Below are 55315 nucleotides of genomic sequence, written 5' to 3' on the forward strand. Positions count from 1 at the left end.
CCCCCCCGGGGCCGGGCCCAGCCGCCAGCGGCTGGGCCGGACCCCGGAGGGGGGTTACGGCGTGTCCTGCCAGCCCACACCGCCCCACCAAACCAGCAGAAAACCAGAGCCGCTTTGGCCTTGGCTTTGGCTTTTGCTGTTGCCGGCCAGCGGCCGGCACTACCCGCAGGTGCAGGGCGCAGCCCTGCCGGCCCCTTTCCCCTGCGCACGAAAACGATTTCACTGTTTTCAGCAAACCGTCATCCCTTCGCCACGCCAGTACCATATTGCGGAGCAGCATGCGCCCAAGGGCGACCCATGCTAAAAATCGCCCGCCCATCGCTTAGATCGATCCAAGAACGACACTGCGATGGCCGGGAGTTGGGGGAGCAGCAACAGGACGTACCAGGCCACACGCGCGGTGCTCTGCCACCCACATGGCGACACCCGTAATGTCACTTCAAATTAGATCGATTCAAGTTGTCCGTGCCACGTCACCGGATCAATCCAGGAGAGAGGGAGAGATGGGAATGAAGCATTCAACACGTACGCACGGCCACGACGCATTGTCGCTGGCCATCGCGCTGGCCTTGGCCGCCGCCGTCATTCCGGCTGGCGCCGCCGCGCAACAGGCCACGTCCACCGGCGCGCAGGACGCCACCACCCTGGACAGCGTCCAGGTCACCGGCTACCGCTACGCCATTGAAAAGAGCCTCGAGCAGAAGCGCGACGCCAACGCGGTGGTCGAGGTGATCACCGCCGAGGACGTCGGCAAGTTCCCCGACAAGAACGTGGCCGACGCACTGCAGCGCGTGCCCGGCGTGGTCATCACCCGCAGCGGTGGCGAAGGCAAGAGTGTCAGTGTGCGCGGCCTTGCGCCGGACCTGACCCTGACCCAGTTGAACGGCAACTTCGTCGCCTCGTCGGAGACCAACAACGAAGCGACGCGCTCCTTCAACTACACCCTGCTGCCATCGAACATGTTGTCCAGCGCGGAGCTGTTCAAGTCGCCGGAAGCACGCATCGACGAAGGCGGCATCGGCGGCACGGTCATCCTGCATACCCGCCGCCCGCTGGACATGGAATCCAACTCCGGCTACGTGAACCTGGAGGGCACCACCTCCGATACCAGCCACGATGTCGATCCGCAGGCGTCCGCGCTGTACTCGTGGCACAGCAAGGATGAGCGCTTCGGCGTCCTCGTCGGCGTGACCCAGCAGAAGCGCACCACCCGCACCATGGAAGCCAGCACCGAGGACTACCAGTGGTACGGCAATGGCACCACGGCCCGCGATGCCAACGGCAACCTGCTGGAGCAGGATGGCATCCACTACTGGTGGGGCCAGTCCGGCTTCAACAACCAGGCTGGCAAGAACTACAGCGAATTCTTCATGCCGACCTCGGTGAACTTCGCGGTGAAGGAAGAGAAGCGCGAGCGCAAGGGCGGCCAGCTGACCTTCCAGTTCAAGCCGGTCGACAACGTCACGATGACCGCGAACTACTTCCGCTTCGAGCTGCAGGGTGACTACACCCAGAACATGCTGAAGGTGCCGGAGTGGAACCTGGCCCGCTACAACCAGGACGGCAACTGGGCCGGCGGCCGCCTGCTCAACGGCCTGGATTTCGACCCGAGTGGCAGCATCGTCACGGGTGCGCAGTACCAGAAGCTGGCCGGAAAGACCTATTACTGCAGTGAGGAAGAAGCAGCGGCAGCCGGCCTGGAACCCGGTGGCTGGGGCCCGGACGACTGCACCATCCCCACTCCGCAGCTCACCGGTGGATACAGCAAGGAAAAGGCACTGTCGCAGACCGCCGACCTGACCATCGACTGGGATATCAGCCCGCTGTGGAAGGCCTCGTTCACTGGCGGCCGCACCTGGTCCGAAGGTGGTCCGTCGATGAATTTCCGCATGTCGGCCAAGCCGCGCCGCAAGGTGGGCAACCAGTGGCAGTCCGGCAACCAGTACACCGCCTGGGACCTGACCGGCACGCCGTCGGTGCAGTTCTCGCCGGACCTGCAGCAGCAGTTGATGGCGGGCGTGGCCGAAGTCGATACCGGCTCGACCGATTCGTCGTGGATGCAGACCGAGGTCAAGCAGAACTACTTCCAGGCCGACGTCACCAAGCTGTTCGAGGCCGGCTGGCTGGATTCGATCCAGTTCGGCGCCAAGTACCGCGATGGCAAGGTCCACCGCAACACCGGCAACACCTATTGGGTGTGCCCGGGCCTGGATCCGTCCGACTATGACAACAATCGCTACCAGGCCGGCTGCGATCCGACCGCAGGCGATGCGCAACCGGGCTTCTTCCTGTCCAACCCGATCAGCAACATCACCGGCGCGTTCAACGCCAACGTGTTCCCGGGCATCAACTACCCGGCCTACATCGACTACCTGAACAAGACCTACGGTGGCTCGCACAACCGCACCGAAGAAGACTTCGTCTACGACGTCAACGAGAAGATCCATTCCGGCTACTTCCAGGCCAACTTCCGCACTGAGCGGGTACGCGGCAACATCGGCGTGCGCGTGGTGCGGACCAAGCAGTTCGCCCAGTCCAGCGATTCGGTCGAGCGCTTCAACGACTATTTCGTCGACAACGCCAGCGGCGCGCCGATGAGCTGCGATGATCCGGCCGCCGACCCGAACCTGCGCTGCCAGGGTGGCTTCGTCCGCCTGCCCGATCCGCAGGTGCGCGACAAGGTGTATGCCCTGTCGTCGCTGGAAAAGACCTATACCGACGTGCTGCCCAGCTTCAACATTGCCTGGGACATCACCGACAACCTGGTGCTGCGTGGCGCGGCATCGAAGGTGGTCGCGCGCCCGAGCTACACCAGCATCGCCTATCCCGGTGGCCTGCGTTACATCAGCGAAGAGTACGCCAACGACCGCCGCGTCACCGGCGGCACCGACACGCCCGGCTGGTACGGCTCGGGCAGCAACAAGGCGCTGGAACCGTTCAAGGCGGTCCAGTTCGACCTGGGCCTGGAGTGGTACTTCAAGCCGGGCGCGGTCGCAGGTGTTTCGCTGTTCCGCAAGAACGTGGACAACTTCACTGTGCCGGTGGTGCGCGACCAGCAGATGAACGTCGGCGGGCAGTCGGTCACCGTGCAGAAGTACGAGACTCAGGCCAACGGCCGCGATGGCGTGTCGCAGGGCGTGGAACTGTATGGCCAGTACACGTTCGACTTCGGACTGGGTGTGCAGACCAACTACACCTACAACGACACCAACCTGGCCTCGATCGTGCTGGATGGCGAGGAAATCGGCTCCTCGCCGCTGGTCGGCAGTGCCAAGAACCAGGCCAACGTTACGGTGTTCTACGAGAACGACAAGTTCCTGGCGCGCGCCTCGTACAACCGTCGTGGTGAAGTGGTCGGCGGCCTGAACAATGGCATGACCACCTACACCAAGCCTTACAGCCAGCTTGACCTGAACGTGGCCTACAACCTCACCCCGGACTGGACGGTGACCGCCGCCGTGCTGAATGCCACCAAGTCCGAGCTGCGCAGCTACATCGGCAACGACAGCCAGGCCCGCCTGCTGTCCAACCTGTACGCCGGCCGCCAGCTGTACTTCGGCGTGAACTGGAAGTTCTGAGGCGGCGCCGGGCCTGCCCGGCGCGCTCTCGCCCCGTTCCGGCGGGGAGGGTCCTCCACGGCAGCCACGCTGGTAAAGGTGGCTGCCGTTTTTCATGGATGCATGTTCATGGGCCCCTGGCCGCCGTTCAGTCCGGCGCTTGACCCTGCCATCGTTGGAAGGTGCACACTGGCCCTATCCCAAGAGCATCGAAGGAGCCACAGATGGAATTCCATGTCGACGGCATGACCTGCGGCGGCTGCGCACGCAGCGTGACCCGCGCGATCCAGCAGATCGATCCGAACGCCCGCGTAGTCGCTGACCCGCCGAGCGGCCTGGTCAAGGTGCAGACCACCGCATCACAGGAGCAGGTGTTCGCCGCGCTGAACGATGCGGGTTTCCCGCCACGCACTGCCTGATCCCCTGTCCTCTGCCACAGCGAAGCCCGCCCCGTGCACTGTCACCGGGCGGGCTTTTTTGTACGCGACATGGAAACTCAGCGCTTGCGCGCGCGCCGCCGCACCGCGCCGGTCTTCGCTGCATCGACCGACAGCGGAGCCTCATCGTCTTCACCCAGCCGCTCCAGGATCGGGCACTCAGGGCGCTCGTCGCCTGCACAGCAACGGATCAGCGATTTCAACGTGTCGGCCATCTGCCGCATGCTCTGGATGCGTTGTTCCAGGTCGGCAATGTGCTGCTCGGCCAGGTGCTTGACGTCGGCACTGTGCCGCGCGGTGTCGTTCCACAGGCCCAGCAGGTCACTGATTTCGGCCACCTGGAAGCCGAGATCGCGCGCGCGGCGGATGAAGCGCAGGCGATGGATGTCCGCCCGCGAATACGCCCGGTAGCCCGATTCGGTGCGATCGGCCGCGGGGATCAGGCCGATCTGTTCGTAGTAGCGGATCATCTTCGCCGACACGCTGGAGGCCTTGGCGGCGTCACCGATGTTCATGCGGTTCTCCTTCAATGGGTCGTGGCGTGGGCATCCGCCATCGGCGGCTGGAAGCGGCGCAGGCGCAGCGCGTTGCCCAGCACGAACACACTGGACAGCGCCATCGCACCGGCCGCGAACACCGGCGACAGCAGCACGCCCCAGGCCGGGTACAGCACGCCGGCAGCGACGGGAATCAATGCGGTGTTGTAGGCGAACGCCCAGAACAGGTTCTGCCGGATGTTGCCCAGCGTCGCCTTGGACAGCGCAATGGCATTGGGCACGCCCTGCAGGTTACCCGACATCAGCACCACGTCGGCCGACTCCACCGCGATATCGGTGCCGGTACCAATGGCCAGGCCGACATCGGCTTCAGCCAACGCAGGGGCATCGTTGATGCCGTCGCCGACGAAGGCGACGTGCCCATGCGTGGCCTTCAGCCGACGCACTGCCTCGACCTTGCCTTCCGGCAGCACCTCGGCCACCACCTCATCGATGCCGAGCTGGCGCGCGATCGCCTGCGCGGTCCCGGCGTTGTCACCGGTGATCATCGCCACCTTCAGGCCGAGCTGGTGCAGTGCCGCGATCGCGGCCGGCGTGCTCGGCTTGATCGGATCGGATACCGCAATGATCGCGGCCAGGCGACCGTCGATGGCGGCATACAGCGGCGACTTGCCTTGGGTACCCAGCTCTGCTGCCAGCGTCGCAAACAGGGCCGTGTCCACGCCCAGGTCGCGCATGAAGCGATCGGCACCGACCTCCACGCGTGCACCCTCGACACTGGCCCGAACGCCCATGCCGGTGACCGATTCGAAGTCGACCATGCCCGGCAACGCGATGCCCTGCCCGGTCGCGGCATCAACAATCGCGCGGGCGATGGGATGCTCCGAGCGCGACTCCACTGCGGCCACTGCCGCCAGAACCCTGTTGTGATCGAAGCCAGCGGCAATCTCCAGATCGGTCAGGCGCGGGCGGCCTTCGGTCAGCGTGCCGGTCTTGTCCACCGCCACCACCTGCGCGTCCTTCAGCAGCTGCAGGGCTTCGCCCTTGCGGAACAGCACGCCCATTTCGGCGCCACGACCGGTTCCGACCATGATCGAGGTCGGCGTGGCCAGGCCCATCGCGCACGGGCAGGCAATGATCAGCACCGCCACCGCATTGACCAGTGCGAAGCTCAGTGCCGGCGATGGACCGAAGATCAACCAGACCGCGAAGGTCGCCAGCGCGGCCAGCATCACCGCCGGCACAAACCACAACGTGACCTTGTCGACCACCGCCTGGATCGGCAGCTTCGAGCCCTGCGCCTGTTCGACCATGCGGATGATCTGCGCCAGCATCGTCTGCGCACCCACCGCCGTGGCGCGCACCGTCAGTGCGCCCTTCTGGTTGACCGTGCCACCGACCACGCTGCTTCCCGGCTGCTTCTCGACCGGAATCGGCTCGCCGCTGATCATCGACTCGTCGATGTAGCTGCGACCCTCGACCACCTCGCCGTCCACCGGCACGCGCTCGCCCGGACGCACTTCCACCACGTCGCCGCTCTGTACTTCATTGACCGGGATGTCGACGGTGCGGCCGTCACGGATCACATGGGCGACCTTGGCCTGCAGGTTGACCAGACGCTTGATCGCCTCGGAGGTACGGCCCTTGGCCCGAGCTTCAAGGAAGCGGCCGAGCAGGATCAGCGCGACGATCACCGCCGCCGCTTCGTAGTAGACGTTCACCGTGCCCGGCGGCAACAGCCGCGGTGCAAAGGTTGCCACCACCGAATAACCGAACGCCGCGGCGGTGCCCACCGCCACCAGCGAGTTCATGTCCGGCGCCAGCCGCAGCAGTGCAGGGAAGCCCTTCTGGTAGAAACGGCGGCCGGGGATGGCCAGCACCAGGAGGGTCAGTACGAACTGCAGGTACCAGCCGGTCTGCATGCCGATGGTGGCCATCATCCATTCGTGCATGCCGGGAATCAGGTGCGAACCCATCTCCAGCACGAACACCGGCAGTGCCAGCGCGGTGGCCACGATCAGGTCGCGCTTCAATTCGGCGCGCTCGGCATCCTTCTTTTCCGCAGTCTGATCATCGGACTGCACACCCGCCTCGATCACACGTGCGTCATAGCCGGCCTTGTCGATCGCGGCGACCAGCGCAGCCACGTCCGCCATGCCACGCACCGTGGCGCGCTCGGTGGCCAGGTTGACGCTGGCCTGGCTGACGCCCGGCACGGCCAACAGCGCGCGTTCGACACGGCCCACGCAGGAAGCGCAGGTCATGCCTTCGACCGCCAGTTCGGTGGTCGCCGCGGGCACGTCATAGCCCACCCGCTCCACTGCCTGGACAAGCGCCGCGCGGTCCACCGGGCCCGACGGACGAATGTCCGCCCGCTCGGTGGCCAGGTTCACCGAGACACTGCCCACGCCCTCGACCTTGGACAGTGCTGCCTCGACCCGGCCCACGCAGCTGGCGCAGGTCATGCCCTCGATGGGCAGGCTGATGGTGGAGGGGCTGGCGGGGGCGGCAGCGGCGCGCGGCGTGCTCATGATCGGATTCCCGGGTTTCCTTCTGGATGCGGACAGGCTAAACCTTGCCATCGTGGGAAGGTCAAATCCAGCCTGTCCGCATGCCTGAAGGGAGCGCCGCCCCCGGCGTCCCGTTTCCGCATCCACGCATGGCGTGGATCTAGCGGCGGAGGTCGGTCTCCTCAGAAGGTGAACACATACTCCAATGCGAACTCGCGGCCGACCGCGCTCAGCAACCGGGTCGGCGCGAAGTCATAGTCCAGCTTGTACGGGTCCTTGTGGTTCCAGCTGGCCGAATTGAACACGTTGTTGACGTAGACATTGACCTTGGCGTGCTCGGTCACCTGGTAACCGACGTTGACGTTCCAGGTGATGAACGGCCCGACCCGGCCGAAGTAGCGCGAGGTCTGCTGGCCCGCGTTAGGGTTCGGGTTCACCGAGCCATCCGGCAGCTGTGCCGGTTCCAGGCAGTTCAGCGACGGGCTGTCACTGGGCACGTAGCCGTCGGCGAACGGCAGGCAGCCACCGGGGTTGTCCAGGCGATCGGTGCCCCAGTGGTAGCGCACGCCCGGCACCGAGCCCACGCGGTCGGCATAGACGTTGGCGTTCCAGTTGCCGCGCTGCCAGGCCAGGCTCGCGCGCAGCTTGCTGCGCAGGTCCCGGTCGCGGCGTTCCGGGTTCGGGTCGTTGGCGTAGCGCTGTTCCTTGGTCGAGATCTGGTTGGTGTAGTTCAGGCCCAGCTGGAAGCTGCCCCACTGCGCGGTTTCCAGGCGATAGCGTGCAGTCAGGTCGATGCCGCGCACTTCCCGGCTGGCCAGGTTGAACGGGCCGCGCTCGATCGATACCAGGCGGCCGCTGCTGTCACGGTTCACGCGGGCCAGGATGCCGGCGCAATAATCGCCACCGGCCGGATTGGCCCACGGCGTGCCATCGATGTTCTTGCCGGTCAGGCAGCCGGCCTCGCTGGCCAGCACCTCGTCGGCGCCGACGTCGACGATCATGTCTTCCAGCTTGATCGCCCAGTAGTCGGCACTGACCGACAGGCTCGGCATCACGTCCCAGACGAAGCCGACCGTCCACGAATCGCCGGTCTCCGAACGCAGCAGCGGCGTGCCACGCCGGTTCACGTCGAAGGTGTACCAGACATCGGTGTTGCCCACGCCACAGTTGTTGACCAGGTAGGCACCGCTCTGGATGCAGCGCAGGCGGTCATAGGTCTGCACTTCGGAACTGCTCGGCTGGCCCAGCAGGTAGTGCATGTCCGGCGCGTGGAAACTGGTGGCGTACGAGCCACGCACCAGCAGTGATTCGACCGGGCGCCATTCCAGGCCGACGTTCCAGGTGGTCTCCTTCTGGCTGCCGATATCCAGCGCTTCACTGCTGTCATCGGCCTTGTAGTTGCCATAGCGGTCGTAGCGGGCGGCGGCGGTGGCCGTCACGCTCTCCAGCAGCGGGATCTTGAACTCGACGCCGGCCGAGTAACGGGTGCGCTCGCCGCCACCGCGATCGACGTTCTGCAGATCGAAGTCGATGCCGGCGCGCGGGTCCGGGCTGAGGTGATAGCCCTGCTGCGCGACTTCGGCCACGGCGGCGAACGAGATCGGGCCGGCCCAGCCCTGGAACAGCTCACCGGTGATGTCCGCCGAGGCCTGGTTGACCCACGATGACGCGCGGTTCCTGGCGACCGTGCCCATCTGCCAGTACTGGTCCGGCGTGAGCGGATTCCACCAGCGCGATTCGTTCAACGCGTAGATCGCCTCGCCATCGGCGGTGGTACCCAGGCGCGGGCCGAGGAAGTAGTCGTACGATTTCTGCTCGTCGACAACGTTCTGCCGCTCTTCCACGCGGTAATAGGAACGCCCCACCGTGGCGCTCCAGTCAAAGCGTTCGGCAAGACGTCCACGCAGGCCTGCGCTCCAGTCCCAGGACAGCTCGCGGTTGGTGTTGCGCAGGGTATCCAGGCCACCGACTTCGTTCGGAGTGAACTGGCGCACGCCCAGGATCGGACGGTTGCGATTGGCATCCCAGTAATAGCCGTTGTCGTCGTCGATCAGCGAGACGCTGGGCGGGTTGGTGCCCCAGATCGCTTCGGAGTGGTACACCGCCAGGTTGGTCCAGGCCTGCAGGTCGCTGCTGAAATCGAAGGTGGCATACAGGTTGCCGGACACGTTCTCGGCACCACCGGTCAGCAGCCAGTTGGCGTAGTCGGCGCTCATGCCGCACAGGCGGCCGGTGTTGGTGATGCGGTTGGCGGCGTAGTTGTAGACCAGTCGATCGGCCGTGTAGTACTCACCGTCGAACTTCTCGCAGGTGCCGGCGGGTGGCGCCAGGCGCTGGCCCGTCGTCGGATCGATCAACGCCAGGCCCGAGGTGGGGCGGAAGCCGACCTTGCGCTGCTCCATGTTCCAGGACGCATACGGCGCATCATCGGCATCGTCCATCTGCGGGCGGTCGCGGCCGAACAGGGGATCGCGCTTGGTGTACTGCAGCGCGTAGGTCACGCTCCAGTTGTCACCGGTCCTGCCGCCGGCCCAGGACAGGTCCCAGGTGTCGCGCCCGCCTTCGGTGGAGGTACCGCCACGCACGCGCACTTCGTCGCCGTCGTAGTTGGTCTTGAGGATGACGTTGACCACGCCGGCGATCGCATCCGAACCGTAGATGGCCGAGGCGCCGCCGGTCAGTACTTCGATGCGCTCGACCGCGGCAGAGGGAATGTTGCCGTAGTTGGAGAAGTTGGTTTCACCGCCATATGGCAGCGGGTAATCGGCCACGCGACGGCCGTTGACCAACAGCAGAGAACGGTTCGGGCCCATCCCGCGCAGGTTCAGGCCACTGGCGTTGGGCGTGTGCGAGCCCCATTGCGAGGCGGCTTCAACGGTGCCGGTCGCTTCGGTGAGCGTCTTCAGCGCGTCATACACGCTGACGAAGCCCTCTTTCTGGATCTGCTGCGCGGTAATCACGTTGACCGGGGCCGGGCCTTCGACCGCGGCGCGCTTGATGCGCGAACCGGTAACGGTGACCGCATCCAAGTCCTTGGTGGACGAACTGGCCGCTTCCTGTGCACCCGCGGCCAGGGGCAACAGGGCCAGGACCAGTGCCTGGGACAGCAGGTGACGACGCTTGCGAACGGACTGAGCCATGGGTGGTTGCTCTTGGAAAGTGTGGACGCACGGACAGGTGGTGGCGTAGCACGACGGCTGATCCGGGTGCCGGGATCGGTTCACGACCGTCCCAGCTCCCTCCCCTGTGGATCGATCCAAACTAAAGCACAGCTGAACCACGCCGGGCATGCGGCGATGCAGCAACACCCTACGCAATGCCGCTATCAGCCGCAGGTATCAAGAATAATCAAAGGGTTGCGAAACATCGCTGAGAGAACAGCGCACACGTCAATGACACGATCGCGACAATCGCGCGCGGAACGGTTTTGTCCGCGTCGTCGCGTGCGACTGTAGAGCCGAGCCCGTGCTCGGCTGATGTCGTTTGCCGCAAAGCGCAGCCGAGCGTTGGCTCGGCTCTACAGCAGAAGCGGGCTACCTTGCGCCGTCCAGCGCCTGCCGCAGCGCGGCCACGGTCGCGGTGGCGGTCTGGCTCCAGTCCGGGTCCAGGCCGCGCAAAGCCGGGTTCTGGAACTGCATCGCCGAGCGGCGCAGGCCCTTGGCCGAGGCGTGCAGTTCGGTGCAGCCGGTCCGTCGCGCAACGGCGGCGATGTTGGCCGGGCCCAGCCCGGCGCCGGCCATCACCGTGATACGTCCCGCCGCCTGGGTGACCAGACCCGCCAGCACATCGGCGCCGGCCTCGGCGCTGACCTGGCCGCCCGAGGTCAGCACGCGCTGGCAACCCAGTCCGATCACCTGCTCCAGCGTCGCCGACCGGTCGCGGGCCGCGTCGAAGGCACGATGGAAAGTCACCTGCAGCGGCCCGGCGGCCTGCACCAGTTCACGGCACAACGCCAGGTCGATACCGCCGTGCACATCCAGCGCACCGATCACAACGCCATCGCAGCCCAGCGCGCGGCACTGCGCGATGTCACGCAGCATCAGTTCGGTTTCCAATGCGTCGTAGTGGAAATCACCCGGGCGCGGGCGCACCAGCACGAACAGCGGAATCGACAGGCGTTCGCGGGCAATCGCGATGGTGGCAAACGACGGCGTGGTGCCACCCTCGGCCAGGTTGTCGAACAGTTCGATGCGGTCGGCGCCGCCGGCCTGGGCGGCCAGCGCCGAGGCCAGCGAGTTGCTGGCGATCTCCAGGGTCAGCCGTGTGCTCACGCCTGGGTGCTCGTGTAGATCGACGGCGAATCACGCAGGTCATCCTGGCGCTGCGCATCGCACACCGCGTAGACGAAGCCGCGATGCAGCGCGTAAGCGCCCACCTCGCCCTGCTTGTTCATGGCCAGGAAGCACACCTGCAGCGTCTTGCTCGCTTCGGGGCGCTTGCGCACCACGCGATCGATCGCTTCGCGGCAGGCCCGCGCCGGCGAGCGTCCCTGGCGCATCAGCTCCACCACCAGGAACGAGGCCGCATTGCGGATCATCTCCTCGCCCACGCCCGAGGCAGTGGCCGCGCCCACTTCGTTGTCGACATACAGGCCGGCACCGATGATCGGGCTGTCGCCGACCCGGCCGTGCAGCTTCCAGGCCATGCCGCTGGTGGTGCAGGCACCTGCAAGATGGCCCTTGGCATCCAGCGCCAGCATGCCGATGGTGTCGTGGTTGTCGCTGTTGCCGGGAATACCACGGCGCTCGGCATTGATCTGCGGCTGGTACTTCTCGGTCTTCAGCCACTCGCGCCAGGCCGCTTCGGCCTGCGGCGTGAGCAGGTGCCTGCGCTCGAAACCCTGCTGCACCGCGAACTGCTGCGCACCCTCGCCCACCAGCAGCACGTGCGGGCTGTTTTCCATCACTTTGCGGGCCACCGACACCGGATGCAGGATGTCGACCAGCGCGGCCACTGCGCCACAACGGCCATCGCCATCCATGATGCTCGCATCCAGGCTCAGCACGCCGTCGCGATCCGGGTTGCCGCAATGGCCGACGGTGGGGTTGCACAGCTCGCTCTCAGCCCAGCGTGCGCCCGCTTCCACCGCATCCAGTGCGCTGCCACCCTGCGCCAGCACCTTCCACGCGGCCTGGTTGGCCGGCACGCCGAAGTCCCAGGTCGAAACCACCCTGGCCCCACCCTGCGTGCGCGCCTGCACGCCCGGCAAGGCCACCATGCCTGCGGCCAGTGCGCCGGCCTGCAGGAACTGCCTGCGATCCACCATCTTCCCCTCCCAGTCTGCAATGCGCGGCCGGCCCGATGCCGGCCACGCCGATCAGTCGTGCGTGGGCTGCCGTGCGGCGTACCAGACCGCTGCGCCGAGAACGCCCAGCTGGCCATGCTCCACGCGCCATACCGGCACCTGGCGCAGCACCTCGGTCAGCACGCCCTTGTTGAGGAAGCGCTCACGGAAGCGACCATCGGCCAGGAAATCCTGCACATGCGCGGAAATGCCCCCGGCCAGGTACACCGAACGCGCACCCACCGCGATCGCTGCGTCGCCGGCCAGGCTGCCCAGCCAGGCACAGAACACCTGCAGCGTTTCCACCGCCAGCGCATCCTCACCGCTGCGCGCGGCGCCGATCAGTGCCTCGGTGCTGCCCCACACCGGGGTGACACCGCGCAGTTCGCACAGGCACGGATACAGGTTCATCAGGCCACTGCCGGACAGCACGCGCTCATTGTCCACGTGCGTCCAGCGCTGCAGCAGCTTGCCCAGCACCTGCAGTTCCAGCGCGTTGCCGGCGCCGAGCGCGGCATGGCCGATCTCGCTGGCCAGCACCGGACGCTCGCCCTCGGCAAAGCGCAATGCTGCACCCAGGCCAGTACCGGCGCCCAGCACCAGCGCCGGGAACGCCTGCGCCGGGTCAGCATCGCCATTGAGCGGCACCAAGGTGTCAGGCTGCAGGTAAGGAATGGCCAACGCCACCGCTTCAAAATCATTGATCAGCTGCAGCTCATGCAGCCCGGACTGCACCCGCGTGGCCGACAGCGAGACCGTCCATGGCAGGTTGGAATTGATCAGCACATCGCCATCGAGCAGGCCGGCGATGGCGACCACGGCGGCCTCTACCGGCTGGCCGAGGCCTGCGGTGAAATCAGCAAGGATCGCTGACAGGCTCGGATGCTCGGCGCAGGCATAGGTGCGATGGCTGCCCAGCAGTGGTGCCTGGCCGGGTTGCGTTTCAGCCAGCGCCAAACGGGCGAAGGTGCCGCCGACATCGGCGACAACGAGACTGCGCGGAAGACCGCCGCGGGCGGAGTCGGTGGAAACCGGGGACGCTGCTGCGATGGTCACGCTGGCCTGCTTGGATCGATTGAATCGCACCGATTCTCAGGCATCGGAGCGGCTTTGCCTAGCGCGCCGGCGGTTCAGGTTGGCCTACATGCCTTCCTGTTCGGCTACCTGCACGCCATCCACCAGCACGCGCAGGCGCTGCGGGCGGAAGCCGGCGAACAACAGCGGCCGGGTGCGCTCGACCAGCACCTCATGGCCGGCGATGTGGCGCAGCCACGACTGTACCAGCAAGAACGAGAAGTGGGTGCCCGGATGCAGCGGATGCTGCACCCAGACCGTCTCGGTGGCGCTCTGCAGCAGCATCGCGCCGGTGAACCAGTGGCGGCTGAGGGTCACCGGCGTGGTGCCGGCCATGAAGCGGATATCCATGCGGGGTCCTTTCGCTGGAGAGGCCTTGCGGCGTGTCAGGGCTGGGCAGTCTGCAGGCTGTAGCGGGTGGTGGCGGTGAATACTGCACCATCAGGCTGGGTAGAGCGTACTTCGACCTTGTGACTGCCCACTGCCAGGTCGGTCGGCAGCGCGCCACGCCACAGGTGCGGCGACGCGGTGGCCTCCGGCGAGCGGTCGTAGCCACGCAGGCTGTCAGCCAGATCGTCGGCCACGTTCTCTACCATCAGGCGCGGGTCGGGCTGGCTGACCTGCTTCATCGGCTGCCATGCGCCGCCATCAACGCGGTACTCGACCACGCTGGCGTCCTCGCCCATGTAGACGTTGGCGTACACACCCCACGCCGGATAGGCCCCCTGGCGCAGCACCTTCGGCGCATGCAGGCCGATCTGCTCGCTGGCCGGCTTGCCGGCCACCCGGTACTGCAGTCTGTAGCTGCCATTGGCGGCGATGTCCAGCAACGCGTAGCCCTTTGGCGTGCCATCACTCATGGTGCTGTCCGGCACGCCGGCGGCATCCTTCACCCCCGACCAGAACGCGCCGCAGTTGGCACCGACGTTGTATTCGTGCAGCGGCTTGTCACCGTTCCAGCCGTCGGCCTTGCCGTGGTAGACGTGCTGCTGGGTGTGGCTGTGGCCACTGAGCACCAGCACGTTGCGGAAGTCCTTCAGCAGGTCGAACAGGCGCTGGCGGTCAGCATGACGGAAGGTCTCGCGCCCCGGCGCGGCGTCGAACAGCGGGATGTGCATGCCCAGCACCAGCAGGCGGTCCTTGTGCAGGCCCTTCAGGTAGCTGGCAAGGAAAGCGAACTGGTCTTCGCGCAGGCCACCGACATACGTCGGCCTTGCGTTGGGGTCATACACCACGTCGTCGAGGAACACGAAACTGGCACCGCCCTCTTCCACCGCGTAGGTGTCCGGGCCGTAGATGTTGCGCCAGCTGTCCAGCGAATGCTCGTCGCTGGCTGCATCGAAATCGAGGTCGTGATTGCCCGGCACATGGAACCACGGCACGCCCATCGACGTAGTGACCTTGTTGATTGCCGGATACAGGGTCAGATCGTCGTTGACGATGTCACCCAGGGTGGTGCCCATGCGCGCCTTGGTCTGGCCGACCAGCGGCGACACGATCGACTGCTGGTAGTAGCCGATGTCCTTCAGGCTGGCGGTCTGGGAGTCGGTGAAGACCAGCATCTGGAAGCCGCGACGGCTGTCATGGCGATCCGGCTGCAGCGCGAAATCCCAGTTGCGGGTGACATCGCTGGTGGCGGCGATGCCGCCGTACTTCAGCGCCGGCGAGCCGTTCGGGCGGAAGTGGCGCCAGAACGAAGGCAGGCCGTCTGCCGCCTTCGGGAACGAATACGCATCGGGCTTGATCACGAACACGGTCTGGCCGTCACGCACCGGCAGGCTGTAGCTGCCGTCGGCGGCGGTCTTGACGATGGCCTCGCCGTTGGAAACCTGCACCCCGGCCAGGCCCGGATCGGTCGCACCGCGGCCCGGCTTGCCGTCACGCTCCAGATAGACCTTGCCGGTGACCACGGTGTCCGCAGCCCAGGCCGGCGAGGTCAGCAACAGGCAGCACAGCCAGGCGGCAGGCAGTTTCATGGGAGGCATCCGGAGAAAGGGATCCGGTATTGTAGAGCCGAGCCACGCCCGGCTGCATTTCCAGCGGGTAGTGCCGGCCGCTGGCCGGCAGCCCCTCGATGCCCGAAGATGATGAGGTTGCCGGCCAGCGGCCGGCACTACCACGCTTCAACGATGGCGTTTTTCCAGCACCGCCCGCGCATCGTCCAGCGACAGACCGCGCGCGCGCAGCAGTACCAGCAGGTGGTACAGCAGGTCCGAAGCCTCACCGAGCAGTGCCTCGTCATCCTGCGCCACCGCCGCCAGTGCGGTCTCCACCCCCTCCTCACCCACCTTCTGTGCGATGCGGCGGATGCCGCCCTCGAACAGGCGGGTCGTATAGCTGCCCGGCGGGCGCTGCGCCTCACGCATCGCGACCAACTGGCCCAGCCCGCCCAGGAAGTCCTTCGGCGCCTGGTCGAAACAGCTCTCCGCACCCGTGTGGCACGTCGGCCCCGCCGGGCGTGCCATCACCAGCAGCGTGTCGGCGTCGCAGTCGACGCTGATCGATTGCACCACCAGCACGTTGCCGGACCGCTCGCCCTTGGTCCACAACCGCTGCTTGCTGCGGCTGAAGAAAGTCATGTGGCCGATGGCCAGCGTGGCCGCCAGCGATTCTGCGCTGACATAACCCAGCATCAGCACCTGCAGGGTATCGGCATCCTGCACCACGGCCGGCAGCAGGCCATCACCCTTGCCCCAGTCCAGTGCCTGCAATGCGTCCAACGAAGGCCTGACTTCAATAGACATCCCGCACCTCGATCTGCTGTCCGCGCAGGTAGCGCTTCAATTCTGGAATGGCGATGGCGCCGCTGTGGAACACGCTCGCCGCCAGCGCACCATCGACGTCGGCCTGGTCAAAGGCTTCGGCGAAGTGCTCCATCGCACCGGCGCCACCGGAGGCGATCAGTGGCACCTGGCACAGTGCCCGCGCCTGCTGCAACTGTGCGACATCGTAGCCGCGGCGCACGCCATCGCAGTCCATGCAGTTCAGCACGATCTCACCGGCGCCCCGACGTTGCGCCTCGACAATCCAGTCCAGGGTGCGCAGTGGCACCGCCTGGGTCTTGTCCGGGTCTCCGCTGAAGCGGCGCACCCGCCATTGGCCATCCGCTTCGCGCACCGAATCGACACCGACCACCACGCATTGCACGCCGAACTCGTCGGCCAGTTCAGTGATCAGTTCCGGGCGGCCCAGCGCGGGGGAGTTGATCGACACCTTGTCGGCACCGGCGAACAACACGCGACGCGCGGTTTCCACGCTGTCGATGCCACCGGCCACGCAGAACGGAATGTCGATCAGCCGCGCGATGCGCTCGATCCAGGCAACGTCCACCGAACGCGCCTCGGGGCTGGCGCCGATGTCATAGAACACCAGCTCGTCCGCCCCTTGGTCGCGATAGCGCTGCGCCAACTCAGCGATGTCGCCCATGTCGACGTGGTCGCGGAAGCGCACGCCCTTGACCACGCGGCCATCGCGCACGTCGAGGCAGGGAATGATGCGGCGGCTCAACATGCCAACGCCTCCGCCAGGTCCATGCGCTGCTCCAGCAGGGCCTTGCCGAGAATCGCACCACCGCAGCCAGCGGCACGCGCCTCGGCCACATCGGCCACGTCACGGATGCCGCCGGACGCCTGCACCGCCACCCCTGGCAGCAATGCCGACAAGTGCTGGTAGAGGCCGATATTGGGCCCGGCCAGCATGCCGTCGCGGGCGATGTCGGTGCACAAGAGATGGCGCATGCCGGCGCGCGCGTAGCGCTGGGCCAGGTCATCCAGAGTCACCCCGGCGTTCTCGGTCCAGCCGTGCACAGGTAGCTGCCACTGCCCCTGTGCGTCCTGGCGCGCGTCCAGCGCAATCGTGATGCGCTCGGCGCCAAATTCCTCCAGCCAGCCGACCACTTCATCGGGACGACGCACCGCCAGCGAACCGACCACCACGCGGCCGGCACCAGCATCAAGGATGCGCGCCACATCGTCGCGGCCACGCACGCCACCACCGGTCTGCACCTGCAGCGGCGCCTGCGCGCGGATCGCCGCCAGCAGCGGCGCCAGCGTATAGCCCCCGGCGCGTGCAGCATCCAGGTCGACCAGATGCATCCACTGCGCCCCCTGCGCGGCGAACGCCTGCGCGCGCGGCAGCGGATCGTCGCCGTAGGAGGTTTCCTGCGCGTAGTCGCCCTGGCGCAGCCGCACCACGCGGCCATCGCGGATATCCAGCGCGGGGTAGACGATGAAACTCATGCAGCAGTGCCCTCGAGAAAATTGCGCAGCATCAGCGAGCCGGTTTCGCCGGAACGTTCGGGATGGAACTGCGCGCCGTAGTAACGCCCCTGCTCCACCACGGCGGTGAACAGCCCGCCGTGGTCGCAGGCAGCGACGGTGTGGGTATTCAAGGGTGCCGCATAGCTGTGTACGAAGTAGGCGCTGGCGCGTTCCGGCACACCCTGCAACAGCAGCGACTCACGTAGCGGCAGCAGGCGGTTCCAGCCCATGTGCGGCACGCGGATGCCACAGGCCGGCACCAGCTTGCGCACCACGCCCGGAATCAGTCCCAGTGTTTCTACGCCCGCTTCCTCGGAGCGTTCGAACAGCAACTGCATGCCAAGACAGATGCCCATCAGCGGCACCTCCAGCCGCTGCAACGGCTCCACCAGGCCCTGCGCGTGCAATCGCTGCATGCCGGGACTGGCGGCGCCGACGCCGGGCAGGATCACCCGCCGAGCCCCCACCAGGCCGTCCGCATCGCGCACCAGCCGCACTGTCGCGCCCAGGCGCTCCAGTGCGTAGCGCACCGAGCCCAGGTTGGCACCACCGGCATCGATCAGCGCGACGTCGCTCACAATGCCCCCTTGGTGCTCGGCAGTGCCGTGCCCTGCCGGGCCAGCGCCGGGCGCAGTGCGCGCGCCAGCGCCTTGAAGCAGGCCTCCACCTTGTGGTGATCGTTGTCGCCGCGTACCTGCAGGTTGAGGTTCAGGCCACTGGCATCGCACAGCGAACGGAAGAAGTGCGGCACCAGCTCAGTCGGCATGTCGCCCACCCGCTCGCGCTTGAACTCGCCCTCGAACACGAAGTACGGGCGGCCGCTGAAGTCCAGCGCGGCGCTGGCCAGGGTCTCGTCCATCGGCAGGGTGAAACCGTAGCGGCCGATGCCGCGCTTGTCGCCCAGCGCCTCGCGCAGGGCCTGGCCCAGGGCCAGCCCGGTGTCCTCGATGGTGTGGTGCTCATCGATGTGCAGGTCACCCTCGGCTTGGATGTCGAGGGCGAAGCCGCCGTGCTTGCCGATCTGTTCGAGCATGTGGTCGAAGAACGGCAGGCCGGTGGAGATGCGCGCATCACCGGCGCGATCCAGGTCCAGCTCAACGCGGATTTTCGTTTCTTTGGTGTTGCGCTGGACCACGGCGGTGCGCGGCACGTCGGCCAGCGCGTGCGCGATGCCCGGCCAGTCCCACTCGCCACCGAACTGTTCGGTACGCAACTGGAAGCCCCGGATGTTGAGGTTGTCGGCGAACTGCAGGTCGGTGATGCGGTCGCCAACCATGGCCGAGCGTGCCCAGTCGATGCTGCGGTCCTGCAGGTAGCCAGTCATCAGGCCGATGCCCGGCTTGCGGGTCGGCGCATTGTCCTGCGGCCAGCTGCAGTCGATCAGCACGTCACGGAAGGTGATGCCCTGGCTCTCGAAGATCTGCAGCATCAGGTCGTTGGGGCCATCGAAGCTGGCGCGCGGGTAGCTTTCGCTGCCCAGGCCATCCTGGTTGGTGACGATCACGAACTGGTAGCCGGCATCGCGCAGCTTCAGCAGGGCCGGGATCACCTGCGGCACGAAGCGCAGCTTTTCGTAGGCGTCGATCTGGAAATCGGCCGGCTCCTCGATGAGGGTGCCGTCGCGATCGATGAACAGGATCGGGGTCATGCTGCGGCCCTCCGCGCCGACAGGGCCGCAAGCACGCGGTCGTTTTCTTCGGGGCTGCCGATGCTGATGCGCAGGGCATCGCCCAGCTGCGGCGCGGCGCGCTGGTCACGCACCACCACGCCAGCCGCCAGCAGCGCATCGAATGCGGCCTGGGCATCGGCGAAGCGGACCAGCAGGTAGTTGCCGGATGAGCGGTAGACGCGACGCACGCCGGGCAGGCCCAGCAGCGCCGCGCGCAGGCGTTCGCGCTCGGCAATCACCGTGGCTACGCGTTCGGCGGTCCTGGCCAGCGTGGCGGGTTGCAGCGCCTGTACCGCCAGTTCCGCGCACGGCGTCGGCACCGGGTACGGCGCCTGGCAGCGGCGCAGCACAGCAATCAGCTCCGGGGCGGCCATCAGGGTGCCGATACGGGCAGCAGCCAGCGCGTGCGCCTTGGACAAGGTGCGCAGTACCGCCAGGTTGGCGTGTGCGGCCAGAAGCGTGGTGGTCGATGCGCGCCCTGCGTACTCCACATAGGCCTCGTCCACCACCACCAGCGCCTGCCCGCGCAGCGCAACCGCCACACGCTCGACCTCTTCCAAGGCGATGTCACTGCCGGCCGGGTTCGACGGTGCGCACAGGAACACCAGCTTGGCACCCTGCGCCTTGGCCGCATCGATCACCGCATCCAGATCGGCGCGCAGGCCATCCTCGCTGTCCACCAGCGGCACTTCAATCAATGCGGCACCCTGCAGGCGCGCGCAGACGGCGTACATGCCGAACACCGGCGGCGTGACCAGCACGCCATCGCGACCCGGCACGCACAGCGCGCGTACCAGCAGATCAATGGCCTCGTCGCTGCCGCGGCCGACCAGCAGCTGCTGCGGCGTCACGCCGTACAGCGCCGCCAAGCCTTCGCGCAACGCCAACGGTTGCGGCTCCGGATAGCGCCGGCTGCTGCCAGCCGCATCGGCCGGATTGGCCCAGGCCGACTCGTTGGCGTTCAACCAGACCTCGCCCTGCACCGCCGCACTGCGTGCCGAGCTGTAGCCGGCGAACGCCTGCAGATCCGGGCGTACCAGCGCCAGCACATCCTCGATAGCCGCGCTCATGCCGCCACCTCCATGCGCAATGCCACCGCACGCTCGTGGGCATCCAGGCCTTCGGCGCTGGCGATGATGCGCGCGCAGCCGCCGATCGCGGCCAGGCCGGCGGCACTGGCGCTCTGCACGCTGATCAGGTTCTGGAAGCTGGCAACACTCACGCCGCTGTAGGCACGTGCGGCACCGGCGGTGGGCAGTACGTGGTTGGTGCCGCTGCAGTAGTCACCCAGTGCTTCGGGGGTGTAATCACCCAGGAACACCGAGCCGGCCGCCTGCACCTTGTCCAGCCACGCACGCGGATCACGCAGCGCCAGGATCAGGTGCTCCGGCGCATAGCGGTTGCTGATCGCGAAGGCCTCGTCCAACGAATCAACCTGGATCAGGCGCGACGCTGACAGCGCCTGGTGCGCAATCTGCTGGCGCGGCAGCAGGGCCACCTGGCGCTCGACCTCAGCCTCGACCGCCGCCAGCATCCCGGCATCGTCGGTCAGCAGCAGCACCTGCGAATCCGGGCCGTGTTCGGCCTGCGACAGCAGGTCGGCGGCCACGAACGCCGGATTGGCACCGGCATCGGCAATCACCAGCACCTCCGAAGGACCGGCCGGCATGTCGATGGCGGCGGCGCCCTCCTGTGCGACCTGCTGCTTCGCTTCGGTCACGAAGCTGTTGCCCGGCCCGAACAGCTTGTCGCAGGCGGGAATGCTTGCGGTGCCATAGGCCATGGCAGCGATCGCCTGCGCGCCGCCCAGCTTGAACACGCGCTGCACGCCGGTCAGCCGCGCCGCCACCAGTACGGCCGGGTCTGCGCTGCCATCGGCTCGCGGCGGCGTGCACAGCACCACCTGCGGGCAGCCGGCCAGCTGTGCCGGAACGCCCAGCATCAGCGCGGTAGACGGCAGCGGCGCGCTGCCGGCCGGCACGTACAGGCCCACCCGACCGATCGGGCGCAGCATGCGTTCGCAGACTACGCCCGGCGCGGTTTCAACCGCGTACCCCTTGCCCATGCCGGCGGCGTGGAAGCGGGCGATGCGCTCGGCGGCGTCCACCATGGCCTGGCGCAGTTGGGCGGGGACAGCGGCTTCGGCCGCCGCGAACTCGGCTTCGCTCACTTCAAAGGACGACAGTTCGACACCATCGAAGCGTGCGGTGATCGCACGCAGCGCATCGTCGCCCTGCGCGCGCACCTGTGCGATCAGCGTCGCCACCGCGTCGCGGGTCTGCTGGGCCACGGTCTGAACCGGGCGGGTCAATGCCGCGCTGCGCGCGGCCTCATCAAGTCGGGACCAGATCAGACGGTTCATGCCAGCGACCGCTCCACGCTCAGTACCATCAGGCCCTGCGCACCCGCGCGCTCGAGTTCCTCCATGCGCTGCCAGCTCAGCGGGCCAGGGCACATGGTCTGCAGGCGCAGCGCACCGCCATCGGCGGGCAACCGCACCAGCGGCTCGGCATCGGCCAGCAACTGCGCCAGCGCGTCGACGCGATCCTCGCTGGCGCGGAACATCAGCAGCTTGCGGTCCTGGCGCTGCACCACGCCATCGAGGCGGCGCAGCAGCATCGCGCGCAGCGAAGCGCGTGCATCATCCGGCACCCGTACTGCACCGGCCAGCACCGCCTCGCTGTCGAGCAGGTTGTGTACCGGGGTCAACTGGTTGGCGCGCAGCGTGGCACCGCTGGAGACCAGATCACAGATCAGGTCGGCGGTACCCAGGCGCGGGGCGATTTCCACCGAACCGGACAATTCGACCACCTGCGCGTCCACGCCCTGCTCCGCCAGCCACTGCGTGAGGATGGCCGGGTAGCTGGTGGCGATGCGGGTACCGGCCAGCTGCGCCGGACCCTGCCACTGCCATTCCTCCGGCACCGCCAGCATCAGCCGGCACTGGCCGAAGCCCAGCCCGCGCAGCGCCTGATAGGCGTCAGGCAGGCCGATCTGGCGGCGTGCCGCGGCCTGCTCGTCCAGTTCATTGCGGCCGACGATGCCGAGGTCGCAGACGCCGTCAGCGATCAGGCCGGGGATGTCGTCGTCGCGCACCAGCAGCAGGTCTACCGGCAGCGATTCACCGTAGCAGAACAACTTGTCACGGCTTTCGCGCCAGCTCAGGCCACAGGCGCTGAGCAGGTTGCGGGCGGGCTCGGCCAGCCGGCCACTCTTCTGGATGGCGATACGCAGCCGGTCTCGTGCCGGCGCTGCCTGGGTTGCACTCATGGGAGAGGTCTCGAAGTTCGGAACGGGGCGCGGATCAGCGCGTAGCAAGGCGGTCGATGGCAGCGGCATAGCCTCGATGGCCATGCTCGAGCGTGCGCGCCACCCGTCCGGTGGTGGTCACGCTCACGCCGGTGCGCTCGTGGATCTCGCGATACGGCACGCCCTGCTGCAGCAACGGCACCACTTTCCAGCGGTCGGCCATGGCTTCCAGTTCGGCCGGCGTGCACAGATCGCGCAGGAAGGCTTCCACCTGCTCCGGCTCGCGCAGGGCGGCAAAGGCCAGGGCCAGGGCTTCCAGGTCGGCCTTCGGGTCTTTGGCGGCAATCTCGGGGCGGGCTTTCACGGGGCTGTTTCCATGCATCAATGTAATAGCGCGTTAGTACATTAGCGTATTCTTGCGCAGTGCGTCAAATCTGGGGGGATTTGTGGGCAGGGCTGCGCCCTGCACCCGCTAGATGCCGAAGCGACGTCAAATGCTGGATGGCTGAGGGTTGGCGGGGTGGGTCCGGTGGCAGGGGACGCCGTAAACCCGTCCATGGGGGCTTGGCCGCGGCATCCATGCCGCGGACACCCCTGCCTCCGGACCCACCCCGCCGTCGACAGTTTCCTGCGAGCTGTTGGAACAGCAAGGGGTCGGATCCGTTTTCTGAAGGAAAACGGCTCTGACCCCGGAACGCGGCCCGGAAACGAAAACGCCCACCGGGTGGTGGGCGTTTCGTGGCGTGTCGGCGTGCGGCCAACCGGCCGTTACATCACTTTGGACTGCTCCAGCTCGACCTGCAGGGTGCTGGCCAGCTCGTCGCGGGAGACTTCGAACTGCTGCTCGCGCACCAGGTCCTTCACCGCCACCACGCCGCGCGCCAGCTCGTCCTCACCGGCCAGCACCACGAAGCGGATGCCCGCCTTTGCGGCGTACTGGAACTGCTTGCCGATCTTCTTCGGCTCCATCTGCACTTCGGTGTTGATGCCACCGGCGCGCAGGCGGCGGGCGATGTCCAGCGACTGCGCCATGCCCTGCTCGTCCATCAGTGCCACCAGTGCCTGCACGCTGCTGGCCTCGATGCCATCGATCAGGCCGGCTTCGCGCAGCTGCCAGAACAGGCGCGACAGGCCGATGGAAATGCCCACGCCCGGCAACTTGGACTTGCTGTAGTGGCTGGCCAGGTCTTCGTAGCGGCCGCCCGAACAGATCGAGCCGATCTGCGGATGGTCGGTCAACGTGGTCTCGTAGACGGTGCCGGTGTAATAGTCCAGGCCGCGCGCGATGGAGAAATTCAGGCAGTACGCGCTCTCCGGCACACCCAGCGCCTGCACCAGCTGCAGCACTTCGCGCAGCTCGGCCACGCCGGTGCGCAGGATTTCCGAAGAGCCGCCGTCGGCTTCAAGCGTGGCCAGCTGCGCCAGCGCATCGGCATGGCCCTGCGAACGCACGGCCACAAAGGCCAGGATCTTCTCGACCTGCTCGCCCGGGATGTTGAAGCCCTCGCCCACCAGCGTCTCGCGCACGTAATCGGCGCCGCGCTTGTCCAGCTTGTCCACTTCACGCAGCACCGCCAGCTGGCGCTCGCCTTCGGCCACGCCCAGGCTCTCGAAGAAGCCGCGCATGAGCTTGCGGTTGTTCAGCTGGATGCTGAAGTCACCGATGCGCAGTTCCGAGAACACGGCGTGGATGACCGCCAGCACTTCGGCATCATAGCGAACGCTCAGGCTGTCCTTGCCGATCACGTCGATGTCGCACTGGTAGAACTCGCGGAAACGGCCGCGCTGGGCACGCTCGCCGCGGTAAACGCGCTGCATCTGGTAGCGACGGAACGGGAAGGTGAGTTCGTGTTCGTGCTCGGCCACGTAGCGTGCCAGCGGCACGGTCAGGTCGAAGCGCAGCGCCATCTCCGGCAGCGAACGGTCGCCCGATTCGGCCGCATTGGCCAGCGCACCGGTGGACTGCACGAAGTACACCTGGCGCTCGGTCTCGCCGCCGGACTTGGTCAGCAGCACGTCGGACAGCTCGAACACCGGCGTCTCCACCGGCAGGAACCCGAAGCGCTCGTAGTTGCGGCGGATCACGTCCAGCATGCGCTGGAACGCAATCTGCTCGCGCGGCAGCAGTTCAAGGGTGCCGGGCGGGGTACGGGGCTTGATCACGGGCGGAACTCCTGCTGGAACGGGACGTGGGAGGGGGCGACATTCTAGCGCCCCCGCCTCGGGCAGGGTCGAACGGCCGCTTGAAGTATCATAAGGCCCTCCCCCGCCCGCGATACGCCCCCGCAACATGTCACGGCCTTCCGGCGCTCCGCCCGCCACCAACGATCCCGCCTCGCCGTCCTGCACCACGCTGGACTGCCTGCACTGCTCGGTTCGCCACCTTGCGGTGTGCTCGGCGCTGTCGCCCGATGAAGTGCAGGCGCTGGAACAGGTCACCGTTTCGCAGCAGGTCAGCATGGGCAGCACGCTGGCCCGCACGGGTGAAGAACGCGACCATGTCTATACATTGACTGCCGGCGCACTGCGCCTGGTACGCACCCTGGCCGACGGCCGCCGCCAGATCAATGGCTTCGTGCTGCCCGGCGACTACCTGGGCCTGAGCGGCAGCGACCATCACCGCTACGACATCGAAGCCATCGCCGACAGCCGTGTCTGCCGCGTCGCGCTGCCACAGATGAAGGCGCTCCGCAGCCGCTTCCCGCACCTGGAGCGCAAGCTGCTGCAGCGTGCCTGCCAGGAACTGGATGCCGCGCAGGACGCTGCACTGGCGCTGGCACGCCTGCAGCCGGCCGAGAAGCTGGCTGATTTCCTGCTGCGCCTGGCCGCGCGTGAAGCCAGGCTGGGCGGCGACGGCCTGCGCGTGTCGCTGCCGATGGGCCGAGGCGACATCGCCGACCATCTGGGCCTGACCATGGAAACGGTCAGCCGCACCTTCACCAAGCTGCGCCAGCAAGGGCTGATTGCCCTGCCCCACCTGAACGTAGTGGAGATCCTCGACGAGGACGGGCTGCGCACGCTGGCCGGTGAAGGGTTGATCTGACCGCACTGCGGTTGCTGGGATTGCCGGCCAGCGGCCGGCAATCCCATCCATCTCCGATCAACGCAACAACACCTCGCGCAACGCCGCGTAATCGGCGGCCAACGGTTCGGCGTGCGCCGGCCGTTGCAACAACGCATCCAATGCCGGCGGCACGGCCACAGGTTCGCCGATCAACGGCTCGACCACGGCCTCGAACTTGGCCGGATGCGCGGTGGCCACCACCGCCCAGTCGCCCTTGGCACCACGGGCGCGCAGGTCCTGCAGCACCTTCACCGCCGTAGCCGTATGCGGGCAGAACAGCTCGCCCCTGCTGGCATGCGCGGCGGCAATGGTGGCCCGGATGGTCACGTCATCCACCGCAAACGCCCGGAAGGCAGCACGCAGTTCGGCATCGTCGCCCTGGTAGAGCCAGCGCAGGCGCTCGAAGTTGCTGGGCGCCCCCACATCCATGGCATTGGCCACGGTCGCCACGCTGGCCTGCGGGTGGTACTCGCCACCGTTGAAGTACGCCGGCAATACGGCGTTGGCATTGGTGGCCAGCACGATCTGTCCGATCGGCACGCCCAGCGCGCGCGCCAGCACTGCGGCCATTGCGTTGCCCAGGTTGCCGGTCGGCACCACCAGGTTGAGCCGGCGACGATGCAACGCGTAGTGGCTCAGTGCCGTATGTGCGTAGTAACTCATCTGCGGCAGAAGGCGACCGAGGCTGATGCTGTTGGCCGAGCTCAGCGGCACCTGTGCCTGCAGTTCGCGGTCGGCCAGCGCCTGCTTGACCATGGCCTGGCAGTCGTCGAAGGCACCGGCCACGCGCAGCGCCTGGATGTTGTCACCGAAGCAGCCGAGCTGGTGCGCCTGGCGCGGTGACACGCGGCCATCCGGATACAGCACCACCACGCGTACGCCTGGCTGGCGATGGAAGGCCGCGGCAACGGCGGCGCCGGTATCGCCGGAAGTGGCGACGACGATGGTCAGATCGCGGTCCCTGCCGGCCTGCAGCCGCGACAGCGTACCGGCCAGGAAACGCGCACCAATGTCCTTGAACGCCGCCGTCTGCCCATGGAACAGTTCCAGCACGTGGTCACCGTCGCCGAGCGCACGCAGCGGCACCGGAAAGTCGAACGCCTCGCGGCAGATCGACGGTAATCCGGCCTCCAGCGCATCCCCCGCGAAGAACGGTGCCAGCAGGTCTGCAGCGGTATCGGCCAGGGTCGCACCGGCTTCCAGCTCATGTGGCGCCGGCAGTGCCTGGGGCACGTACAGGCCACCATCGGGCGCCAAGCCTGCAGCAATGGCCGCGCTGAGGCCAACGGCCGGGGACCGGCCGCGGGTCGAAACGAATTGCATGGGTTCAGTATCCAAAGAGGGAGAAGGATTCAGCACAGCCGGGCTCCCGGCGTATCCAGAGGCGACACCCAGGCATCGCTGTCAAAGCCGGCAGCAGCGAATGCGGCCTGCACCGGCGCCGCGGCAGCGTGGGCCTGGTCGGCATCTTCGAACCAGGCGAACACGCTGGGGCCGGCACCGGAGATGCCTGCGCCCATTGCACGGGCTGACAACGCCGCATCGCGAGCCGCCTCGAAGCCGCCGATCAGTCCCGCCCGTCGCGGCTCCACCAGCACATCGCGCAGGCCAGCGCACACCAGCGCCGCGTCGCTGCGATGGCAGCCGCTGAGCACCAGCGCAAGATTCGCACTCTGCGCCACGAATTCACCCAGCGCATAGCTGCCTTGCAGCGCCTGGCGTGCCAGACGGGTTTCCAGCACCGCGTGCGGGTGCACCAGCAGGCTGTGCCAACTGGCTGGCACAGGGATCGGCAGCAGGCGGTCAGCCGTGCACAGCGCCAGCCCGCCGAGCAGCAGCGGCCCCACGTTGTCACCATGGCGGCCCCCACTGGCCACGGCCTCGCCATCTAGGGCAAACGGGTACAGCGCCTCGCGCGAGAGCGGCGCATCCAGCAATGCATTGGCAGCAACCAGCGCAGCGACGCACGAGGCTGCCGAGCCCCCCATGCCGGAGCCGAATGGAATGCCCTTGTCGATCTCCACCGCGAAGCCGAAGTGCAGGCCCAGCCCTGCGCGCAGCGACATCAACGCCGCACCTGCCGTGTTTCCGGCCGCCTCCAGCGGCAGTTCGACCGCACTGCCACGGATCGCCTCGATGCGCACCACCGGCTCATCGATACGCCGCACGCTCACCGTATCGCCAACGCCTGCAATGGCATGCCCCAGAATGTCGAAGCCCACCGCCACATTGGCCACCGAGGCGGGCGCAAATGCACGTGCGATCACAGGCGTGCTCCCTCGCCAGCGGCTACCCGCAGCAGGTCGGCGAACACGCCCGCCGCCGTCACTTCCGGTCCAGCGCCCGGTCCCTGCACCACCAGCGGGTTGTCGCAGTAGCGGCGGGTACGGAACTGCACCACGTTGTCGGTCAGCCGCAGGTTGGCGAAGGCATGGTCGGCCGGCAGTTCCTGCAGGCCCACCGAGGCGCCGTCGGTGCCCAGCCGTGCCACGTAGCGCAGCACCGCGCCACGCGCCCGTGCATCCTGCAGGCGCTGCAGCAGGCTGGCGTCGGACTCGCCCAGCCGTGCCATGAAGTCATCCACGCTGCCGTCGCGCAGCAGTGCCGGCACCAGGCTTTCCACCTGTACCTGTTCCAGGCTGAGCGCGTGGCCGGCCTCGCGTGCAAGGATTACCAGCTTGCGTGCCACGTCCACACCGGACAGATCATCGCGCGGATCCGGCTCGGTATAGCCCATCGACCGCGCCTGCGCGACCAGCTGCGAGAACGGCTGGCTGCCATCGAAGCGGTTGAACAGCCAGGCCAGCGTGCCGGAGAAGATGCCCTCGATGGCCAGCACCTCGTCACCGGTATCGACCAGATCGCGCAGCGTGGTGATCACCGGCAGGCCCGCGCCCACCGTGGCCTCGTAGCGGAAGCGCGCACCACTGGCCGCTGCGGCGGCGCGGATGCGCTGGTAGCGCGGCAGCGGCCCGGCACCCGCCTGTTTGTTCGGGGTGACCACATGGATGCCCGCCGCCAGCCAGCCCTCGTAGCGCTCGGCCACCTCGGCACTGCCACTGCAGTCAATCACCACCGCATGCGGCAGGTGCGCAGCCAGCAGGTGCTCGGTGAAACGATCAAGGTCGCTGGATTCACCCGCGTCCCGCAGGGCCTCACGCCAGTCCGCATGCAGGCCGTCCACTTCGAGGCGCATGCGCGAACGCGAGGCCAGCGCACGCAGGCGAAGATCCACATTGGCCTTGGCCAGCAGCTGCGGGCGCGCGGCCAGCAACTGGTCCAGCAGTGCGGCGCCAACGTTGCCGGGCCCGATCACACCGACCGCGAAGGTCTGCGGCGACAGCCAGAAGCCTGCATGCGCCGCGCGCAACGCACGGGTGGCATCGGCACTATCCACTGCGACCGAGATGTTGCGCTCGGACGAGCCCTGCGCAATCGCCAGGATGTTCACCTGCGCACGCCCCAGTGCCTCGAACAGGCGCGCCGCCACACCTGGCTGCCCGGCCATGCCGTCACCGACCGCAGCCAGTACGCTGACACCCTCACTGACCTGCACGCGCTGCACCTGTCCCGCTGACAACTCGTGCGCAAATGCGTGCAGCAGTGCATCGCGGCCACGGCCGGCTTCGGCAGCACGCACCACGCAGCAGATTGAATGTTCCGAGGAACCCTGCGAGATCATCACCACAGAGACCTGCGCCTGGCGCAGGGCGGCAAACACACGCTCGGCGGTACCCGGCACGCCGATCAGGCCGGTGCCTTCCAGGTTCAGCAGGGCCAACCCGGGACTCAGGGTCAGGCCCTTCACCGGCCCGCGCGGCGAGCGCTCGGCGCTGATCCGCGTACCCGGATGCGCCGGCTGGAACGTATTGCGGATGAAGATCGGCAGGCCGAGGCGGATCGCCGGCGACATGGTCTGCGGGTGCACCACCTTGGCGCCGAAGTACGCCAGTTCGCAGGCCTCGTCGTAGCTCAGCGCTTCCAGCTGCACCGCCTCGGGCACCAGCCGTGGGTCCGCCGACAGCACGCCATCGACATCGGTCCAGATGTGCAGCTCGTCAGCGTTGAACAGCGCGGCAAAGATCGCACCGGAATAGTCGCTGCCGTTGCGGCCGAGGGTGGTGATGCGGTCATCGCGATCGCGTGCGACGAATCCGGTGGCAACCAGGCGCGACTGCGGATGCTGCAGGCGCCACTTGGCCAGGCGGTCGGCACTGGCTTCCCAGTCGACATCCACGCCGAGTTCGCCATGCCCGACCACCAGCACATCGCGCGCGTCGAGTACCGCGCAGTCTTCGCCCAGCGCACGCAGATGCGCGCCGAGCAGCTGTGCGGAGAACACTTCGCCCAAGCCCTGCACACGGTCCAGCACCTCGCGCGGCAGCTCGCCGATCACCGCCAGCGCGGCCAGCACTTCGGCCAGCTGATCGAAGCGGGCGTCGATCCATTCGACCGTCTCGCCCACCTGCTCGCCCAGCAGCGCCACGGCAGCGCCGCGATGGCGTGCGCGCAGGGCATGCCAGGCCTCACGCCAGCCTCCATCGCCCTTGGCCGCCAGCTGGGCCAGTTCGATCAGCGCGTCGGTGACGCCCTTCATCGCCGAGACGACAGTGACCTGCAGCGATTCGGGACGGGCCAGCAACAGGCCGCCCACATGGCGATAGCGTTCGGCATCGGCCACCGAGGTGCCGCCGAACTTGTGCACGACGGTGAACGCGGCAGCCAGGTCGGCCGGGGCAACGGAATGAGCGGGGGCGTGGGGAGACATGCAGACCTCGGTAGGAGGCCCCGTCGCATGCAGATGTCGAGTTTCCCCGCCACCTGTAGGGTGCGGGGCCGTGGTTTTCGGGAGTTACACGAAGACGACGGGCCGCACCAGGGCAGTGGTGACGGTGGTGGTGGTAATGGTGGTGATGGTCGCGACCGGCGCAGTCGAACGGCCCGCAATGGCGGGGGCGATCAGGCTGGCGTGGGCGGCATCAAGGACCATGGCGTACAGAAAACACTGCGCGCCGGGTGGCTGTCAAGTGCTGCGATGCAGAAATCCGCTGCGGCGATCATCGGCCAACGTGCCGGCATTTGGTTGCATCTGAGACCAAGCCGGCATCAGCACGCTTGACGAGCGTATTCAACCGGCATGTCCGGCGATCGCCCGCGGCGTGCGGTGGGCATGCGCGCACAGCATCACGCCAGCCACCAGGAACACGATTGCCAGCACTTCCAGCAGCGAGGGCCAGCGCTGCTGCCATGCAAAGGCGTACAGCAGCGCGAACAGGGTCTCGAACACGATCATCTGGCCGGTCAGGGTCAGTGGCAGCAGGCGGCTGGCGCGGTTCCAGAATGCGCTGCCGAGGATCGAGGCCACCACTGCCACGCCGGCGCTGATCGCCCAGAACCCGCTCCATTGCGCCGCGGTATGGCTGCCGGTGTGCCCGATGAAGGCCATCGGCACCAGCAGCAGGGCCAGGCCGCCGGTGGTGACGCCGGTCAGCAGCGACCAGTCATGGCTGGACAGGTCCGGCCTGCGCGCCAGCCAGCGGCTGTTGCCGATCGAATACAGCGCCCACGAGAACAGCGCACCGAACGCGCACAGCAGCCCGATCAGGCGCTGCCGCCACGGGGTGGCCAGGTGCTCGGACATCAGCGCTTCCCAACCCACCAGGGCGACCCCCAGCACGCACAGCCCCAGTGCCGGCAGCAGCTGTTTCAGTGGTACAGCGCCCGGCTCGCGCACGCCAACGAGGGTGACCACCACCGGAATCAGGCCAACGATCAGCGATGCCGCAGCGCCACCGGCCCACTGCACGGCGGTGGCCAGCAGCAGGAAATACACCAGGTTGCCTGCCAGGCTCAGCCACAGCAGGCCGATCCATTCGGCACGGCCCAGCCGCGGTGCCAGCCGCTTCCATCGCGGCAGCAGCAGGGCGACTGCCATCAGGCCATAGACCAGGTAGCGGCCGGCGGACAGTTGCAACGCATTGAACGACTGAAGCACGGCAGGCGCAAGAAAGACCACGCCCCACAGTGCGCCAGCGGCCACGCCATTGGCGATGCCCACGGCCATCGGGTTGTTGCGCATTCGGGTTGTCCGGGGGGATGGAACGGGCCGCGCAGTGTAAGCGCTGGCCGGTGGGCACTCTTGACCGAGGCTACTGCCTTGTCACCTCTGTAGAGTCGAGCCCATGCTCGGCTGCGATTCACCGTCGTGCAGATAAGGGCAGCCGAGCATCGGCTCGGCTCTACAACTCAGCCGGCACGCCTGCGCCACGCAGCGGGGGTCTGGCCACATTCGCGGCGCAGCGCACGGGTCAGTGCGCTCTGCTCGGAATAACCTGCAGCCAGTGCGATATCGCTGATCGGCGCGGCAGTGGTGCGCAGCTGATGCTTGGCCCAGCGTAAGCGGCACGCGCTGAGCCAGGCCTGCGGGCTCAGCCCGAACTCGCGCTGGAACAATGCGTGCAACCGGCTCTCGCTGACACCGACAAATCCGGCCATCCGGGCAACCGGCCAGGCCCGGCCGGGATCGGCCTGCACCGCCGCGCACAGGCCCTGCATGCGCGCCCCACTGCCCGCCGGTGCAAATACCTGCAGCAACTGCGGCAGCAACGCCGGCATCGGCTGCCCTGCCTGCACCTCGGCCAGGCGCCGACGCAATGCCAGCGGCAGATGCAGCCAGCGCTGGCGGCACAGATGCTCCTGCGTGCCGTCATCCAGCACGCCTGGAGGACAATCAACGATCACGAAACCATTGGGGCCGTCCGCCATCTGGTCATGTGCTTCGCCGGCGGCGACAAATGCCCCCTGCAGCAGGTCCAGCCGGCCGCCGCGCCCTTCCATCTCGAACTGCAGTTCGCCCTGCAGCGGCAGCACCCACTGCGCGTAGTCATGGCGGTCCAGGCCGGTGGCCTGCCCGTAGTGCCGCAGATGGAAGATGGCGCCCATCCGGGCAGTGTGCGCGTGTAACAACGGCCGTGCAAACCGCTGCTATAGTCGATCCGTCATCCAACGCAGGGAGTGCAGGTCATGACCCATCAGCGGCTGTCCCTGGTGCTTGCCACCAGCCTCGGCCTGGCGCTCACCGCCTCGGCCTCCGCGCAGGAACGTACGCCACCGGCCCCGCACTGCATGGACGCGGTCGGCGTCCAGGAAGTGGAGCAGGCGTCATCGCGTTCAATCGCCCTGCGAGCCGCCTCGGGCCAGGCCTATCGGATCGACTTCAGCGAAGAGTGCCCCGGCGTCCGCGGTGCCACCACGCTGAAACTTGAAGCACCCGCCGGCTGGGCCTGCGGTCGCCCCAGCGAGCGTGTGGTGGTCGATGGCCGCAGCTGCGCGATCAGCGCGGTGACCCCCGTGCAGGATCGCGACTACGCCAGCGTGGCCCGCGACAGCGACCGCCTGCGCATGGCCACCCTGCCCGCCCTGACCATCCGCGAGCGCAGGGACATCCGACGCAGTTTCGGTGGTTCGCCGTCGTACTGCTTTGCCACGCGCAACGTGCGCGCGTGGTCGTCCGACCCGCAGGGCATGCTGGTGGAGACCAATCCGCATCGGAATGGGGGTCACCGCTACTATCGCGTGGAGCTTGGCAGCCACTGCCGCCAGCTCGACCGTGCGCCACAGCTGAGCTTCCACTCCGGCATGCAGAACGGCCTGATCTGTGGCAATCCGGGCGATCGCATCCTCACCGCCGGATTCGAGAATGGTGACCTGCGCAACGACGCGCTGGCGCCGCTGCCGCAGTACACCCGCGGCGGCTGCACGATCCAGGCGGTCTATCCGGCTTCCAGCCAGGCGTCGAACTAACCGTCGACGCCGAGGAACGCAAACGGTGCGCTGGGCACGAAGTGGCCCAGCGCGTCGCCGGAAAAGGTATTGCGCTGGTCCGGACCGAGATCGAGCTTGAGCACCTTGCCGCCGAAATCGACCTTGTTCAGGTCGACCCAGAAGGTGTTCGGTGTCAGTGCCGATTCGAAGAAGTACAACCGCCGCTTGTGGTCGGCCACGGTGCGCCAGCGCGTGGATGAAATATTCGGTTCGCCCGGGGTGGTGATGCCATACGGTACCGAGGCGTTGCGGATCACGCTGAACACACTGGCCAGCGCCACCACCGGGTCTTCCGCCTTGGGAATGGCGTTGATGTAGAACGAGGCGCGCGCGAAACGGTCGGCTGAGCGGTTGGTGCCCGGCAGCATCACCGTGCCGCCGATCTGCTGCCAGTAACTGTTGAGTGCCAGCTGCTGCTCGAAGATCGGTGAATTGGTCATCACCTGGTAGCGCCGGTCATGGTGGATCACCTGGCGACCGCCGATGTATTCGACGATGGCGCTGTCGCCACTGGCATCTGACAGCGACAGGTGCAGCGTGGCCTGGCGGTCTTCGCCCGGTACCTTGTCGGTGACGATCGAGTACGGCTCGCGCTGCAGCGCCGCGACCGCCTCGTCTACGGTGGCGAAGTTGTCCAGCACGTACTGCGCCCATAGTGAGATGGCCAGGCCCGGCTTGTTGCCGCGCTGCTTCGGATACTCCGATTCGACCAGCCACAGCAGGTTGGCCACCAAGCCTTTCTCGTTCATGCCATCGGTGGTCGATACGTCATAACCGGTGGCCACCACCGAGCCGTAGCGCGCCGTCCAGGCCAGCGACTTCGGCCCGGCCTGGCCGGTGCGCGCGATGCCGCGCGGCAGCACGTAGAGGTTGGTCGCCACATCAACCTTCCAGTCCATGGAGCGCGCGGTGATCACATCACCGTTGTCGCCCAGGTAGACCGCGCGCGTGCAGGCCAGCGCCGGTGCCACTGCGGCAGCCAGCGCGACCGCCAGCAGTGCCCTTTCCTTCCACTTCATCCGTGCCATGTCGTTGCGCTCCTTTCCCCGTGATCCGTGGATATGACCCGATTCAGGGTGACACAGCGGTGAAGCCCCGGCGAACCAGGCGATCGTGCAGCCAGAAACCTGCAAGCATCGCCGGCACGAACCAAAGCGCTTCGCGCGATCCCACCGCCAGCCCGGCGATGGCAGGGCCCGGGCAATAGCCTGCCCATCCCCAACCCATTCCGAACAATGCCGCGCCCAGCACGAGGCGTACATCGACACCGCGCGCAGCGGGCAGTTGGAAGCCCGTTGCGCATGACGGCCGCGGGCGCCGCAGCACCCAGCGCTGGCCGACCGCGCTGACCAGCAGTGCCGAGGCCAGCACCCAGGCCAAGGTGGAATCGAAATCGCCGGCGATGTCGAGGAAACCGAGGACGCGGCGCGGATCGGTCATGCCGGCCAGCGCCAGGCCCGCGCCGAACAGCGCCCCTGCCGCGCCGGCGGCCACCATCACGCGGCTCATGCGAAGCCCCCGCCATGACGGATGAGGAATGTGGTCAACATTGCGCAGGCCATGAACACCACCACCGCCAGCAGTGACCGCATTGAGCCGCGGGCCAAGCCGCACACCCCATGACCACTGGTGCAGCCGTTGCCCAACCGCGTACCGAATCCGACCAGCAGGCCGGCGCCAACCAGCTGCCACGCCGGCAAGGCGTCACGCAACAGGTCGCGGGGCGCTTGGCCTGGCACGGCCTGCCAGTACAGCACACCCCCGCCAGCGGCAAGCAGGCCGAGCAGGAATGCCCAGCGCCAGCCGCGATCGCCCGGCGTTGCGCGCACGCTGCCAGCGGCGATGCCGCTGATGCCGGCTACCCGGCCCGTGGTTGCCAGCAACACCACCGCCGCCGCACCGATCAATGCGCCCCCCGCGACGGCGGCCCATGGCACGGTCATGACCTGCCTCCGCTTGTTCCGTTCATTTCATTCGCTTGCCTTTTGAATTAGCTTTTTCTAAATTAGCTTTATCTAAACCAAAAGGTCAACCATGGCCCGCATCGAGTTCGACAGTGCCGCGATGGCCGGGCATGCCGCCCAGGCCGCTGCGCTGCTCAAAAGCCTGGCCCATCCTGCACGGCTGCGCGTGCTGTGCCGGCTGGTCGAAGGCGAGGCGCCAGTACCGGAACTGCAGGCACTGACCGGGCTCAGCGCATCAGCGCTGTCCCAACATCTGGCGGTGCTGCGCGGACTTGGCATCGTCGCGACCCGGCGCGAAGCGCAGGCGATCCACTACCGGGTGGTGGAAGGGCCGGCGCTGGGCGTATTGCAGGCGTTGCACGCCGCCTACTGCGGAAATGCAGCGCGCTGAACCTTCCACGCGGGTTCAACCTGCGTGCAGCACCGGTTGCACGACCTGATCGAGCAGATCCACCGGGGTCGGCGCCGACAGGTCACCATGCAACGCGCGGGTGAAACCTGACCAGTCACTGGAAGACAGTTGCCGCAGCAGCGCCTCCTCCACCGGCAACGCGCGCATCGACCAGTACGGAAACTGGCGCTGGCCGAGGCGGCCACGCGCCAGTTCGATGATGTCGATATGGCTACCGGCCTGCAGGATGCGTTCGTACACCGAATCGATACCATCCGGCGGCCCTTCGATGTACTGCAGGAATCGCCCGCCGTCATGCAGCAGCACACCGGTCACGCCCGCCATCTTGTTGAAACGGGCTGCATCATCGACCAGCGCCCGCAGCCGTTCAGCGGAAAGATCCGGTAGCGCCTGGCTGACGTAGGCGATGGCACGCAGTGGCATGGCGCTTCCTTGACAAGATGTACACCCACGGTAGCAGCTGCGGACGAGTCCGTCTCAGTGCCCGCAGGTTTTTCCTGAAGAATTCAGGTAGCGGCCGCCGGCAGCCCCTCTACGCGCCTCGGCAACCGGGCTTCGAACACCACCTGACCGGCTTCATTTCGCGCTGCGATGTGCCCGCCGTGCGCGCGCACGAACTGATCGACGATATACAGGCCCAACCCCAGGCCATTGCTGGGATGGAAGCTGGCCTTGAACGGCTCGAACAGGCGCGGCAGCAGCGCGTCGTCGATCCGTCCCGCGTTGCTCACCCGCAGCAGCACCCTGCGCGGATCACGGCCGTCCACCTCCACCCTCGCCTCACCGCCATGGGTGAGCGCATTGCCGATCAGGTTGGCGGCAACCTGACCCAGCCGATCCAGATCACCCTGCAGGCGGGTATCGCCCAGCATATCCAGATGCACCCGTGCGTGGCTGTGGGCGCTGCCCGCTTCGGCCACCACCGCACGCGTGACCTCGGCAAGATCACAGGCGCTGGCCTGCAGACGCAGCCCGCCGCTGCGGATCCGCGAAAAGTCCAGCAGCTGCTCGACCATGCGCGCCATGCGCAGCGTGCTGGCCTCCAGGTGCTTCAGGGTCTGCTGCGCGCCGTCATTGCCCGCAGGAAGCTCCAGCGCCAGCTTGTCGGCACACAGCAGGATCGCCGACAGCGGCGTGCGCAGATCATGGGTGAGCACCGCCGCCATCGTCTCGTTGAGCTTGAGCGAGCGCTCCAGCGCCTCGTTGCGCGCCTTCAGCAGCTGCCGCTGCTGGTACAGCTCGATGAAGACATTGACCTTGCTCAGGATCACCTGCGGCGCCACCGGCTTGTGCAGGAAGTCGACCGCGCCGGTTTCGTAGCCCTTGAACGCGCGCAGCGGGTCGTCCGGCGAGGCGGTCAGGAAGATGATCGGCACATCCCGGCTGCGGTGTGAACCGCGCATCAGCTCGGCCAGGGTGAAGCCATCGATCTCCGGCATGTGCACGTCCAGCAGGGCCAGCGCCACCTCATGCTCGAGCAGCAGTTCCAGCGCCTGTGCGCCCGAGCCGGCCAGCAGCAGGTTCACGCCTTCGCGCTGCAGCAGCGCCTGCATGGCCACCAGGTTCTGCGGCACGTCATCGACGATCAGCAGGTTGACCGGGGTCTGCGACTGCGCAGGGTCCGGCGGCAACAGGTTCATGCAAACAGCTCCTTCAGGCGACGGCACATCAGTTCGAGGGGCAGCACGGCATCGGCGCCGGCGTGCTGCAGGGCGGAGGCCGGCATCATCGACGCCTCGGCCTCCTCGGGACATTGCAGCCAGGCGCGGCCGCCGGCGGCGCGCACCGCGGCCACCCCTTCACTACCATCGCTGCTGGCACCGGTCAGCAGCAGGGCCAGCACCTGCGCGCCGAACACGGCCGCAGCCGACTCGAACAATGGATCGATGGCCGGGCGGGAAAACAGCACCGGTGCGTCCACCGACAACGCCAGCGAACCGGCGTCTTCCACCAGCAGGTGATAGTCCGGTGGCGCAAAGGTCACCGTGCCAGGCTGCAGCGGCTGCTTGTCTTCGGCCTCGCGCACTGGCAGCGCGCAGTACGGCGCCAGCACGTCGGCGATGCGGCTGCTGCGGTCGCGCGGAAGGTGCAGCACCGCCAGCACCGGCGCCGGCAGAGCCGCGGGCAGCGCGCCGAGCACCGCCTGCAGCGCCGCGACCCCACCCGCCGAGGCCCCGATCACCAGCACCGCCGGTCGTGTCGGCAGTGCCATCAGGCAACCTTCCGGTACAGGCGATGCTCCCGCGAGCAGGTCTCGAACGCGCCGTGGTGGCGCCCGAACTGCAGCGACTCCTTGCTGCCCAGGCCAAGGAAGCCGCGATGCACCAGCGCTTCACGGAACAGGCCTACCGCGCGGTCCTGCAGATCGCGGTTGAAATAGATCAGCACATTGCGGCACGACACCAGGTGCACCTCGGAGAACACGGTGTCGGTGGCCAGGCTGTGGTCGGCGAACACCACGTTGCGGCGCAGCTGGCGATCGAACACCGCGCCATCGTAGGCCGTGGCGTAGTAGTCGGACAGCGAGGCGCTGCCACCGGCCGCCAGGTAGTTCCGGCTGAACTGGGCCATCCGGTCGATGCCATAGGCGCCGGCCTCGGCGGTGGCCAGGGCTGCCGGATTGATGTCGGTGGCGTAGACGATGCTGCGCTCCAGCAGGCCTTCCTCGTGCAACAGGATCGCCAGCGACCACACTTCCTCGCCGGTACTGCAACCGGCCACCCACAGCTTCACCGACGGGTAGGTGCGCAGCACCGGCACCACCTGCTCGCGCAGCTCGCGGAAATAGGCCGGGTCACGGAACATCTCCGAGACCTGCACGGTGAAGAACTGCATCGCCTGCGCGAACAGGTCCGGCTCGTGCAGCAGGCGGTGCTGCAGGTCGGCCAGCCGCTCGCACTCATAGCGCTGCATGGCCTGGCGGATCCGCCGGCGCAGCGACGACACCGCATAACTGCGGAAATCGTAGTGGTAGCGCTGGTAAAGCGCTTCCAGCAGCACCTTCAGCTCGAGGTCGAACAGGGCCTGCTCGTTCATTGCCGCGAGCACCAGACCCGGCACAGCGAGACCAGCTTGTCGACGTCGATGGGTTTGGCGATGTAGTCGTTGGCGCCGGCCTGCAGGCAGCGCTCACGGTCGTCCGGCATGGCCTTGGCGGTCAGCGCGATGATCGGCAGGTCCCGCAGGTGGCGCTGCGCGCGGATTTCGCGCATCGCAGCAAGGCCATCCTTCTCCGGCATCATGATGTCCATCAGCACCAGGTCGACCTCGCGCTCGGCCAGGCGATCCACCGCTTCCTGGCCATTGCGCGCGATCTCCAGCGTGACGCCGAGGGGTTCGAGCACGCTGGACAGTGCGAAGATGTTGCGCACGTCGTCCTCGGCCAGCAGCACCGTCCGACCGTCGAGCACGGTGTCGCGACGGCGGGCCTCGCGCAGCAGGCGCTGCTGGTCGCTGGGCAGGTTGGCCTCCACGCTGTGCAGGAACAGGGTCACCTCGTCCAGCAGGCGCTCGGGCGAACGCGCGCCCTTGATGATGATGCTCTTGGAATAGCGGCGCAGTCGCTGCTCTTCCTCGCGGCTGAGTGCGCGGCCGGTATAGACGATCACCGGCGGGAAACCGACATCGTCGTTGCCGGCCATGTGCTCGAGCAGGTCGTAGCCACTGCCGTCGGGCAGCGACAGGTCCATCACCATGCAGTCGAACGTGACCGTACTGAGCTGTTCCAGTGCGCCGGCCAGAGTGCCTACGGCGACGATCTGCAGCTGGTCGCGGCCCAGCAACAGTTCCAGGTTGTGGCGCAGCTCGTTGTCGTCCTCCACGATCAGCAGCCGCCGCATGTCGCGCTGGCTGGTCTGTTCCAGCTGTTCGATGGCCGTCACCAGCCGCTCGCGCGTGGTCGGCTTGATCGCAAAACCGATCGCGCCCAGCTCACGCGCCACCTGGCTGCGGTCCGTGGCCGAGACCACATGCACCGGGATGTGGCGGGTGTCCGGGTTGCGCTTCAGGCGTTCCAGCACGCTCAGGCCCGACACGTCCGGCAGGCCGATATCGAGCAGGATGCCGTTCGGGCGCAGTTCGCTGGCCAGGGCCAGCGCCTCTTCCGCCGTGCCCGCCACCACGCAGTCGAACTCCAGTTCATGGGCCAGCGCCACCAGCGCTTCGGCGAACGTGGCATCGTCCTCGACCGCCAGGATCAGGCGCCCGGCGCGCTGGCGGCGACCGCGGTCGTCGGCTACGCCGGCCATCGCAGTAACCGGCGCTGCCGCGCTCGCAGCGCGTACGGGCGCGGCCGGCAGCACGGCCGGCGCCGTCGGCGGCGCTGCCACGAGGACCTCGGCAGCGTCGGCTGCGCTCGCCGCGGGCGCACCCTGCAACGGCAGCTCCAGGATGAAGCAGCTGCCGCGCCCGGGCTCACTGTCGACCTGGATGCCGCCGCCCATGCGCTCGGCCAGATCGCGCGAGATCGACAGGCCCAGGCCGGTACCGCCGTAGCGACGGCGGGTGCTGCCATCGGCCTGGCGGAACGCTTCGAAGATGACATCCAGCTGCTCGCGGGCAATGCCGATGCCGGTGTCACAGACCTCGAACCGGATGCGGCCGTTGCCGCCGGCACGCACGTGCAGGCTGACCTTGCCATGCTCGGTGAACTTCACCGCGTTGGCCAGCAGGTTCTTCAGGATCTGCTGCAGCCGCTGGCTGTCAACCACCATCTGGGTCGGTGCCACGGCGTCGGCTTCGATCTGCAGGGCCAGGCCCTTCTGCCGCGCCATCGGCTCGAACGTCTCGCGCAGGCGCTGCAGCGCGCTCTCGACCACCACCACTTCATCGGACAGTTCGACATGGCCGGCCTCGATGCGCGACAGGTCGAGGATGTCGTTGATCAGCGCCAGCAGGTCGTTGTTGGACGACAGGATCGCACGCGCGTACTTCACCTGTTCCTCGGTCAGCGTGCCGTCCTTGTTGTCGGCCAGCAGCTTGGCCAGGATCAGCGAGCTGTTCAGCGGCGTGCGCAGCTCATGCGACATGTTGGCCAGGAATTCGGACTTGTAGCGCGAGGTCGCCGCCAGCTCGTTGCTGTTGCGCACCAGCTGGCTCTGCGCAACCAGCAGTGCCTGCTTCTGCGCCTCCAGCTCGTGGGTGCGCTCTTCCAGCTGCACGTTGCTCTGTTCCAGCTCAGCCTGCTGTTCTTCCAGGTGGCTCTGCGACTGCAACAGGCTGCGGCTCTGCTCTTCCAGTTCCTCGTTGGCCACACGCAGCTCTTCCTGCTGGGCCTGCAGCTCCTCGCCCTGGCGCTGCGACTCTTCCAGCAACACCACCAGCTGCGCACGCAGCAGCGATGCGCGCAGTGCCATGCCGATGGTGTCGGCGCAGCGCTCCAGCAGCTCGCGATCCAGATCACGCTGTTCACCCGCCCGCGCGCGGCCCAGCTCGATCACACCGACCACCGCACCATCGCTGCTGATCGGCGCCAGGATGCGCTCGCGCACCGGCAGCCGGCCCAGGCTGGTCTGCAGTTCGAGCACGGCAGCATCTTTGCCGTGCAGGTGGCGGATGCGTTCGTCCCGCGCAACCTGCCCGGCAAGTCCTTCGTGCAGGGCCAGGGAGGCCGGCGTCCCAGAGGGCAGCGCCACGCCACCGGTCAGCTGCAGGCGGCCGCCGTCCAGGCGATAGACCGCACCGACCTCTGCATCCAGCTGCCCGGCCAGGCTTACTGCTGCCGCCTCGGCGATCTGCTCCGGCCCGAGGTCACCGCGCAGGCTCATCGCCACCGCGTTCTCGGCCTCCTGCAGCCAGAGCGCGCGCATCGCCTGGCGCCGGGCCTGGATCGCGCGCGAGACGATCAGTGCGATCATCAGGAAGGCGCAGCCACCGACGGTTCGGTTGACAAGCGAGAACGACGAATTGTTGCTGGCTGGCGCAACGTTGAAGCCGATCACCAGCAGGACACAGGCGATCACCGCGACCACGAACGGCGCGCGTGCACTGCGCTGGAACACCGTCACGCCGACCGCGAGGAAGTAGGCCAGCCATACCGCGTAGCCGAGCGGGACGACCAGTTCCAACGCGATGGTCGCGGTCAGCAGCACGGCGGACGTCATCCAGATCCAGCGGTCACGCGTAGTCGCACCAGGACGCATGCAGGTCGGTTCCAGAAGGCAAAGGGTGGAAGATGGTACTCCGTGTCGCATTCAGCCGCACAGGACAAATGGCACGTGTCAGGTGTGCACGCATCCTTCACACTTGAGTGCCTAGCTTCACGTCCCTCACAGGGGTAACACTATTTACACGTGGACGCAGCCGCCTCTACGACGTCCGTGCTGACGGACCCTTCCCGACAACTGCGACTGCTGATCGACAGCGTGCGCGACCATGCGCTGTACCTGCTTGATCCTGAAGGCATCGTGTGCAGCTGGAACCCGGGCGCCGAACGTATCAAAGGCTATTCAGCCGATGAAGTGGTGGGAACGCACTTCAGCCGCTTCTACCTGGCCGCCGACCGCGAGGCCGGTGAACCCCAGCGCCTGCTTCGCGTCGCAGCGCAGCAGGGGCATGTCGCCAGTGAGGGCTGGCGCGTTCGCCGCGATGGCTCGTCGTTCCGCGCCAGCGTGGTCATCGAACCGGTCGTGGAAGCCGGCGAACTGCTCGGCTTCGTCAAGATCACCCGTGACATCACCGAGCAGTGGCAAGCGCAGCGGCTGCTGCGCGATGCCCAGCGTGCGCTGCGCAATACCCAGCAGTTCGAGACGGTTGGCCGGCTCAGCCGCGGCCTCTCACATGAGTTCAACAACCTGCTGACCACCATCGGCAACGCCCTGGACCTGCTGTCGCTGCGTGTCAGCAGTGACGATGCACGCGCAGCCGAGCTGCTGGATGCCGCGCAGGCAGCCACCGACCGCGGCGCGCTGCTGACCCGCCAGCTGCTGGCCTTCAGCACCGGCCAGACCCTGATCCGGGAATCGGTGGACATCAATGCGCTGGTACGGCAGTGGCTGCCGGACCTGCAACGCGCCTGCCCGCCCACGGTGGTACTGGAAGCCCATCTCACCCCGGGCCTGCCGCAGGTGAGCACCGATGCGATGCAGCTCCAGACCGCCCTGGCGAACCTGGTGGCCAATGCCGTGGAGGCCACCGCCGATGGCGGCCGCATCCTGATCGGCACCGCGTTGGAACACCGCCTCGACCCGGATGCGGACACCACGCTGCAACGCGGCTATGTCACCCTCAGCGTCTGCGACGAAGGCCACGGCATGGCCGCCGACATCGCCGAGCGGGCCAGCGAGCCCTTCTTCACCACCAAGGACATCGGCAAGGGCAGCGGACTGGGCCTGAGCCAGGTGTTCGGATTCACTACCCAGAGCGGCGGCTTCGTCGACGTGTCCACCACGCCCGGTGTCGGCACCACGGTCAGCCTGCTGCTCCCCGCAACCGAGGAATTTACCCATGACCGATGACCCGATCCGCGTACTGATGGTGGAGGACCAGAACGATCTGCGCGAGATGATCGGCATGGCCCTGCGCGATTTCGGCATCGAGGTGTCCACCACCGCCGACGGGCATGAAGCCGCTGCGTTGCTGAAGGGCGACGCACGTTTCGACGTGGTGTTCAGCGATGTCAGCATGCCCAATGGCATGTCCGGCATTGAACTCAGCGAGCACGTCGCGCGTGAGCAGCCGCATGCACGCATGATCCTGTCCTCCGGCTATGCGCGTTCGCAACTGCCGCCGCTTCCGGAGCAGGTGGAGTTCCTGCCCAAGCCCTATCGCCTGCGCCAGCTGGTTGAACTGCTCAGGCAGGACTGAAGGCGTACCGGCCTGCGTGGCCATGCTCAGCGCCGGGCCCGCTGCATGAACAGCAGCGCCGGCGTTGATGCAGCGTCCACCGGCTCGAAACCGAGGGTCCGGTACAACGCAACTGCGGCGGCATTGTCCCGATAGACCCGCAAGGTCAGCCGTTCAACGGCATCAGACTGGAACGCCTGCTCGATCAGCGCGTGTACCAACCTCCGCCCGAGACCGCAGCCCCGCGCCTGCGGGGCAACCAGCAGACGGCCCAGATGCATCGTATCCGGCTGGGTGCGCCAGGCCTGGCCGAAACCCACGCGCATGCCGTTTTCTGCCAACAGCAGCCATCCCGGGCGTTCGCGCAGCTGCAATACGTTCTCGAACTGATCGGGTGGCAGTGGATAGGGCACGCCCGGCCCGGCCCAGCGCAACGTGGCTGCGGCCGAATCCAGCCACCCGGCGATGAGCGCGTAGTCGTGGGGTTGCACGGGCTGCAGGCGGTGGTCCATGGCGGCCGGATCGCGGGGTGAGGCGCCAGCATATCCGAGTGACCTCGCGGGCAGCGCGCGGACGTGGCGCCGCGAACATGGTGACCCCGGCCCGATTCGAACGGGCGACCTTCCCCTTAGGAGGGGGACGCTCTATCCAGCTGAGCTACGGGGCCATGCAGCCGGGAAGTTTACAGCCAACGTGCCCTGCCCTCCAAGCATTCATGTTCCACCCGGTTCCCCTGGCGCGTTGCACCATGGCCGGTCGGGGCGCTCTGCTACCATCGGCGATTCAGTTCATCGCGTCCCCCACCTGCCCGCGATGGCGCCAAACAACGTAACGAAACACAGGAGTCTGCATGTCTTCCGAGCTGCTCAAGTCCCTTGGCCTGGACGCGATCAACGCTGGCACGTACCTGGGCAACGGGGAGTGGTCGAGCGCGACCAGCGGTGAGCTGATCACCCCGGTCAACCCGACCACTGGCGAGCCGATTGCGCAGGTCCGCGCCACCACTGAGGCCGAGTACGAGACCGTCGTCGCCCGCGCGCAGGAAGCCTTCAAGGTCTGGCGTACCACGCCGGCGCCGCGCCGCGGTGAAGCCGTGCGCCTGTGCGGTGAAGCACTGCGCAGGCACAAGGACGCCCTGGGTTCGCTGGTTGCCCTGGAAATGGGCAAGAGCAAGCCGGAAGGCGATGGCGAGGTGCAGGAGATGATCGACATCGCCGATTTCGCCGTGGGCCAGAGCCGCATGCTGTACGGCTACACCATGCATTCCGAGCGCCCCGGCCACCGCATGTACGAGCAGTACCATCCGCTGGGCCTGGTCGGCATCATCTCGGCCTTCAACTTCCCGGTTGCGGTGTGGAGCTGGAACTCGTTCCTGGCGGCAATCTGTGGCGACGTGTGCATCTGGAAGCCGTCCAACAAGACGCCGCTGACCGCCATCGCCTCGCTGAAGATCTGCAACGACGCCCTGCGCGAAGCGGGCTTCCCGGACATCTTCTTCCTGATCAACGATGCCGGCACCGCGCTGTCGGAAAAGATGGTCGATGACCGCCGCGTGCCGCTGATCAGCTTCACCGGCTCGACCCAGGTCGGCCGCACCGTCAACGAAAAGGTCGCACGCCGCCTCGGCCGCTGCCTGCTGGAACTGGGCGGCAACAACGCGATCATCCTGGACGAAACCGCCGACCTGAAGCTGGCGGTGCCGGGCATCGTGTTCGGCGCGGTCGGCACTGCCGGCCAGCGTTGCACCACCACCCGCCGCCTGATCGTGCACCGCTCGATCTACGCCGACGTGCTGGCCACCCTGGTCAAGGCCTACAAGCAGGTGGAAGGCAAGATCGGCGACCCGACCGATGCCGCCAACCTGATGGGCCCGCTGAACAGCGAAGGCGCCGTGCAGCAGTTCCTCGATGCCATCGCCCAGGCCAAGGCGGCCGGCGGCACCATCGAGACCGGCGGCACCCGCATCGACCGCGCCGGCAACTTCGTGCTGCCTGCAATCGTCACGGGCCTGAAGAACAGCGACGCCGTGGTCCAGCACGAGACCTTCGCACCGATCCTGTACGTGATGCCCTACGACACCCTCGACGAAGCCATCGACATGCAGAACGGCGTGCCGCAGGGCCTGTCGTCCTCGATCTTCACCCAGAACCTGAAGACCGCCGAGAAGTTCCTGTCGGCCGCCGGCAGCGACTGCGGCATCGCCAACATCAACATCGGCACGTCCGGTGCGGAGATCGGCGGCGCCTTCGGTGGCGAGAAGGACACCGGCGGTGGCCGCGAGTCCGGTTCGGATGCGTGGAAGGTCTACATGCGCCGCCAGACCAACACCATCAACTATTCGGATTCGCTGCCGCTGGCGCAGGGCATCAAGTTCGACCTGTGATGGCAAACGACGCGGACACGTCTGTGGGTCAGAGTCCCTCCGGGGATCTGACCCATGCCCAGGGTCGGATCCCCGCAGGGGCTCCGATCCTCGATTTCAGCGGCCGCCGCGTGCTCATTGCCGGCGGCAGCAAGGGCATTGGTCGTGAAATGGCACTGGCCTTTGCTGGTGCCGGTGCGCAGGTCTCGGTCTGCGCGCGCGGCCAGGCCGGCCTGGAGGCCCTGTGCGCCGATGCACAGGCGCAGGGCACGCCATTGCATGCGTTTTCCACCGATCTGGCCGATCCTGGCCAGATCCAGGCCTGGCTGCAGGCCGCCGCCGATGCCCTCGGCGGCATCGATGTGCTCGTCAACAATGCCACCGGCTACGGCATGGCCGACAATGAGGAGGGCTGGGCCGCCAGCCTGCAGATCGACCTGATGGCGGCCGTGCGTGCCTCGCGCCTGGCCCTGCCCTGGCTGCGTGCGTCCGGCGATGCCTGCATCCTCAATCTGTCGTCGATTGCCGCGCAGCAGCCGCGTCCCGGCGGCGCACCCTACGCCGCTGCCAAGGCCGCGCTTTCGCACTACACCACCTCGCAGGCGCTGGCACTGGCCAAGGACCGGATCCGGGTCAACGCCATCGCACCGGGCTCGATCGAGTTCGATGACGGGCTCTGGGACCGTCGCCGCATCGAGGATCCAGCGCTGTACCACGGCACCCTGGCGAAGATCCCGTTCGGCCGCTTCGGCCATCCGCGCGAGATTGCCGACGCGGCCCTGTTCCTGTGCTCGCCACTGGCGCGCTGGGTTACCGGCAGTGTGCTCAACGTGGATGGCGGCCAGGTGTTGATGGGCTGAATTTGTAAAGCCGAGCCCATGCTCGGCTTGCACACAAGACGCGGTCGATCCCGCATCAGCCCAAGGGGGCAGCCGAGCATGGGCTCGGCTCTACAGGGCACTGCCCATGGGATTGCCCGGGCAGAGGCACTATCATGTGCACACTGCCAAGGAGGACCCGATGAGCGTGGCACCCCGACAGACAAGCGCCCTGGCCGTGGTCAGCCTGGTCATGGGCATCGCCAGCTGGACCATCCTGCCCTTCGTGGCCAGCATCGTCGCCATCATCACCGGCCACATGGCCCGCGCCGAGATCCGCCGCCGCCCGCATGAACTGGAAGGCGACGGCCTGGCCGTTACCGGCCTGGTGCTGGGCTGGGTCATGGTCGGCGCCGTGCTTGCCGCCATCCTGGTCTTCATCCTGTTCTTCGGCGGCCTGGCATGGCTGGCGGCAGTGTCGAACTGACGCCATGACCGCCTCCGACAGCACTGAACGCTTCAGCAGCCGCGTCGCCGACTACGTCCGCTACCGGCCCGATTATCCGCCCGCCCTGTTGGAGTGGCTGCATGGCCCGATGGGCGTCAGCCGCGAGGCCGTGGTCGCCGATATCGGCGCCGGCACCGGTATTTCCAGTCGCCTGTTCCTGGCCAGCGGCCATCCAGTAGTCGCGGTTGAACCCAACGCCGCCATGCGGGGCGCGGCCGAGGAATGGCTGGCACCGCAGTACCCGCAGTTCCGTGCGGTGGACGGCCGCGCCGAGGCCACCACACTGGACGATGCCAGCATCGATCTGGTCAGCGTCGCGCAGGCCTTCCACTGGTTCGACACCGTGGCGGTGCGCGCCGAGTGGCAGCGCATCCTGCGCCCCGGTGGCCAGGCACTGATCTACTGGAATTCGCGCCTGCTCGATGCCAGCCCGTTCCTGATCGGCTACGAACAGTTGCTGCTGGACTACGGCACCGACTACACCGCTGTGGCCGAGCGCTACCAGGACGATGCCACCATGCAGGCCTGGTTCGGCCCCGGCCTACGCGGCAGGGTAGAGCTGCCGAACGTGCAGCATCTGGACTTCGACGCCCTGCGCGGGCGCCTGCTGTCCTCCTCCTACGCACCCCAATCCGGTCATCCCCGCCACGCGCCGATGATCGACGCTTTGCAGGACCTGTTCGCCGCCCATGCGGTGGACGGCCAGGTCGCTTTTGAATATCGAACCCGAGCCTTCCTCGGCACGCTGGACTGAACCGACGCATGTATTCGCTTGCCCGCCCCTTCCTGTTCTCGCTCGACGCCGAACGCGCCCACGGCCTCGGCCTGTCCGCACTGGACCTGGCCTATCGCACCGGCACCACGCCGCTGCTGGCCGCACGCATCGCGCCGATGCCCAGCACGGTGTTCGGGCTGACCTTCCCCAATCCGGTCGGCCTGGCCGCCGGCCTGGACAAGAACGGCGAGCACATCGATGCACTGTTCGCGCTCGGTTTCGGCTTCGTCGAAATCGGCACCATCACCCCGCGTCCGCAGGCCGGCAATCCGCAGCCGCGCCTGTTCCGCCTGCCGGCGCACAACGCAATCATCAACCGCATGGGCTTCAACAATGCGGGCGTGGACGCGCTGGTGCGCAATGTCGAGCGCGCGCGCAACCGCCGCGGCCTGCTCGGCATCAACATCGGCAAGAACAAGGACACGCCCAACGAACAGGCCGTGGACGATTACATCGCCTGCCTGGACAAGGTCTATCCGCTGGCCGACTACATCACCGTCAACATCTCCTCGCCCAACACCGCCGGCCTGCGTGAGCTGCAGGAAGAGACCGCGCTGCGCCAGCTGGTCAGCCAGCTGCGCGACCGCCAGGAAGACCTTGCTGCCCGCCACGGCCGACGCGTGCCGATGCTGGTGAAGGTGGCGCCGGACCTCAGCGAACGCGATATCGACGCCGCCGCCCGCGTGCTGGGCGAACTGCAGGTGGACGGCGTGATCGCCACCAACACCACCATCGACCACAGCAAGGTGGCCGGCGATCCGCTGGCCAATGAGGCTGGCGGCCTGTCCGGTGCACCGGTGCTGGAGCAGTCCACGCTGGTGCTGCGCCGCCTGCGCGCGCGCCTGCCCGAATCGGTGCCGCTGGTCGGCGTCGGCGGCATCCTGTCCGGCGCCGATGCGGTAGCCAAGATGGCGGCCGGTGCCGCACTGGTGCAGTGCTACAGCGGCCTGATCTTCCGTGGACCGGCGCTGGTTTCCGAATGCGTGGAGGCGATCCGTCGCCGCCGTGAAGCGCCGAGCCGCGGCGCGGTGGCCCCACTGTGAGCGCGCCCATGGATACCATCGCCGGCAACGCCCCGCTGCGCTGGACGCTCACCCGCAATGCGCCGCTGCAGGCGCTGAATACCTTTCATGTGCAGGCCAGCGCCGCGCAGCTGCTGGAACTGCACGATGCCGCGCTGCTGCCGGACGTGCTGGCATTGCCTGAGGTGGCCAGCGGCCCGCTGCTGGTGCTGGGCAGCGGCAGCAACGTTCTGATCGCCGAGGACCTGCCCGGCACCGTGCTGGTGTTCGGCAACCGTGACATCAGTTTCCTTGAACACCGCGCCGACCATGCGGTGATCCGTGCCGGTGCCGGCGTGCCGTGGCATGGCCTGGTGATGTGGTCGCTGCAGGAAGGCCTGTCTGGCCTCGAAAACCTGGCCCTGATTCCCGGCACGGCCGGTGCCGCGCCGATCCAGAACATCGGTGCCTATGGCGCGCAGGTCGGCGAGTTCATCCAGGCGGTCGAAGCGTGGGACTGCCAGGAGCAGGCCTGGGTGCGGCTGGACAACGAACAGTGTGGCTTCGCCTACCGCGACAGCGTGTTCAAGCAGCAACCCGATCGCTATCTGATCTCCGCCATCGAACTGAAGCTGCCACTGCTGCATGATCTGCGCATGGACTACGCCGGCATCCGCGAGGAACTGCAGGCACAGGGCGTGGAGCTGCCGAGCGCAGTGGACGTGGCCAATGCCGTGATCGCGATCCGCCGCCGCAAGCTGCCCGACCCGGATGTACTGGGCAACGCCGGCAGCTTCTTCAAGAACCCGGTGCTGCCGCTGGAACAGGTCGACGTGCTGCTGCAGCATTTCCCCGACCTGCCGGTGTTCCCGGCCGAGCAGGATGACAAGCGCAAGGTCTCGGCGGCATGGATGATCGAGTCCTGCGGCTGGAAGGGCTTCCGCGAAGGTGATGCCGGCGTGGCGCCAAGCCACGCGCTGGTGCTGGTCAACCACGGCAATGCCAGCGGCGCTGAACTGCTGGCGCTGGCGCGCCGCATTTCGGCCTCGGTGCTGGAGAAGTTCGGTGTGCCGATCGAACCGGAGCCCCGCCTGCTCGGCGCACAGTGGTGAATACCCCCGCCCTTTCCCCAAGCGCCCCGATGCGGGCGGCGCTGCTGATGCTTGGCAGCACGATGGCATTCGGCCTGATGGCGGTCGCGATCCGCTACGCCACCCGGTACGTGCCAACCCAGGAAGTGGCGTTCTTCCGCAATGCCTTCGGCTTGCTGGCGTTGCTGCCGATGCTGCTGCGGCCGGGCCGTGCTCCGCTGAAGACACAACAGCTGCCGCGCTATTTCGTGCGCAGTGCGATTGGCCTGGGCTCGATGCTGTGCGCGTTCTGGGCACTGGGCCACCTGCCGTTGGCGCAGGCGGTGTCGCTGTCGTACTCCACGCCGCTGTTCGTCACGATTGCCGCCGTGCTGTGGCTGGGTGAAACCGTGCGCGTGCGCCGCTGGGCCGCGGTCGTGGTCGGCTTCATCGGTGTGCTGGTGATCGTGCGACCCGGTACCGCCGGCTTCACCGCGGGCAGCCTGGTCGCCGTGGCCGCAGCGGTGCTCAGTTCGCTGGTGGCGATCCAGATCAAGCAGCTCACCCGCGTCGACAGCGCCGATACCGTGGTGCTCTACACCTACGTGTTCTGGGTGCCGCTGTCGCTGGTTCCGGCGCTGTTCGTCTGGGTCTGGCCGAGCGGCATGGCCTGGCTGTGGCTGCTGGCCACCGGCGTGCTCGGCACCATCGGCCAGCTGTTGTGGACGCGGGCGCTGCGCCTGGGTGAAGTCTCGGCGCTGACCCCGATCAGCTTCCTGCAGCTGCCGCTGGTAACGCTGTTCGGCTGGCTGCTTTTCAACGAAAGCGTGGACCGCTGGACGATCATCGGCGCCGGCATCATCCTCGCCGCCAACGCCTACATTGCCCACCGCGAGGCCGTACTTTCGCGCCGCGCCGCCAGCGCAGCCGCCTCATCAGCGGCGAAGCCCGCCGAGTAGATCCGCGCCACGCGTGGATGACGCTGCACTCCTCTGTAGAGCCGAGCCTACGCTCGGCTGCTCTTCGCGCCTCCACCGTTGACTGAGCGCGCAGGGTTCATCCACGCACGGCGTGGATCTACAGCGCGCGATACACCCGCTCGGCCGCGTCGAACACATTGCCCGGTGCGAACTGTTCGCTGAGGAAATGCAGCGACTGCCGGCGCAGCTGCGGCGACCGGTCCTCTCCATCGCTGCCCAGCAGGACCTGCTGGAACTCGATCAGGTCCTGCAGGATGCGCCAGTGACGGTACCAGGCAATCCAGCGAGGGTCGCCGCGGTCGCTGCCATAGCCCTCCTCGAATCCCAACGGGTTCTCGCGGCCCCAGCGCCCGCCGACAGCGCCACCGATGAACATCAGGTCGCGCTCGCGCGGTGCCAGCGAGAGGCCATCCCAGTCGATCAGGTGCAGGCCGCCGTCATTGCCCATCAGCAGATTGCCGGCATGAAGGTCGGTGTGGCACAGGTGCAGCCGCACCGGCACATCCTGCAACGCTGCGTGCAGCTGCAGTGCCTGCGCGTGCAGCGCCGCGATGCGCGCGTGCTGCTGCTCCCAGACGGAAACGAAGGCACGGCCCAGCCCATCCTTGGCAGCCGCCAGGCCTTCGCCGGCCAGCCACTGCCCGACGGTATCAAGCGCCGCGGTTTCCATCCGGATGCTTGGCAGCGCTTCCTGCAGCGCCGGTGGCGGGCACGCCTCGTGCAGGCGCCGCAGCACCTCGCCCAACCGTTGCCATTGCGTGCGGCTCAATGCCGCCTCGAAACCGGACTGGCCTTCCACATACGGGAACAGGGTGAACTGCAGGCCCCAGCGCTGCACCGATGCCCCGCCGGTCAACGCCGGCCAGGGCGCAACGATCTCCTCGATACCCAGCGTGCCGCGCAGCCAATGCAGGGTGTCCCAGACGGCAGGGGCCACCTGATAACTGCGGCATTTCAACCACCACTGCCCGCGCCGTGCATCGATGCGATACACGCTGGCGTTGGCATCGGCGCCAACCGGGCGTGGCACCACGGCGGTCGCGGTGATGCCATAGGATTGCTGGAGGACTTCGCCGAGATGCTGCGCCGAAGCGGATGACATGGATGCAAGCGGAAAGTGTTATCTGCGACAACTATCGCAGATGTGCCCGCCACGACACAGACATGTCCGTCACAACATCGTGCCTGCGCGACCAACGTGCTAGCCGGCGACGCGACGCATCACCGCTTCCAATGGCCCCCGCGTGAACCGCCACGACCACAGCCACGCTGCGCCCGTGGCCAGCATCAGGAACAACAGCGCCCACAGCAGCACGGTCGGTAGCGACGCGCTGCCATCGAGCAGCCCCAACCATTCCAGCGTACCCATGCCCAGCAGGATGTGGCCGACGTAGAGGGTCAGGGTCATTCGCCCTGCTGCAGTCAGCGGTTCCAGCCAATCCCCCGGATACCGGCGGCTGATCCAGAGGCACGCGGCAATCGCGCTGCAGGCTGCGCCCGCACCGGTCAACACGTAGGCCGGTCCCGGCGGCATCGGCTGCGTTCCCAGCCACGGCTGCCAGGGCGTTCCCTGTGCAAGGTGCTGCACGGCCTGGCCTGCGCCGATCAGCAGCAGGCCCACCAGCAGCAACGCACGCTGCGCCCGCGGTTGTGACAACGGCAGGCGCGCCAGCAGCATGCCCAGCAGGAAGAAGCACATCCAAGGCAGCAAGGGATGGAAGCCGTTGAACAGCAGGTTGCGCGCGGCACCCGGCCACTGCCAGAGACCGGCATACTCCAGCGTCTGCCAGTTCCAGCCCTGGCTGTAATTCCAGTGCAGCAGTGCCCAGAACGACCCGGCCGCCAGGCCGGCGATGCTGGCCAGCAGCACCCGTGACGATGCACGCAGCCACAGCACCGCCAGCGCGAAATACACCGCGTAGTAGTGCAGGATGTCGGCCGGGAACAGGGTCAGGTTGAGCAGGCCCAGTACCAGCAGGAACAGCGCGCGCCGCCAGGTCTGCGCGCCGGCCGGCATCCAGCCAAGGCGCTGTGTGGCCAGTACCAGGCCAAGTCCGGCCAGGGTGACGAAGGTCGCAGAGGCCTTGCCTTCCAGCAGACGGAAGAAGCCGGCCAGCCAACCCTGACCCTCTGCCGGCACGGCCATCGCCAGGCGGAAATTGACCAGCACCATGCCGGCCAGCGCCAGATACCGTGCCAGATCGAGGCCGTGCAGTCGCCGCCCAACCGCGCTCATGCGCGTGCACCGAGCAGCAGCGCGAGCAGGCCAGGGTCCAGCGGAGCCTCATCGGTGCCACCGGCTTCGCCCAGCCCGCGACGCAGCGCATCGCTTTCGATGGCATCCAGCAGCACCTGCGCCTGCAGTGCCGGGGCCAGCACGGGACGCCGACGTTCACGCTGTGCCACCTGCTGCAGGGCTTCGGCCAGCACAGCCTGCAACTGCCTGCGATTGGCCGCAAATGCCTCGGCCACGGCCCGATTGCGTGCGCTTTCGGCCAGCACTTCGACGGCGAGCGTCGCCCATTCCGGATGGCTGCACAGCGCGTGGAAGTCCTGCAGGAACGCCAGCACCTGCGTGCGATCACCGTCGGCCACGGCCAGCCGCTGCAGCAACGGCGCCAATTCCTCGCTCTCGGCCACGGCCACTGCAAGGATGATCGCTTCCTTGCCAGGGAAGTGGTTGTAGAGATTGCCCAGGCTGACGTCGGCCGCCTGCGCGATGTCACGCATGCTGGTCTGGTGGAATCCCTTGGCGAGGAAGCACTGCAGGGCGGCCTGCAGGATCTGCGCGTTGCGTTGCGCGTTGCGGTCGGCTCGGCTCATGGCGCCAATAATGAACGAACGTTCGTCCAACTGGAAGATGGCAACCCGGCCAACCAGCGAGTTCCGTTCAGCCGGCCCTTGACCTCAACTGCGGTTGAGGCCCGATGCTGCGCGGCCCGTTCCAAGCCCAACCCGGAGAGACTTCATGCCGCGGATGATCACCGCCCTGCTCGACAGCCGCGTGCTGTGGTTCCTGGCCCGACTGCTGCTGGCCGTGGTGTTCCTGTCATCGGGTCTGGCCAAGCTGCTGGCGTGGGACAACAGCGTCGCCGAAATGCAGGCGGCCGGGCTGCAACCGCCTGTGCTGTTCAACCTCGCCAGCGCCGTGGTGCTGCTGGGTGGCTCACTGTGCCTGCTGCTTGATCGCCTGCTCTGGCTGGGCAGCGGCGCGCTGGCGGTGTTCATGCTGCTGACCATCGCCATCGTGCATGCCTTCTGGACCAAGCACGGCGCGGAACAGCAGCTGGCCCTGTTCTTCGCACTGGAACACCTGAGCGTGGTCGGTGGGCTGATCTGCGCGGCCATCGCCAGCCGCGCGCGAGCTCAGAAGAACTCGTCGAGCAGCCGGTAGAACGCCAACCGGCGCTCGTCGGCCACAGCGCCGTAGCGTTGGAACAACGGCGTGATCCAGCGCGTATCACCGAAGTTGTGGACCAGGCTGCGCGCGGCCAGCGCCAGGTCCTGGTAACGGTCGGCCACGCCCAGTCGCCCACAGTCGATGAACCCGCTGAAACGCCCCTCGGCCACCATCAGATTCGGAAGGCAGGCATCGCCATGACTGACCACCAGATCTTCATGATCGGGCCGTGTGCTGCACAGTTGGGCGAAGACCTGCTGTGGACTCTGTCCCAGGCGTTCGTCATCGAAGTCATCGGCATCCACGCGCCCCGCCTCGACCCGTGCCTGCGCGGCCGGCAGGCGCGAGGCCAGCCGCTGATCGAACGGACAGGCTGCTACCGGCAACGCATGCAGCCCGCGCAGCGCGTCGGCCAGTATCTCCACCCGTTGCTGCGGCGCGAGTTCCGGCGACGAAGCCAGATCGCGGCCAGGCAGCGCGCTCATCAGCAACCAGTGCCGGCCCGCTTCTTCGGCCGTGGCAATCACCGTTGGCGCCGGTTGTCCCTGTGCCTGCAGCCAGCGCAGGCGCGCGATCTCATCGCCCAGCTCACTGAAGGCGTCGATCAGTTCCGACTTGAGGAAGGCGTCGAGTCTACCTGGCCGCAGCACGCGGGCAACGTCGGCCCGCGAAACACCCATCGACTGCCGCTCGATGCGCGCGTCGGCCAACGCTTTCTGCCACGCCAACGGCAGCGGCATGCCATCAGGGGTGGCGTTGTGCTCGTCCAGGCCAGGAGATTCCTGTTGCCGGTGACCCTACGCATTCTCGCTCATCCTG

52 protein-coding genes and 1 tRNA gene are annotated in these 55315 nt (G+C 67.3%); 15 read left to right on the top strand and 38 right to left on the bottom strand.

Features of this window, described 5'->3' with window-relative positions; genetic code table 11:
- Positions 1-503: 503 nt before the first annotated feature.
- Positions 504-3578 (top strand): TonB-dependent receptor, encoded by a 3075-nt coding sequence (locus tag ACM0PY_RS14715; RefSeq protein WP_180886425.1) that lies wholly within the window; start codon positions 504-506, stop codon positions 3576-3578.
- A gap of 203 nt (positions 3579-3781) precedes the next feature.
- Positions 3782-3976 (top strand): heavy-metal-associated domain-containing protein, encoded by a 195-nt coding sequence (locus tag ACM0PY_RS14720; protein WP_111202266.1) that lies wholly within the window; start codon positions 3782-3784, stop codon positions 3974-3976.
- Positions 3977-4053: 77 nt separating this feature from the next.
- On the opposite strand, the gene cueR is transcribed toward ACM0PY_RS14720, so the two are convergent.
- From cueR to hisS, 18 genes are all read right to left on the bottom strand, one after another.
- Positions 4054-4509 carry a Cu(I)-responsive transcriptional regulator gene (gene cueR, locus ACM0PY_RS14725; RefSeq protein ID WP_088497331.1) on the bottom strand — a complete coding sequence of 152 codons (456 nt, stop codon included), beginning with the start codon at positions 4507-4509 and terminating at the stop codon, positions 4054-4056.
- An 11-nt stretch (positions 4510-4520) separates the two neighbouring features.
- Positions 4521-7022 carry a heavy metal translocating P-type ATPase gene (locus tag ACM0PY_RS14730; RefSeq protein ID WP_180886427.1) on the bottom strand — a complete coding sequence of 834 codons (2502 nt, stop codon included), beginning with the start codon at positions 7020-7022 and terminating at the stop codon, positions 4521-4523.
- A gap of 161 nt (positions 7023-7183) precedes the next feature.
- Positions 7184-10141 (bottom strand): TonB-dependent receptor plug domain-containing protein, encoded by a 2958-nt coding sequence (locus ACM0PY_RS14735; protein ID WP_134971047.1) that lies wholly within the window; start codon positions 10139-10141, stop codon positions 7184-7186.
- Positions 10142-10534: 393 nt separating this feature from the next.
- Positions 10535-11272: a copper homeostasis protein CutC gene (locus ACM0PY_RS14740; RefSeq protein WP_180886429.1), complete on the bottom strand. Its 738-nt coding sequence runs from the start codon at positions 11270-11272 to the stop codon at positions 10535-10537.
- Positions 11269-12267, bottom strand: a complete 999-nt coding sequence (locus ACM0PY_RS14745) for a glycosylasparaginase (protein ID WP_111202261.1) — start codon at positions 12265-12267, stop codon at positions 11269-11271. The genes ACM0PY_RS14740 and ACM0PY_RS14745 overlap by 4 nt, the downstream gene beginning before the upstream one ends.
- Before the next feature lie 51 nt (positions 12268-12318).
- Positions 12319-13341: a glucokinase gene (locus ACM0PY_RS14750; protein WP_134972501.1), complete on the bottom strand. Its 1023-nt coding sequence runs from the start codon at positions 13339-13341 to the stop codon at positions 12319-12321.
- A gap of 84 nt (positions 13342-13425) precedes the next feature.
- Entirely contained in the window at positions 13426-13710 is a 285-nt protein-coding gene (locus tag ACM0PY_RS14755; RefSeq protein ID WP_180886431.1) for a hypothetical protein, read from the bottom strand.
- A 35-nt stretch (positions 13711-13745) separates the two neighbouring features.
- Positions 13746-15335, bottom strand: coding sequence for a calcineurin-like phosphoesterase C-terminal domain-containing protein (locus ACM0PY_RS14760; protein ID WP_134972502.1), 1590 nt, complete (start codon positions 15333-15335; stop codon positions 13746-13748).
- A gap of 147 nt (positions 15336-15482) precedes the next feature.
- Complete coding sequence (hisIE, locus tag ACM0PY_RS14765; RefSeq protein WP_180884402.1) at positions 15483-16103, bottom strand: bifunctional phosphoribosyl-AMP cyclohydrolase/phosphoribosyl-ATP diphosphatase HisIE; 621 nt, start codon at positions 16101-16103, stop codon at positions 15483-15485.
- Complete coding sequence (hisF, locus tag ACM0PY_RS14770; RefSeq protein WP_134972503.1) at positions 16093-16869, bottom strand: imidazole glycerol phosphate synthase subunit HisF; 777 nt, start codon at positions 16867-16869, stop codon at positions 16093-16095. Before hisF ends, hisIE begins: the two co-directional genes overlap by 11 nt.
- Complete coding sequence (gene hisA / locus ACM0PY_RS14775; protein WP_072169070.1) at positions 16863-17597, bottom strand: 1-(5-phosphoribosyl)-5-[(5-phosphoribosylamino)methylideneamino]imidazole-4-carboxamide isomerase; 735 nt, start codon at positions 17595-17597, stop codon at positions 16863-16865. Before hisA ends, hisF begins: the two co-directional genes overlap by 7 nt.
- Positions 17594-18196 (bottom strand): imidazole glycerol phosphate synthase subunit HisH, encoded by a 603-nt coding sequence (gene hisH, locus ACM0PY_RS14780; protein ID WP_072169069.1) that lies wholly within the window; start codon positions 18194-18196, stop codon positions 17594-17596. Before hisH ends, hisA begins: the two co-directional genes overlap by 4 nt.
- Positions 18193-19266, bottom strand: a complete 1074-nt coding sequence (gene hisB / locus ACM0PY_RS14785; protein WP_134972504.1) for a bifunctional histidinol-phosphatase/imidazoleglycerol-phosphate dehydratase HisB — start codon at positions 19264-19266, stop codon at positions 18193-18195. Before hisB ends, hisH begins: the two co-directional genes overlap by 4 nt.
- Positions 19263-20357, bottom strand: a complete 1095-nt coding sequence (gene hisC / locus ACM0PY_RS14790; protein WP_134972505.1) for a histidinol-phosphate transaminase — start codon at positions 20355-20357, stop codon at positions 19263-19265. The genes hisB and hisC overlap by 4 nt, the downstream gene beginning before the upstream one ends.
- Positions 20354-21649 (bottom strand): histidinol dehydrogenase, encoded by a 1296-nt coding sequence (hisD, locus tag ACM0PY_RS14795; RefSeq protein WP_180884404.1) that lies wholly within the window; start codon positions 21647-21649, stop codon positions 20354-20356. Before hisD ends, hisC begins: the two co-directional genes overlap by 4 nt.
- On the bottom strand, positions 21646-22557 hold the full coding sequence (hisG, locus tag ACM0PY_RS14800) for an ATP phosphoribosyltransferase (protein WP_049438529.1): 912 nt from the start codon (positions 22555-22557) through the stop codon (positions 21646-21648). The genes hisD and hisG overlap by 4 nt, the downstream gene beginning before the upstream one ends.
- A gap of 34 nt (positions 22558-22591) precedes the next feature.
- The gene (locus ACM0PY_RS14805; protein ID WP_180884406.1) at positions 22592-22900 is read right to left on the bottom strand and encodes a YerC/YecD family TrpR-related protein; all 309 of its coding nucleotides are present in this window, start codon (positions 22898-22900) and stop codon (positions 22592-22594) included.
- A 404-nt stretch (positions 22901-23304) separates the two neighbouring features.
- Positions 23305-24699 (bottom strand): histidine--tRNA ligase, encoded by a 1395-nt coding sequence (gene hisS, locus ACM0PY_RS14810; protein ID WP_134971432.1) that lies wholly within the window; start codon positions 24697-24699, stop codon positions 23305-23307.
- A gap of 127 nt (positions 24700-24826) precedes the next feature.
- Here hisS and ACM0PY_RS14815 point away from each other — a divergent pair, with 127 nt between their 5' ends.
- A complete protein-coding gene (locus tag ACM0PY_RS14815) occupies positions 24827-25579 on the top strand; it encodes a Crp/Fnr family transcriptional regulator (RefSeq protein ID WP_005416324.1) in 753 nt (250 codons plus the stop codon).
- A 57-nt stretch (positions 25580-25636) separates the two neighbouring features.
- Here the strand turns inward: ACM0PY_RS14815 and thrC are convergent, their stop codons facing one another.
- The 6 genes from thrC to ACM0PY_RS14845 form a co-directional block, all read right to left on the bottom strand.
- Positions 25637-26923, bottom strand: a complete 1287-nt coding sequence (thrC, locus tag ACM0PY_RS14820) for a threonine synthase (protein ID WP_134971430.1) — start codon at positions 26921-26923, stop codon at positions 25637-25639.
- A 29-nt stretch (positions 26924-26952) separates the two neighbouring features.
- Positions 26953-27867 carry a homoserine kinase gene (locus tag ACM0PY_RS14825; protein WP_134971428.1) on the bottom strand — a complete coding sequence of 305 codons (915 nt, stop codon included), beginning with the start codon at positions 27865-27867 and terminating at the stop codon, positions 26953-26955.
- A complete protein-coding gene (gene thrA, locus ACM0PY_RS14830) occupies positions 27864-30368 on the bottom strand; it encodes a bifunctional aspartate kinase/homoserine dehydrogenase I (protein WP_134971426.1) in 2505 nt (834 codons plus the stop codon). Before thrA ends, ACM0PY_RS14825 begins: the two co-directional genes overlap by 4 nt.
- Before the next feature lie 84 nt (positions 30369-30452).
- On the bottom strand, positions 30453-30590 hold the full coding sequence (locus tag ACM0PY_RS14835) for a hypothetical protein (RefSeq protein WP_162911581.1): 138 nt from the start codon (positions 30588-30590) through the stop codon (positions 30453-30455).
- A 138-nt stretch (positions 30591-30728) separates the two neighbouring features.
- Positions 30729-31679 (bottom strand): DMT family transporter, encoded by a 951-nt coding sequence (locus ACM0PY_RS14840; RefSeq protein WP_134971424.1) that lies wholly within the window; start codon positions 31677-31679, stop codon positions 30729-30731.
- Between the two features lie 167 nt (positions 31680-31846).
- Complete coding sequence (locus ACM0PY_RS14845) at positions 31847-32542, bottom strand: helix-turn-helix transcriptional regulator (RefSeq protein WP_180884407.1); 696 nt, start codon at positions 32540-32542, stop codon at positions 31847-31849.
- 81 nt (positions 32543-32623) lie between these two features.
- Here ACM0PY_RS14845 and ACM0PY_RS14850 point away from each other — a divergent pair, with 81 nt between their 5' ends.
- Complete coding sequence (locus ACM0PY_RS14850; protein WP_180884409.1) at positions 32624-33403, top strand: DUF6491 family protein; 780 nt, start codon at positions 32624-32626, stop codon at positions 33401-33403.
- Here ACM0PY_RS14850 and ACM0PY_RS14855 read toward each other — a convergent pair.
- From ACM0PY_RS14855 to ACM0PY_RS14865, 3 genes are read right to left on the bottom strand one after another with little or no spacing between them, the layout of a single operon-like run.
- Positions 33400-34452 (bottom strand): linear amide C-N hydrolase, encoded by a 1053-nt coding sequence (locus tag ACM0PY_RS14855; protein WP_049413806.1) that lies wholly within the window; start codon positions 34450-34452, stop codon positions 33400-33402. The genes ACM0PY_RS14850 and ACM0PY_RS14855 overlap by 4 nt on opposite strands.
- A 43-nt stretch (positions 34453-34495) precedes the next feature.
- Positions 34496-34933, bottom strand: coding sequence for a DUF6691 family protein (locus ACM0PY_RS14860; protein WP_134971418.1), 438 nt, complete (start codon positions 34931-34933; stop codon positions 34496-34498).
- Positions 34930-35367: a YeeE/YedE family protein gene (locus ACM0PY_RS14865; RefSeq protein WP_072169057.1), complete on the bottom strand. Its 438-nt coding sequence runs from the start codon at positions 35365-35367 to the stop codon at positions 34930-34932. Before ACM0PY_RS14865 ends, ACM0PY_RS14860 begins: the two co-directional genes overlap by 4 nt.
- A gap of 91 nt (positions 35368-35458) precedes the next feature.
- Between ACM0PY_RS14865 and ACM0PY_RS14870 the strand changes: the two genes are divergently transcribed.
- Positions 35459-35779, top strand: coding sequence for an ArsR/SmtB family transcription factor (locus ACM0PY_RS14870; RefSeq protein WP_111201731.1), 321 nt, complete (start codon positions 35459-35461; stop codon positions 35777-35779).
- A 15-nt stretch (positions 35780-35794) separates the two neighbouring features.
- On the opposite strand, the gene ACM0PY_RS14875 is transcribed toward ACM0PY_RS14870, so the two are convergent.
- The 5 genes from ACM0PY_RS14875 to ACM0PY_RS14895 form a co-directional block, all read right to left on the bottom strand.
- Positions 35795-36223, bottom strand: coding sequence for a BLUF domain-containing protein (locus tag ACM0PY_RS14875; protein WP_005416313.1), 429 nt, complete (start codon positions 36221-36223; stop codon positions 35795-35797).
- Positions 36224-36306: 83 nt separating this feature from the next.
- Positions 36307-37440, bottom strand: coding sequence for a hybrid sensor histidine kinase/response regulator (locus ACM0PY_RS14880; RefSeq protein ID WP_180884411.1), 1134 nt, complete (start codon positions 37438-37440; stop codon positions 36307-36309).
- The gene (locus tag ACM0PY_RS14885) at positions 37437-38012 is read right to left on the bottom strand and encodes a chemotaxis protein CheB (protein WP_088497309.1); all 576 of its coding nucleotides are present in this window, start codon (positions 38010-38012) and stop codon (positions 37437-37439) included. The genes ACM0PY_RS14880 and ACM0PY_RS14885 overlap by 4 nt, the downstream gene beginning before the upstream one ends.
- A complete protein-coding gene (locus ACM0PY_RS14890) occupies positions 38012-38836 on the bottom strand; it encodes a CheR family methyltransferase (protein ID WP_053499919.1) in 825 nt (274 codons plus the stop codon). The genes ACM0PY_RS14885 and ACM0PY_RS14890 overlap by 1 nt, the downstream gene beginning before the upstream one ends.
- The gene (locus ACM0PY_RS14895) at positions 38833-41940 is read right to left on the bottom strand and encodes a response regulator (RefSeq protein ID WP_180884413.1); all 3108 of its coding nucleotides are present in this window, start codon (positions 41938-41940) and stop codon (positions 38833-38835) included. Before ACM0PY_RS14895 ends, ACM0PY_RS14890 begins: the two co-directional genes overlap by 4 nt.
- 150 nt (positions 41941-42090) lie before the next feature.
- Between ACM0PY_RS14895 and ACM0PY_RS14900 the strand changes: the two genes are divergently transcribed.
- On the top strand, positions 42091-43254 hold the full coding sequence (locus tag ACM0PY_RS14900) for a two-component system sensor histidine kinase NtrB (protein WP_414609377.1): 1164 nt from the start codon (positions 42091-42093) through the stop codon (positions 43252-43254).
- Positions 43244-43603 (top strand): response regulator, encoded by a 360-nt coding sequence (locus tag ACM0PY_RS14905; protein WP_069139920.1) that lies wholly within the window; start codon positions 43244-43246, stop codon positions 43601-43603. The genes ACM0PY_RS14900 and ACM0PY_RS14905 overlap by 11 nt, the downstream gene beginning before the upstream one ends.
- 26 nt (positions 43604-43629) lie before the next feature.
- Here the strand turns inward: ACM0PY_RS14905 and ACM0PY_RS14910 are convergent, their stop codons facing one another.
- Positions 43630-44094 (bottom strand): GNAT family N-acetyltransferase, encoded by a 465-nt coding sequence (locus ACM0PY_RS14910; protein ID WP_134970402.1) that lies wholly within the window; start codon positions 44092-44094, stop codon positions 43630-43632.
- A 78-nt stretch (positions 44095-44172) separates the two neighbouring features.
- Positions 44173-44249: transfer RNA gene (locus ACM0PY_RS14915), tRNA-Arg, on the bottom strand.
- A 183-nt stretch (positions 44250-44432) separates the two neighbouring features.
- On the opposite strand from ACM0PY_RS14915, the gene amaB reads away from it, so the two are divergent.
- The 7 genes from amaB (at position 44433) to ACM0PY_RS14950 (ending at position 51075) form a co-directional block, all read left to right on the top strand.
- Positions 44433-45965: an L-piperidine-6-carboxylate dehydrogenase gene (gene amaB / locus ACM0PY_RS14920; RefSeq protein ID WP_005416301.1), complete on the top strand. Its 1533-nt coding sequence runs from the start codon at positions 44433-44435 to the stop codon at positions 45963-45965.
- A complete protein-coding gene (locus ACM0PY_RS14925; protein WP_134970404.1) occupies positions 45965-46804 on the top strand; it encodes an SDR family NAD(P)-dependent oxidoreductase in 840 nt (279 codons plus the stop codon). Before amaB ends, ACM0PY_RS14925 begins: the two co-directional genes overlap by 1 nt.
- 160 nt (positions 46805-46964) lie before the next feature.
- Entirely contained in the window at positions 46965-47249 is a 285-nt protein-coding gene (locus ACM0PY_RS14930; RefSeq protein WP_111201738.1) for a DUF4190 domain-containing protein, read from the top strand.
- 4 nt (positions 47250-47253) lie between these two features.
- The gene (locus tag ACM0PY_RS14935; protein WP_134970406.1) at positions 47254-48024 is read left to right on the top strand and encodes a class I SAM-dependent methyltransferase; all 771 of its coding nucleotides are present in this window, start codon (positions 47254-47256) and stop codon (positions 48022-48024) included.
- An 8-nt stretch (positions 48025-48032) separates the two neighbouring features.
- A complete protein-coding gene (locus ACM0PY_RS14940) occupies positions 48033-49088 on the top strand; it encodes a quinone-dependent dihydroorotate dehydrogenase (protein WP_180884415.1) in 1056 nt (351 codons plus the stop codon).
- A gap of 8 nt (positions 49089-49096) precedes the next feature.
- Positions 49097-50158, top strand: coding sequence for a UDP-N-acetylmuramate dehydrogenase (gene murB, locus ACM0PY_RS14945; protein WP_111201741.1), 1062 nt, complete (start codon positions 49097-49099; stop codon positions 50156-50158).
- Between the two features lie 29 nt (positions 50159-50187).
- Entirely contained in the window at positions 50188-51075 is an 888-nt protein-coding gene (locus ACM0PY_RS14950) for a DMT family transporter (RefSeq protein WP_005416295.1), read from the top strand.
- 118 nt (positions 51076-51193) lie between these two features.
- Here ACM0PY_RS14950 and ACM0PY_RS14955 read toward each other — a convergent pair whose 3' ends face one another.
- From ACM0PY_RS14955 to ACM0PY_RS14965, 3 genes are all read right to left on the bottom strand, one after another.
- A complete protein-coding gene (locus ACM0PY_RS14955) occupies positions 51194-52198 on the bottom strand; it encodes an aminoglycoside phosphotransferase family protein (RefSeq protein ID WP_180884417.1) in 1005 nt (334 codons plus the stop codon).
- A gap of 99 nt (positions 52199-52297) precedes the next feature.
- A complete protein-coding gene (locus tag ACM0PY_RS14960) occupies positions 52298-53332 on the bottom strand; it encodes a heparan-alpha-glucosaminide N-acetyltransferase domain-containing protein (protein ID WP_111201743.1) in 1035 nt (344 codons plus the stop codon).
- The gene (locus tag ACM0PY_RS14965; protein ID WP_235646671.1) at positions 53329-53919 is read right to left on the bottom strand and encodes a TetR/AcrR family transcriptional regulator; all 591 of its coding nucleotides are present in this window, start codon (positions 53917-53919) and stop codon (positions 53329-53331) included. Before ACM0PY_RS14965 ends, ACM0PY_RS14960 begins: the two co-directional genes overlap by 4 nt.
- Before the next feature lie 145 nt (positions 53920-54064).
- On the opposite strand from ACM0PY_RS14965, the gene ACM0PY_RS14970 reads away from it, so the two are divergent.
- Positions 54065-54490, top strand: a complete 426-nt coding sequence (locus ACM0PY_RS14970; protein WP_151354746.1) for a DoxX family protein — start codon at positions 54065-54067, stop codon at positions 54488-54490.
- Here ACM0PY_RS14970 and ACM0PY_RS14975 read toward each other — a convergent pair.
- Entirely contained in the window at positions 54463-55236 is a 774-nt protein-coding gene (locus ACM0PY_RS14975) for an APH(3')-II family aminoglycoside O-phosphotransferase (RefSeq protein WP_180884419.1), read from the bottom strand. The two genes, ACM0PY_RS14970 and ACM0PY_RS14975, sit on opposite strands and share 28 nt — an antisense overlap.
- Positions 55237-55315 lie beyond the last annotated feature (79 nt).

This window comes from Stenotrophomonas sp. BR163 (assembly GCF_047520985.2).
Taxonomy (GTDB): domain Bacteria; phylum Pseudomonadota; class Gammaproteobacteria; order Xanthomonadales; family Xanthomonadaceae; genus Stenotrophomonas; species Stenotrophomonas sepilia.

What these genes read in the sequence shown, in the direction of transcription:
- ACM0PY_RS14715 (WP_180886425.1), top strand. Translation starts at nt 504, where the DNA reads ATGGGAATGAAGCATTCAACACGTACGCACGGCCACGACGCATTGTCG.
- ACM0PY_RS14720 (WP_111202266.1), top strand. Translation starts at nt 3,782, where the DNA reads ATGGAATTCCATGTCGACGGCATGACCTGCGGCGGCTGCGCACGCAGC.
- cueR (WP_088497331.1), bottom strand. Translation starts at nt 4,509, where the DNA reads ATGAACATCGGTGACGCCGCCAAGGCCTCCAGCGTGTCGGCGAAGATG.
- ACM0PY_RS14730 (WP_180886427.1), bottom strand. Translation starts at nt 7,022, where the DNA reads ATGAGCACGCCGCGCGCCGCTGCCGCCCCCGCCAGCCCCTCCACCATC.
- ACM0PY_RS14735 (WP_134971047.1), bottom strand. Translation starts at nt 10,141, where the DNA reads ATGGCTCAGTCCGTTCGCAAGCGTCGTCACCTGCTGTCCCAGGCACTG.
- ACM0PY_RS14745 (WP_111202261.1), bottom strand. Translation starts at nt 12,267, where the DNA reads ATGGTGGATCGCAGGCAGTTCCTGCAGGCCGGCGCACTGGCCGCAGGC.
- ACM0PY_RS14755 (WP_180886431.1), bottom strand. Translation starts at nt 13,710, where the DNA reads ATGGATATCCGCTTCATGGCCGGCACCACGCCGGTGACCCTCAGCCGC.
- ACM0PY_RS14760 (WP_134972502.1), bottom strand. Translation starts at nt 15,335, where the DNA reads ATGAAACTGCCTGCCGCCTGGCTGTGCTGCCTGTTGCTGACCTCGCCG.
- hisIE (WP_180884402.1), bottom strand. Translation starts at nt 16,103, where the DNA reads ATGTCTATTGAAGTCAGGCCTTCGTTGGACGCATTGCAGGCACTGGAC.
- hisF (WP_134972503.1), bottom strand. Translation starts at nt 16,869, where the DNA reads ATGTTGAGCCGCCGCATCATTCCCTGCCTCGACGTGCGCGATGGCCGC.
- hisA (WP_072169070.1), bottom strand. Translation starts at nt 17,597, where the DNA reads ATGAGTTTCATCGTCTACCCCGCGCTGGATATCCGCGATGGCCGCGTG.
- hisB (WP_134972504.1), bottom strand. Translation starts at nt 19,266, where the DNA reads ATGACCCCGATCCTGTTCATCGATCGCGACGGCACCCTCATCGAGGAG.
- hisC (WP_134972505.1), bottom strand. Translation starts at nt 20,357, where the DNA reads ATGAGCGCGGCTATCGAGGATGTGCTGGCGCTGGTACGCCCGGATCTG.
- hisD (WP_180884404.1), bottom strand. Translation starts at nt 21,649, where the DNA reads ATGAACCGTCTGATCTGGTCCCGACTTGATGAGGCCGCGCGCAGCGCG.
- hisG (WP_049438529.1), bottom strand. Translation starts at nt 22,557, where the DNA reads ATGAGTGCAACCCAGGCAGCGCCGGCACGAGACCGGCTGCGTATCGCC.
- ACM0PY_RS14815 (WP_005416324.1), top strand. Translation starts at nt 24,827, where the DNA reads ATGTCACGGCCTTCCGGCGCTCCGCCCGCCACCAACGATCCCGCCTCG.
- thrC (WP_134971430.1), bottom strand. Translation starts at nt 26,923, where the DNA reads ATGCAATTCGTTTCGACCCGCGGCCGGTCCCCGGCCGTTGGCCTCAGC.
- thrA (WP_134971426.1), bottom strand. Translation starts at nt 30,368, where the DNA reads ATGTCTCCCCACGCCCCCGCTCATTCCGTTGCCCCGGCCGACCTGGCT.
- ACM0PY_RS14835 (WP_162911581.1), bottom strand. Translation starts at nt 30,590, where the DNA reads ATGGTCCTTGATGCCGCCCACGCCAGCCTGATCGCCCCCGCCATTGCG.
- ACM0PY_RS14840 (WP_134971424.1), bottom strand. Translation starts at nt 31,679, where the DNA reads ATGCGCAACAACCCGATGGCCGTGGGCATCGCCAATGGCGTGGCCGCT.
- ACM0PY_RS14845 (WP_180884407.1), bottom strand. Translation starts at nt 32,542, where the DNA reads ATGGGCGCCATCTTCCATCTGCGGCACTACGGGCAGGCCACCGGCCTG.
- ACM0PY_RS14850 (WP_180884409.1), top strand. Translation starts at nt 32,624, where the DNA reads ATGACCCATCAGCGGCTGTCCCTGGTGCTTGCCACCAGCCTCGGCCTG.
- ACM0PY_RS14855 (WP_049413806.1), bottom strand. Translation starts at nt 34,452, where the DNA reads ATGGCACGGATGAAGTGGAAGGAAAGGGCACTGCTGGCGGTCGCGCTG.
- ACM0PY_RS14860 (WP_134971418.1), bottom strand. Translation starts at nt 34,933, where the DNA reads ATGAGCCGCGTGATGGTGGCCGCCGGCGCGGCAGGGGCGCTGTTCGGC.
- ACM0PY_RS14865 (WP_072169057.1), bottom strand. Translation starts at nt 35,367, where the DNA reads ATGACCGTGCCATGGGCCGCCGTCGCGGGGGGCGCATTGATCGGTGCG.
- ACM0PY_RS14870 (WP_111201731.1), top strand. Translation starts at nt 35,459, where the DNA reads ATGGCCCGCATCGAGTTCGACAGTGCCGCGATGGCCGGGCATGCCGCC.
- ACM0PY_RS14875 (WP_005416313.1), bottom strand. Translation starts at nt 36,223, where the DNA reads ATGCCACTGCGTGCCATCGCCTACGTCAGCCAGGCGCTACCGGATCTT.
- ACM0PY_RS14880 (WP_180884411.1), bottom strand. Translation starts at nt 37,440, where the DNA reads ATGAACCTGTTGCCGCCGGACCCTGCGCAGTCGCAGACCCCGGTCAAC.
- ACM0PY_RS14885 (WP_088497309.1), bottom strand. Translation starts at nt 38,012, where the DNA reads ATGGCACTGCCGACACGACCGGCGGTGCTGGTGATCGGGGCCTCGGCG.
- ACM0PY_RS14890 (WP_053499919.1), bottom strand. Translation starts at nt 38,836, where the DNA reads ATGAACGAGCAGGCCCTGTTCGACCTCGAGCTGAAGGTGCTGCTGGAA.
- ACM0PY_RS14895 (WP_180884413.1), bottom strand. Translation starts at nt 41,940, where the DNA reads ATGCGTCCTGGTGCGACTACGCGTGACCGCTGGATCTGGATGACGTCC.
- ACM0PY_RS14905 (WP_069139920.1), top strand. Translation starts at nt 43,244, where the DNA reads ATGACCGATGACCCGATCCGCGTACTGATGGTGGAGGACCAGAACGAT.
- ACM0PY_RS14910 (WP_134970402.1), bottom strand. Translation starts at nt 44,094, where the DNA reads ATGGACCACCGCCTGCAGCCCGTGCAACCCCACGACTACGCGCTCATC.
- amaB (WP_005416301.1), top strand. Translation starts at nt 44,433, where the DNA reads ATGTCTTCCGAGCTGCTCAAGTCCCTTGGCCTGGACGCGATCAACGCT.
- ACM0PY_RS14925 (WP_134970404.1), top strand. Translation starts at nt 45,965, where the DNA reads ATGGCAAACGACGCGGACACGTCTGTGGGTCAGAGTCCCTCCGGGGAT.
- ACM0PY_RS14930 (WP_111201738.1), top strand. Translation starts at nt 46,965, where the DNA reads ATGAGCGTGGCACCCCGACAGACAAGCGCCCTGGCCGTGGTCAGCCTG.
- ACM0PY_RS14935 (WP_134970406.1), top strand. Translation starts at nt 47,254, where the DNA reads ATGACCGCCTCCGACAGCACTGAACGCTTCAGCAGCCGCGTCGCCGAC.
- ACM0PY_RS14940 (WP_180884415.1), top strand. Translation starts at nt 48,033, where the DNA reads ATGTATTCGCTTGCCCGCCCCTTCCTGTTCTCGCTCGACGCCGAACGC.
- murB (WP_111201741.1), top strand. Translation starts at nt 49,097, where the DNA reads ATGGATACCATCGCCGGCAACGCCCCGCTGCGCTGGACGCTCACCCGC.
- ACM0PY_RS14950 (WP_005416295.1), top strand. Translation starts at nt 50,188, where the DNA reads ATGCGGGCGGCGCTGCTGATGCTTGGCAGCACGATGGCATTCGGCCTG.
- ACM0PY_RS14955 (WP_180884417.1), bottom strand. Translation starts at nt 52,198, where the DNA reads ATGTCATCCGCTTCGGCGCAGCATCTCGGCGAAGTCCTCCAGCAATCC.
- ACM0PY_RS14960 (WP_111201743.1), bottom strand. Translation starts at nt 53,332, where the DNA reads ATGAGCGCGGTTGGGCGGCGACTGCACGGCCTCGATCTGGCACGGTAT.
- ACM0PY_RS14965 (WP_235646671.1), bottom strand. Translation starts at nt 53,919, where the DNA reads ATGAGCCGAGCCGACCGCAACGCGCAACGCAACGCGCAGATCCTGCAG.
- ACM0PY_RS14970 (WP_151354746.1), top strand. Translation starts at nt 54,065, where the DNA reads ATGCCGCGGATGATCACCGCCCTGCTCGACAGCCGCGTGCTGTGGTTC.
- ACM0PY_RS14975 (WP_180884419.1), bottom strand. Translation starts at nt 55,236, where the DNA reads ATGCCGCTGCCGTTGGCGTGGCAGAAAGCGTTGGCCGACGCGCGCATC.